Below are 55,485 nucleotides of genomic sequence, written 5' to 3'. Positions count from 1 at the left end.
GGGTCGGCGCGTACGAACCGCTCGGTGCGGTCGCCCAGCACCCGGAGCAGGACCTCCCGGTAGATGGGGTTGGCGAGCTCCAGGTCTCTGGTCCCCCGGATGAGGCCAAGGTCGTGCACGTAGGAGGCGGCATGGTCGAAGGCGACGTCCGTGCCTGGCGACGTGCCGGCCACGATCGGTTCGATCACTTGCTTGACCCGGGGGTCGTGCAGCCGGGCCACGAGGGAGTCCAGGTGGGTGGCGCGCGCCCGGATCAGCCGCTCCTTGGCGTCGTCCACCTGGCCGGTGGTGATGGTGCCGGTCACCTTCATCTTGAAGGTGATCTCGTGGGCGAGGGCGTTGACCAGCCAGGGTTGTCCCTGGGTCAGCTCGAAGACCCGGTCGACGGCGTCCTTGGTGAACTCCTGGCCGGTCGCCTGGGTGTGCTGGTCGTAGAGTTCGGCGATCTGGTCGGCGGTGAAGTCGTCCAGGCGCAGTGAGTCAGCGAGGATGTTGAACGGGCTGGCCGGGCTGAATCGTGTGGGGTGGCCGCCGGAGGCGACCTTGTAGTCGCGCAGGTCGCGCAACCCGCACAGCACCACCGACGCAGGGAACGGATAGCCATCTGGCCGTATGTTGTGACCGTCGCGGAGCTGGCTGAGGATGCTGGCCAGGCTGTCGCCCTGCAGCGCGTCGATCTCGTCGAGGAACAGCACCACCCGGCGCGGGCAGCGGCTGCACCACGCGCTCAGCGCCTCACCGAACTGGGTTCTCACCGGATTCTGCGGCCAGGGGTCCGGCGGCAGCAGGTCCTCGGGCCACCCCGACAAGTCGGCGGCCCTGCGCAGGGACTTCAGCAGGATCGTCTCCGCGGCGCCGATGTCATCGCCGGCGGTCCCGGCGCGCTCGCAGGAGAACGACAGAGCGGCGATGTCGCCCTCGGCGGTCAGATCGGAGGCGAGGGTGCGCAGCATGGTCGTCTTCCCCGTCTGCCGGGGCGCGTGCAGCACGAAGTAGCGGTCCATCTCGATGAGCGTCCGCGCCTCGGGCAGCCGTGGTGCGGGGGGCAGCATGTAGTGGAGCTGCGGCTCGCAGGGGCCGGTGGTGTTGAAATATCTCGCTCGGGGTGTTGGCACGGTCACATTCTGCCAGCATGGCGAGCTGCGGACACGAAGGCCCGGATCCGGGAGCTGGAAATGGAGCGCGACATCCTGCGCCGGGTGGCGACCTCACGACGCGCGCAGTACACGATCCAATGGGGCGGAAGCCGCCACACGATCTGAGAGCCTCCGGGCTGGGCGAGGCAACGGCGAAGTGATACGACAGAACGGTGAGCGCCGCAGGGCGGCCCGGGCGGCGGTGTGATTCGTTGCGTGGCGAAGTGGTTGGGATGATGTCATCACCAGCATCACTTTCCGACTCGGTGTCCTTCTGGCAGGCCCGTTCGGGGTGGCTACCTGGAAAGGCCGAGGTGGTGGTCATCGGGGGTGGGCTGCTCGGCGTCAGTACCGCGTACTGGTTGGCCGAGGCCGGGCTGGATCCGCTGCTGCTGGAAGCGGGCGTTCCCGGTGCCGGCGCGAGTGGGCGTAACGCCGGCTTCGTGGGGCCGGGTCTGGCCATGCCATATCAGCAGGCCGTCGCGATGCTCGGACGTACTCAGGCCCGCGAGGTGCACCGCTCGACCATCGGCAATGTCGCGCTGGTACGCCAACTGGTGGCCAAGGAAGACATTGACTGCGAACTGTCGGCCGACGGCCAGCTCAGCCTCGCGCTCGGGCAGGCGCAAGGGAACGCCGCCCGCAAGCGGGCCGAGCTTCTCACGGCTGACGGGTTCCCGATCGACGTCGTGGAGCGGGAGGAACTCGGCCGATTCATCGGTACGCCGGTCGCCGCGCATGTCAGCGGTGGGCTGTACAAGCCGGACGCAGTGTCGGTCAATCCGATGCGGCTGGTTGCCGGGCTGGCACAGGCCGCCCGGCGGCGTGGTGCTCAGATCATGAGCGGTGTCCAGGTACGGTCGATCGCCCGCAACCATGGCCGGATCCAACTGCAGACCAGCGCCGGACCGTTGAGCTGCGCGGCGGCTGTCGTCGCAGTGAACGCCTGGACCCCCGCACTGGTGCCGCAGGCGGCTGGGCTGGTCACTCCGGCGCGGGCCCAGATGCTCGCTTACGCGCCCGCCGCACCGGTGTTCCGGGTGCCGACCGGCGGTTCGGTAAGCCCGACCGGCGAATACTGGCGGCAAACCGCCGACGGTCAGATCATCATCGGCGGTCGCCGCGACCTCGACGTCGGCTTCGCCACCACCGCACAAACCCCGACCAATGAGGTGCAGGCGGCCGTCGAGCGGGTCCTGCCCGGCCTGTTTCCCGAACTAGACCTGCCGCCTGTCACCACCCGCTGGGCCGGGGCGATGGCCCGCACCCCCGATCAGATGCCCATCGCCGGCTCGGTACCCGATGTGCCCAGTGCCTGGTTCGCAGTGGGCTGCAACGGGCACGGACTCGCCTTCGCCGCCTTCCTCGGGTACGCACTGGCCCAGGCGGTCATCGACCGCCACATCCCCGACGTGCTGGAACCCTTCTCACCCACCCGCCCCACACTCAATGGTCCGGAACACCGATTCTCCGAGTGAACTAAGGCACCTTGGGTCAGGTTCCGGCTGCGGGGTCCGATGGCGGTTCGGTGCTCCTAGCGTGGAGCGCAAGGCCGCCACCGTTCGCGGGCCGGATCGGGACATGTCACTAAGAATCGTGGAGCCTCCCTGTCGAAACTCAGCACCCCTTCTCGTTCTGCTCACGCGCGGAGCTCGCACGACCGTCGCCACCAAGGCTCGCCTACCGCGAACCCTGACGCGGCAGGGCCAGGAAGACGAGCGCGTCGGCCAGGAGGAGGGTCTGCCGCTCGCAGCTCGCCTCGTCCGACGTCTCCGCGAACTCGAAGACCAGGCCGTCCATCCGGTGGATGAGGAACCGGGCCAGCTCGGGCACCGGCACGGCCGTGTGCAGGCCGTCCCGCTCCGCCGCGGCGGTCAGGGCGGAGTCGATGAGGTCACCGCCGAGCTGGGCGTTGACCTCGGCCCACACGTCCCGGCCGGGGAGGACCGCCTCCTTGTTGCGGATGGCCCACATGAGCAGCTCCATCAGCGCGAGATGCAGCCCGTGGTGGTCGCGGATCCACCGCCAGTACGTCGCCACGACCTCGCGCACGGTCACCTCGAACCCGGCCCCCCGGTCGAGCTCCTCGAAGGCGGCCAGCATCGTGGCGCGGCCGCGCCCGAGGATGAGCAGGTTGAGCTCGTCCTTGTTGCGGAAGCAGTAGTGCAGGGTGCCGAGCGGCACTCCCGCCTGCTCCGCGATGCGGCGGGTGGTCGCGCGGGCCAGGCCCTCGGTGGCGATCACGCGGACGGCGGCGTCGACGATGACGCGCCGCCGTTCGTCGGCGGACACGTACGTCATCGCGGCGCCCCGCTGAACGCGGCCGGGAAGGTGGTCATGTCTCGCTGAACGCGGCCGCAGATCGTCATGGTGCCTCGATGAAGGCGCGCAGGAGCGCGAAGAACCGTTCGCCCTCCGTGTCGGCGATGAAGTGGCCCGACTTCTCGAAGATCTCCAGCCGTGCCCCTGCGGGCAGGCCGGTCATGATCTCCCGCGCCGAGGCGAGCGGTGTGATCGGATCGCGCGCGCCCGCCGCCACCAGCGCCGGGCAGCGGACGTTGCGGAGCTCGCCCCGCAGGTCGAACCGCTCCCGCGACATGAACCTCATCGTCAGCTCCGGGTTGGGGATCATCCGCATCATCGCCTGGATGTCCTCGAAAGAGGGAAAGGCCGGATCCGGGCTGTAGGACGGCGCGCACAACCGCCCGAACTCCGCGAACGTCTCAGGTGTGCCTTCCGTGAGGAACGCCTTGGCCGCCAGCGCCGCCGCCTCGCCCGCCTCCGCGCGGAACCCCTCGACGACCTGGTCGACGTCCATGCGGGCCATCGTGCTCTGCAGGATCAGCTTCGCGGGATGATCGGGATGCTTGGCGGCGTAGTGCATGGCGACGATGCCGCCGAATGACCAGCCGAGCACGATCGGCTTGGTGATGCCGAGAGCGTCGCACAGGGCGGGGATGTCGTCGGCCCACTGGTCGAGGTGCCAGGTGGAAGGGTCGGAGTCCTGGCTGCGGCCGTTGCCGCGCTGGTCGACGTAGACGATCTGGACGAGGTCGGCCAGCCGCGCGTACGCCGGTTTGAAGATCGAGTGGTCGTGGCCCGGGCCGCCGTGCAGCAGGAGAAGTGTGGGCTTGTCTCGCATCGTGTCACCGTCGGGCACGAGGGCGGGGCCCTCGACGTCCACGAACAACGACGTGTCGTTCACCGTGACGCGCATGGAGGTTTCCTCTCCGCAGATGTTGGTCTCGTGACCAAGTCATGTGACCAACATAGCCGCTTCGGGTTGGATATGTGGTCATGGACCTTCTTCTCGACCGGCTGCGTACGGCCGGATTCGACGCGGTGGCGGCGGAGGCCGCTCAGGGCGGGGTGGTGGCGCTGGCGGGGCTGGCGACCCTGCGCGACGGTTCCCGCGTGTTCGCCAAGACGCTGCGCGCCGACGTCCCCGACCTGTTCGAGGTCGAGGCGGAGGGGTTGCGTGTGCTGCGTGCCATGGGCGGCGTCACCACGCCCGAGGTGCTGGCGGTCACGCCCCACCTGCTCGTGCTGGAGCCGTTACCGCCGCGCCGCGACGACGACGGACGATTCTGGGAAGAGCTGGCCCGTGCCGTCGCCCACCTGCACACCACCACGCGGAGTGACCGGTTCGGCTGGCACCGGGACGGCTGGCTCGGGCGCCTGCGGCAGGACAACACGTGGGACACCGACGGGCACGCCTTCTTCGCGCGGCGCCGGATCCTGCGCTGGCTCCCGGAACCACTCGTGGAAGCCGCCTTCGACGCCGCCGAACGGCGCGCGCTCGAACGCCTCTGCGCCGCCCTGCCCGACCTGCTGCCGCCACGGCCGCCGGTGCTGACGCACGGCGACCTGTGGCGCGAGAACATCCTCTCCGGCCGGACCGGCGGCCCGGCGCTGATCGACCCGGCCGTCTCCTACAGCTGGGCGGAAGCCGACCTCAGCATGTTGTGGTGCTCGCCGCGCCCGCCCGCCTCCGACCGTTTCTTCGAGGTGTACGCGGACGCGGCGGGTCTCGACGGAGGCTGGCGGGACCGCATGCCCCTGTTCCACCTGCGGGAGCTGCTGAGCAGCATCGCGCACGACGACCACGCCGCCGAGTGCGCCGAGGCCGTGCGCGAGATCGTCGCGCCGTTCGCCTAGCGGCGGCTCACTTGCCGGGCCGCCGGACCGTCGAGACCAGCAGGAGCAGGAGCGCGCTCTGGGCGAGCATGCCGGGCGCGAGCGGGGGCGCGTTGCCGACCGACTTCGTCAGCGCCGACCACCACTGGGCGAGCGGCGACAGCGAGTCCCACGCGGGGTCCATCGCGCCCATGCCGTGGTTGACGGACACGTGGGTGAACACGCCGTACGCCGCCGCTACCAGCACGAGCAGGGCGAGCGTCCGGACCACGGTGAGCGTGCCGGGGGAGTCGCCGAGCACGACCAGCACCAGCGCGACCGTCAGCAGCGCCAGCGTCACCCACGGGATCAGCTGCGTCGGGCTGCCCCAGTGGCGTTCGAAGGCGAGCTCGGCGGCCGCGCCCGCGATGCCGATCGCGACCAGGGCGAGCAGGCCGAGCCTGAGCATCGAAGGGCCGGCGGGGGCACGCCGGCGGCGGGCCGACTGCACAGTGGTGTCTTCGGCGGGGGTGGAGGTCATGCGGGACACCGTCCGATGCGAAGGAGGTCTTCGGTCGACTCCAAAACTCTCCAGGCATCCTGGGAGGAAAATGGATGGTTTCTGAAGATCTGGTGAGAAAACGCCGCTGCACCAGCCGATCGGTACGGCGGCCCGCCGTACCGATCGCCGGCGGTCCTACATGTTGATCATGTGTCCGGCCAGGCCGTGCACGGCCTCCTTGACCGCCTCGCCGAGCGTCGGGTGCGCGTGCACGTTGCGCGCGACCTCGTGCACCGTCAGGTCCCACTGCTGGGCCAGGGTCAGCTCGGGCAGCAGCTCGGTGACGTCGGGCCCGATCAGGTGGGCGCCGATCAGCTCGCCGTGCGTGTTGTCACTGATGATCTTGACGAAGCCGGCGCTGTCGCCCAGCCCGTGCGCCTTGCCGTTGGCCGTGAACGGGAACTTCGCCACCTTCACGTCGTAACCCAGCTCGCGCGCCTGCGCCTCGGTGTAGCCGAAGCTCGCGACCTGCGGCTGGCAGTAGGTCGCCCGCGGGATCATCACGTAGTCGAGCTCCATGGTCTCCGCGTCGCCGATTGTCTCGGCCGCGATGATGCCCATGGACTCCGCGGCGTGCGCCAGCATGAGCTTGGCGGTGACGTCGCCGATGGCGAAGATGTGCGGCACGTTCGTCCGGCAGCGACCGTCGACGGCGATCGCCCCCCGGTCGGTCAGCGCCACGCCCGTCTTCTCCAAGCCGTAGCCGTCGACCCGCGGCTGGAAACCGATGGCCTGCAGGACCTTGTCGGCCTCGAGCACCTGCGTCTGGTCGCCCTTGGTGACGGTGACCTTGACGGAGGAGCCGGTGTCCTCGATGCCGTCGACGCGGGTGGAGGTCATCACCTCGATGCCGAGCCGCTTGTAGCGCTTGGCCAGCTCGGCCGACACCTCCTCGTCCTCCAGCGGCACGACCCGGTCGAGGAACTCCACGATCGTCACCTTGACGCCGTAGTTGTGCAGCACGTACGCGAACTCCACCCCGATCGCGCCGGCGCCCGCGATGATGATGCTGCCCGGCAGGTTCTCGGTGAGGATCTGCTCTTCGTACGTCACCACGCGCTCCGACAGCTGCGTGCCCGGGATGAGCCTGGTGGTGGCCCCGGCCGCGATGATGCAGTGGGAGAACGTGATCGTCTCGCCGTTCACCTGGAGGGTGTTGGCGTCCAGGAACGTGCCCCGGCCGTCGTACTCCGTGATGCCGTTCTTCTTCATCAGGTAGTGGACGCCCTTGACCCGCCCGTCCGCCACCTTGCGGCTGCGCTGGAAGGCCGCGCCGAAGTCGAAGCTGACCTCGCCGCTGATGCCGAAGGTCTTGGCCTCGTGGTTGAAGATGTGGGCGAGCTCCGCGTTGCGCAGCAGCGCCTTGGAGGGGATGCAGCCCACGTTCAGGCAGACGCCACCCCAGTATTTCTCCTCGACGACCGCGGTCCGCAGTCCGAGCTGGGCGGCGCGGACGGCGGCCGTATATCCTCCTGGACCCGCGCCGAGAACGACGACGTCATAGTGAGTGCTCATGAGTCGGACCATACCGTCCGGCCGCCGTCACCCCACACGTCAGACCTCCACGTTGTACGGCAGGGCGAGCTCGTCAGCGGGAACCCCGCGAATGCCCCAGTTGACCTTGGGCATCTCGATGATGGTGATCTCGACGTCTTCGGGATCATAGCCGGATTTCGCGTAGATCTCCCGGATCAACGCCCGCTTCGCGTCGTCACTGCGGCCGGTGAAGCAGACCACCTCGATGACGAGGTAGCGCTCGCTCCGTTGCGGGCAGACGAAGTCGTCGGCGTCCAGCAGCACGAACCGGTGGAACCTCTTCTCCTCGGGCAACCCCCAGGCGCTCACCAGACACGACTGCACCAGGTCCGACACCTCACGCTGCCGGCCCGCCCACACGTCCCTGCGCCCATAGACCTTCACCTGTGCCATGAGGGCCAATATAGAAGGCGTGATCCGCATACTCCTCGCCGACGACGAGGCCATGATCAGAGCGGGCGTCCGGGCGATCCTCGCCTCCGACCCGTCGCTCGAGGTGGTGGCCGAGGCCGCCGACGGCAGGCAGGCCGTCGACCTGGCCATCAGCCACCGGCCCGACGTGGCGCTGCTCGACATCCGCATGCCCAGGCTCGACGGGCTGGCGGCCGCGGCCGAGCTGCGCAGGGCCGCGCCGGACGTGGCCGTGGTGATGCTGACCACATTCGGGGAGGACGACTACATCGCCAAGGCGCTCGACGTGGGAGCCGGCGGGTTCCTGCTCAAGTCGGGAGACCCGCGCGAGCTGATCGCCGGGATCCACGCGGTCGCCGAGGGGGCCGCGTACCTGTCGCCCAAGGTCGCCCATCGGGTGATCACCCAGTTGTCGGGCGGCCGGATGGCCAGGGGCGCCGAGGCGCGTGACCGCGTCGCGAGCCTCACCGACCGCGAGCGGGAGGTGCTCGCCCTGCTCGGCGCCGGCCTGTCCAACGCGGAGATCGCCCGCAGGCTGCACATCGTGGAGGGCACGGTGAAGGCGTACGTCAGCGCCATCCTCACTCGGCTCGACGTCCGCAACCGGGTGCAGGCCGCGATCATCGCCTACGAGGCCGGGTTGGTAGCCTGACCTGTGATGTATCGCCTCGTGTTCACGCAGGTCTTGCGACGTTTCGACGCCGAGGCCGTGCACCACTTCACCGTGAGCGCCCTCGCGCTCCTCGCGCGGCTGCCGCTGCTCAAGCGGCTGCTGCACCGGGCGTTCGCGCCGCACGACCCGGCCCTGCGGGTGACGGCGTTCGGGGTGCACTTCCCCGGCCCGCTCGGGCTGGCCGCCGGATTCGACAAGGACGCCGCGTGCGCCGAGGGCGTCGCCGCGCTCGGCTTCGGGCACGTCGAGGTCGGCACCATCACCGCCCACGGCCAGCCGGGCAACCCCAGGCCGCGCCTGTTCAGGCTGGTGCGGGAGCGGGCGGTGATCAACCGGATGGGCTTCAACAACGCCGGCGCGGCGGCCGCCGCCCGCAGGTTGCGCCGCCCGCGCGGCGTCCCCGTCGTGATCGGGGTGAACATCGGCAAGACCAAGGTGGTGCCCGAGTCGGAGGCGGTGGCCGACTACGTCACCGCCGCCAAGGAGCTCGCCCCCATGGCCGACTACCTCGTGGTCAACGTCAGCTCGCCCAACACCCCCGGCCTGCGCAACCTGCAGGCGGTAGCCCTGCTGCGGCCGCTGCTGACCGCGGTCAAGGAGGTCGCCGACAGCACGCCACGCCGCACGCCGCTGCTGGTGAAGATCGCGCCCGACCTCGCCGACGAGGACGTCGACGCGGTCGCCGACCTGGCGGTGGAGCTCGGCCTCGACGGGATCATCGCGACCAACACCACGATCAGGCACGGCGGCGAGACCGGCGGGCTGTCCGGGCGCCCGCTCAAGGCCCGCTCGCTGGAGGTGCTGCGGCGGCTGCGGGCCAGGGTGGGCGACCGCCTCACGCTGGTGTCGGCAGGCGGCGTGGAGGACGCCGACGACGTCTGGGAGCGGCTCCTGGCCGGGGCGACGCTGGTGCAGGGCTACACCGGCTGGATCTACGGCGGCCCGCTGTGGGCCTCGCGCATCCACCGGCAGCTCTCCCGCCGCGTGCGCCGCCACGGCATGACGTCGATCGCCGACGCGATCGGGCGCACCGCCCGAGACTAGGGTGTGACGGTGATCCCAGAGGTGCCCCTAACAGACGGTGTCGTCCTGCGCCCGGCCGCTGAGCGCGACGCCGAGGCCCTGCTCCACGCCTACGTCCGCAACAGCGAGCATCTGCGCCGGTGGGAGCCCCGGCGGCCGGCCGAGTTCTTCACCCTGCCGGGCCAGGTCCACCGGCTCAAAGACCTGCTCGCGCAGCAGGCGCAGGGCCGGGCGATGCCGTGGCTGCTCGTCCACGGCGATCGGGTCGTGGGCCGCATGACGCTCAGCAACATCGTCCGCGGCCCGTGGCTCAGCGCCGACCTCGGCTACTGGATCGACGCCGGCTACGAAGGGCGCGGCCTGACCACCCGGGCGGTGCTGGAGGTGTGCCGGATGGCCGACCAGGACCTCGGCCTGCACCGGATCGCGGCAGGCACCCTGGTCGACAACGTGGCCTCGCAGAGCGTGCTCCGCAAGGCAGGTTTCGAGCTCTACGGCACCGCGCCGCGCTACCTGGAGATCGACGGGCACTGGCAGGACCACCGGCTCTTCCAGCGCATCCTCAACGACCGCCCGGCTTTCTGACCGGCGGCCCGGCGCCCGCCCGGCCCTCTCACCGGTGGATCCGGACGCGCCCGCCCGGTCTACAGGCTGGGCCGGGTCGACTCCGGGTCGTGCGTCATGGCCTCGATGCGGGTCATCCGCTCGGACATGGGAATCTCGCTCGGCCGGTGCGGGCGCCGCCGCTGCCACGGGTGCGGTCCCGCGAGCGGTCGATACTCCACCCCGATGGCGTCGAGCCGGCCCAGGTGCCGCCCCAGGCGCTCCGTGAAGCCCTCGGCGGCCGAGCCCGACCAGGCCACTTCGGCGAGCGCGCAGGCCCGCGGCCAGAGCTTGTAGTCGACCGTGCGGGCGTCGGGCACGCGCTCGCTCCAGAGTTGCGCCTGCGCGCCCACGACCCGGGCGCGCTCGTCGTCCGTCCAGTCGTCAGGCGCCGGGCGGAAGGCGGCGACGTCCTCAAGGGTGATGGTGTCGCCGATGGCCCTCGGCTCGTCGGGGGAGCCGGATTCCGCGTAGTCGAAGTAGAGCGGGAACACCGGCGTCGCGATCACGTCGTGCCCCGCGGCGGCGGCACGGCGGCCCACGCCCATGCCGCGCCACGGCATGACGATCGTGTCCTGGCGCAGCCCGCCTCCGACGAACGCCTCGTCCCACACCACGGTCCGCGCGCCCCGCTCGGCCAGCGCGTCGGCCAGCCGCCGCAGGAACCACGCCTGCAACTCGACGGACGTGGACAGGCCCAGGGAGTCGCGGTAGGCGGCGATCTCCGCCGAACCGGTCCAGTGGTCGAGCACCACCTCGTCGCCGCCGATGTGCACGTAGGGGGTCTCGCCCAGCGCCCCGATCAGCTCGTCGAAGATCGTGGTGAGGAACTCGACGGTCGGCGGCAGCGGCGACAGGATCGCTGGGGAGATGCCCCACCGGTCGAGCACGTCGTAGCGCTCTCCGGTGGCTCCCAGCGACGGGTAGGCGGCCAGGATCGCCGAGGCGTGCCCCGGCACGTCGATCTCGGGCACGATCGTGACGCACCTGGCGCGGGCGTAGACGCCGATCTCCGCCAGGTCGTCGAGCGTGTAGTAGCCGCCGTGCGGCACGTCGTCGTACGCGGCCGGCTCGCCATGGGCGTGGACCGCCGTGCGCGGCCGGTGCGAGGAGACCTCGTGCAGCAGCGGGTAGGCCCGGCTCTCCACCCGCCACCCCTGGTCGTCGACCAGGTGCAGGTGCAGCCGGTTGAGCTTGTGCACCGCCATCAGGTCGATCAGGCGCAGGAGCTCCCGCTTGGGGAAGAAGTGCCGGGCCACGTCGAGGTGCAGCCCACGCCAGGAGAAGCGCGGCGCGTCCTCGATCCGCACCCCCGGAACGGGCCACGACGCCTGCTCGGAGAACCGGTAGGAGGCGTCCGGCAGCAACTGGTGCAGCGACTGGGCCGCGTAGAACGCGCCCGCCCGCCCGCCGGCCACGATCTCGACACCCCTGGACCCGGTGGTCAGCCGGTAGGCCTCCGCGCCGAGCGCGGCGTCCTGCCGGACGTCGATCTCACCCGAGTCGCCCGGCCGCAGATCGAGCAGGGGAAGGGCGAGGCGGACGGCGGCGGCCAGGTCGCCGGACACCGTGGCGCCTGAGGCCAGCTCGAAGGGAACGGAAAGATCACTGTGCAGCGTAGGGTGAGGAATCATGCTTTGAGATAGTGCTGCAATCCGTTGGCCAGCGCCAGCGCGATCTTCTGCCGGAACTTCGGGCGCTGGAACTTGGCCGCCTCGGCGGCGTTGCGCATGTTGCCGCACTCGACGAAGATCTTCGGCACCGTCGACAGGTTGAGCCCGCCGAGGTCGCTCCGGTAGTCGAGCGCCTTCCTGCCGATGTAGGTGGAGTAGGGCAGCCCTGTGCCCCTGGCGAAGGCGTCACGTACCGTGATGCCGAGCCTGCTCGAATCGTCCACGACCTTGTCGACCGGACCGTTGATCTTCTTGGGCATGATCACGTGGAAGCCGTGGTTGCCCGGCGCTGACCCGTCGGCGTGTACCGAGATCGCGGCGTCGGCCTCCGCCTTGTTGCCGATGGCGGCGCGCCGGGTGATGCAGGGGCCGACGCCGTCGTTGCTCGACCTGGTCAGCTTGACCGTGGCGCCGCGCCTTTCGAGGATCTTGACCATCCGGGTGGACACGTCCCAGGTGAACGCGGCCTCGCTGTAGCCGTCGTTGGTGGAGGTGCCGGTGGTGTCGCAGGCCTTTTTCTTGGTCAGCACGTCGACCAGGCGGTTGATCTCCTTCGGAGCGCGGTAGTTGCCGCCGTTGTGGCCCGGGTCGATGACGATGACCCTCCCTTCGAGCGGTCGTGCCTCCCGCGCCCGCTCGGCGCTTCCGGCGGTTCCCGCGGGCCCCGCGGTTTCGGCGGGATCGAAGGTCTTGGCGGGCGCCGAGGATGCGGCCCGCTCCTCCGTGCTCGTGGTGGCGGCCTGACCTGCCGCGGCGTCACCGGTATCGGTGGCGCCACACGCGGAGGCGATCAGGCCGCAGACGGCGAGGACCGTGACGGGAAGAGCACGCATGCCGCCCAACTTACGCGAAGCCCGGAGACAGGACGGCTCATATGCCGAGTGTGGTGCGAACGTGCCGCGTCCTCGCCGGACGTGCTCCTACCAGACGCGCTCGGCGACCTCCTGCCGTTCGAGCAGGGCGGCCAGCTCCCGCGCGTCCTCGGCGTCGAGGCCGAGAACCACGCGGGGACGGCCCCACGGATGGTCGAGAGAGTGGGCGACGTAGCTGGCGACCGACTCGGCGGTGGCGTCGGCGCCCCGCCCCCGGCCCGCTCGCCAGTGGCCCCAGGCGCGTTCGAGCTCCGCCGCGGCGCGCTGGGCGCAGGACACCAGTTCCGGATCACGCATGACTGTTCCCCCGGATCAGACCGTGACCGGACCGAACCGGCCACTCTTAGCATGACCCTGACGAGTAAACCGGCGCGTCATCGCGCCGCCACGCGGCTTGACCCAGGTTTGGGCAACAGGAAACCTGCCGCGGCGCAGCGCGTTGCCGTGCAGGTCTCCCGTCCGCATCAGGCGGGCCCCGTGCTCCGTCGCACGATGAGTTCCGAGCGCACCTCCCGCAGGCGGGAGCCCTTGGCGGGGTCTCCGATGCGGTCGCTGAGCAGTGCCGCCGCCGACCTGCCCATGGCACGGCGGGGCTGGTCGACCGAGGTGAGCGAGATGTGGCGGGAGGCCGCGAGGTGCGTGTTGTCGTAGCCGACCACCGACAGGTCGTCGGGCACGCGCAGGCCGAGGTCGCCGGCGGCCGACAGCACGCCGAGCGCGACCGCGTCACTGGCCGCGAAGATCGCCGTTGGCCTGGGGTCGCGGGTCAGCAGGGCGAGCGCCGCCTCCCTGCCGCTGTCCTCGGTCGCGTCCGCGGCCTCGACCATGATGTACGGGGCCAGCGAGTGCCTGCGCATCGCCACGAGATAGCCCTCGCAGCGCGACGAGCGGGGCCCTTCGATGTGCGCGATCCGTTTGTGGCCGAGCTCGACCAGGTGGTCGATGGCCAGGCGGGCGCCGAGCTGGTCGTCGTCGACCACGATGTCGACGCCGTCGAGCTCGATGTCACGTTCCCCTACGACGACCGTGGGCGTGTAGGAGGTGGCCTCGATCAGCGTCTCGCTGGTCGGTGCGATGCCCAGCAGGACCAGCCCGTCGACCCTGAGCTCGAGGAAGGCCTCCACGGCCTCGTCCTCGAAGGCCGGATCCCACTGGCTGTTCCCGATCAGCATGCGCAGGCCGTCGCCGTGCAGGCTCTCCTGCAGTCCGTCGAGGAACTCGGCGTAGAAGGGGTTGTGCAGGTTGGCGACGAGCGCTCCCACCAGGTGGGTACGCCCTTCGACCAGGCTTCGCGCGACCGCGTTCGGCCGGTAGCCGAGCTCGCGTGCGGCCTGCAGCACGGCCTGGCGCCGGTGCTCGCTCACGTGCGGAGATCCGCGCAGCACGAGTGAGACCAGCGATTTCGAGACGCCGGCTCGTTCGGCGACGTTGCGGATGGTGGGTCTGGGCCGAGGCAGGGTGTCTACCTCTCTGAGCTCGGCGATGGATGAGGTGTTGACGGGCGGTCCTGACATGTGTCTCCCCCGCGATGCGGATATGGGCACCTGTCTGACCAAACGATCGAGTTAGCCGCAGGGTACGGCTTCCGTTACAGAGAGCCCGATATTCGCCGAACAGCGGCCATCTTCGGCTGGGGCGCAGGTCGGATACTGTGCAGATGTGACACCAGGTAAGTCAGCCGAGAAGGCGCGCCCGGCTCGGCGCAGGCTCAGCGTCGACCGGCGTCGCGAGGAGCTCATGGCGGCGGCTCTGGAGCTGTTCAGCACGCGCGACGCGGAAGACGTCTCGATCGACGACGTGGCGTCGGCGGCGGGGGCTTCGCGGGCCCTGGTCTACCACTATTTCGGCGGCAAGCAGGAGCTCTACGTGGCCGCGCTGAGGAGCGCGGCGGAGCAGCTGGAGTCCAGGCTGCGGCCGCATGAGGGCGGCAGGCCGCTCGACGAGCTGGCCTCCGGGCTCAAGCGTTATTTCGACTTCGTCGAGGAGCACGCGGCCGGGTTCGCCGCGCTCCTGCGCGGCGGTCCCGCCAACAGGGCGGGCGAGGTGGGCGAGATCGTCGACGGCGTGCGCCGGCGCCTCTTCCGCCTCATCCAGAAGCAGATGCGTGTCGAGGAGCCCAGCCCGGTGCTGCGCACGACCCTGAGGTCGTGGATCGCCTCCGTGGAGACGGCCGGCCTCGACTGGCTGGAGCACCGCGACGTGGAACGACCGACGCTCGAGAAGATGCTGGTCGATCACATGGTCGCGCTGCTCGGCGTCGCCGCGAGGTATGACGACGACGTCGCCGGCCTGCTGGAGCGTCTGGCGTAACGGCGGGAGGCGGAAGCCGGGAAGGATGGCGCCGGGCGGGCGGCGCCAACTTCCCATGCGACGTCACGTCGTCACACGGTGGACCGGGCTTCGTTGCGCGCCTGGTCCACCCTCAACCCCCCTGAGGTCCGTGACGACCCTCTCGGCTACTCCGAGCGCTGCTGCGGGATCCCCGCGAGCAGCGCGCGGACCTCGGTCTCCCGGTAACGCCGATGACCGCCGAGGGTACGAATCGACGTCAACTTGCCCGCCTTGGCCCACCGCGTAACGGTCTTGGGGTCGACCCTGAACATGGTCGCGACCTCAGCGGGCGTGAGCAGCGGCTCGGCCTCGGGTGTACGAGCTGACATTTGTGCGGCCTCTCCTCCGTGTGGACCGGCTTAGCGATCCTGTGACTGCCTTTGCGCGTGTCACGGATGTCCCCCTATGGCGCAGAGCGTGCGGCTTTTCTGAGCCATATGCGGCATCACCCGATGTGACCATACCGCCACGCAGAGCGATTGGCGAGCCCTTCTTTGACCCAACTGCCCGCCCTCGTGGCCATGTCACGCTCGGTGATTCTAGCGACACGGTTCGTGGTATCGCAGTGAAAACGGCAAACTACTCAGTTCGCAGAAGAGAGCAGCCGTGAGACGTGACCTACTCATGCAGGTCAGACGGCCGTATTGGGGTTCAGTTGGCAGATTCCAGTTGTTGCATTGACTTCCACCGCAGGATGACCCTCTGATACATGGCGTAGGCAAGTTCTTCTTGACCCGTGTCCAGGCCCGTGAGGGCGGCCGACAGCTCGGCGACCGACTGGTCGGCCTGCAGCGCGCCGTCGTCCATGAGGTGCACGAGGCCGCCGTAGTCGAGCTCGACCAGCGAGTGCGGGTGGAACTCCTCCAGCCACCTGGCGATGTCCTCGACCTCGAAGTTGGAGGCCACGTCGCCGAGGTGCCGGCGCAGCACGTTGAGCGCCCGCGCCGCCCGCCGCCTGGCCTGCGCCATGGAGGTGACATAGATGAGGTTACGGCCCGTAGCCGTCGTCACGTCCTGCCCCGGGGCGGCGGAGCCGAGCACCAGCCAGCGCTCGTTGCCGTCGAACGGCACGAACCAGGCCGGTGGCACGTGCCACGTCGTGGTGCGAATGTGCGTGCGCAGCGCGGACGACCCCGCTTTTCGCTTGTAGCGATCAAAGTCGTCGGCCGTCTGCTCGGCGATCGCCTTCGGCACGAGACGGTCCATCAGCTTCGCCGGCGTGGCGCCACGCAGCCTTGAGAACGCCAGCCACGAGCGCAGGCGGGTCTGCCATGGGCAAACGTACAGACGGTCCTCAACGCGCCGCAGATAGGCGTTGGGGCTCTCCTGGGCGGGAACGGGCTGAGGGGGCATGCCGAGCAGGCGCATGACCGACTCGCCGTGCTCCGCGTTGAGCGCGTTCGCGCGCCGCGGACGGTCGCGTGAGTCGGCGTAGTCGGCCCACACCTTGCGCTCGGGCTCGGCGAACGCGGTCAGTGGCTCATAGACGCGGAGGTAGGCGGCATAGGGCAGCACGGTGGCATCGTGTCACGAAGCGACCCTGCGTGCACTGTCGAGACTAGGCTATGAGGCGATCTCCGCCGCGAAGGTGCGGTGGACCGGACAGGGAGTCACTACCGTGACCGACGTCTTCGGAGCGTCCCACAAGGACGTGCATGAGCAGGTCGTCTTCTGCGCCGACGAGCAGAGCGGCCTGCGTGCCATCATCGCCATCCACAACACGGCGCTGGGCCCGGCGCTGGGAGGCACCCGCTTCTATCCGTACGAGAACGAGCAGGCGGCGCTGGCCGACGTGCTCAACCTCGCCAGGGGCATGTCCTACAAGAACGCGCTGGCCGGCCTCGACCTCGGCGGCGGCAAGGCCGTCATCATCGGCGACCCGGCGCGCGACAAGAGCGAGGCGCTGCTGCGCGCCTACGGCAGGTTCGTCGAGTCGCTCGGCGGACGCTACATCACCGCCTGCGACGTGGGCACCTACAGCGAGGACATGGACGTCATCGCCCGTGAGTCGCGCTATGTGACGGGCCGCACGCCGCCCCACGGCGGGGCCGGCGACTCGTCCATCCTGACGGCCTTCGGCGTGTTCCAGGGCATGCGGGCCTCGGCCGAGCGCGTCTACGGCACTCCGTCGCTCCACGGCAAGAGAGTCGGCGTCGAAGGGGTGGGCAAGGTGGGCCACCGCCTGGTCGAGCTCCTGCGCGAAGACGGCGCGGAGGTGGTGATCTGCGACGTCGCCCCCAAGGCGGTCGAACGCGTGCGCGCACGCCGTCCCGAGGTCGACGTGGTGGCCGACGCCCGGGCCATGGCGCGCTCCGACATCGACGTCTTCGCCCCCTGCGCGCTGGGCGGGGTGCTCGACGACGAGATGGTCGCGGAGCTCCGCGCGAAGATCGTCTGCGGGGCGGCCAACAACCAGCTCGCGCATGCCGGCGTGGAGAAGCAACTCGCCGAACGTGAGATCCTGTACGCGCCCGACTATGTCGTCAACTCGGGCGGCGTCATCCAGGTCGCCGACGAGATCGGGGGCTTCGACATGGAGCGGGCCCGATCCAAGGCCACGCAGATCTATGACACGACATTGAAAATCTTCGCGATAGCGGCCGACGAGGGCGTCCCTCCCGCGGTCGCAGCAGATAGGCTGGCGGAGCGCAGAATGTCGGAAGTCGGGCGGCTACGAGCCATTTGGCTGGGCGACTGACGCCCCGCGCCCATACGACGTACCGAGCTGGGCACAAAACAGGTACGGTAATAGGCGAACGATAGGCTGACGCCCGGAGTCAGGCGGCGTCAGTGTGTGGTGCGTTAGCGACGAGGGGTCGGGGACGACCCCACACGAGGGGGTCGAGCCAATGGGGCGCGGCCGAGCAAAGGCCAAGCAGGTCAAGGTTGCTCGCCAGCTGAAGTACAACAGCGGTGGCACGGATCTTGACCGTCTTCGCGACGAACTCGGGGTCGGAGACTCCAGCCGCAGTGACGACGCCGACGACCTCAACGATGAGCTGGCGGATCGCTATGCCGATTACGCCGAAGACTATGGCGCGGGAGACGACGACGACGGCCGTGCCGGCCGCCGATAACCGTTCTTCTGGGTGACGTGGCGCAGGGTCCGGCGTTCGCGCCGGATCCTCGCTCGCACTCGTCGGGCCCCACGGGTAACCGTGGGGCTTTCGTCACGTAGGGCCGCTTTTCCGGGGCCGACTCATCGAGGAAACCGGTGATGGCGCGAGGCGGGCGCTCCCAGCGGCTGATGCGTCAACGGCGAAAGGTCCTACCATGAGGCGAATGGATCTGCTGACCGGCGAGCCCCTCGCACTCGACCTGGTCAACACGGGCGCCCGCACCCCGTCGGGCGGTGACCACGACGCCCTGGCGACCGCGGAAGGTCTTCATGCCTGGCTCGCCAAGCAGGCCGGCCGGCTGACCGTCCCCGAGACCACGCTCGGCCCCGACGACCCGGCCGCCGTCCGCGACCTGCGCGGCCACGTGGAGCGGGCCCTGGAGGCGGCGCGCCAGACCGCACCACCGCCGCCCGAGGCGATCGACGCGCTCAACCAGGCACTTCGCGTCGCGCCCGCCTATCCCTGCCTGGAGGCGCGGGGCGCGGTGCTGCGGCGCGGCACGGAGCGCGACGGCACGCCGCTCGACCGCCTCCTGACCGAGCTGGCCGAGGCCGCCGTGGCCCTGCTGACCGACCCCGACGTGGGCAAGGTGCGCGGCTGCGAAGGGCCGGGATGTCACCTGCTCTTCCTCCCGGCCCACCCGCGACGTCGCTGGTGCTCGCCCGACCTGTGCGGCAACCGCGTCCGCGTGGCCCGCTATTACCAGCGGCACAAGTGACCGGTCAGCGATAGCGCGCCCGGCCCTCGCCGGGGACGACCTCGCCCAGCACCCAGGCGTCGACGCCACGGGCCGCCAGCACCCTGAAGGCCTCGTCGGCCGAGCCGGCGGCCACCACGGCGGCCATGCCGACCCCGAGGTTGAACGTACGGTCCATGTCGCGCTGCGCGATCGAGCCGTGGCCCGCGAGCACCCCGAAGACGGCCGGCGGCGTCCAGGACGAGCGGTCGAGCAGCGCGTCGAGGTGGCCGGGCAGCGACCTCGACAGGTTGCTCTCGATGCCGCCGCCCGTGATGTGGGCGTAGGCGTGCACCTCGGCGGAGCGCGCCAGCTCCAGGCAGTCGAGGGAGTAGATCCGGGTCGGCTCCAGCAGTTCCTCGCCCAGCGGCCGCCCCAGCTCGGGCAGCTCGGCGTCGAGGGAGAGCGAGGCCTCCCGCAGCACGTGCCGCACCAGCGAGTAGCCGTTGGAGTGCACGCCCGAGGACGCCAGCCCGAGCACCACGTCGCCGGCGCGCACCCGCGAGGGGCCCAGCAGACCGGCGGCCTCGACGACGCCGGTGCCGGCGCCGGCGAGGTCATATTCGTCCGGGCCCATCGCCCCCGGATGCTCGGCGGTCTCCCCGCCGACCAGCGCGGCCCCGGCCAGCCGGCACCCCTCGGCCACACCGCCGACGATCTCCGCGACGCGCTCGGGCACCACCTTCCCGCAGGCGATGTAGTCGGTCATGAACAGCGGCTCGGCCCCGCAGACCACGAGGTCGTCGAGGACCATGCCGACCAGGTCGATGCCGATCGTGTCGTGCTTGCCGTAGCGCTGGGCGATCATGACCTTGGTGCCGACGCCGTCGGTGGAGGAGGCCAGCAGCGGCCGCTGGTAGCGCAGCAGGGCCGAGGCGTCGAACAGGCCGGCGAAGCCGCTGGCGTCGTCGACCACCTCGGGCCGCCGCGCCCGCGCCACCCTGTCCTTCATCAGCGCGACCGCCCGGTCGCCGGCCTCGATGTCGACCCCGGCGGCCTCGTAGGTGCTCATGCCTTGCTCTCCAGGACGAACTTGCCCACGTTGTCCTCGTCGATGGGAATGGGGTAGGAGCCGGTGAAGCAGGCCATGCAGAGACGGTCGGCGGGAATCGTGGTGGCCCTGGTCAGGCCCTCAAGCGAGATGTAGCCGAGCGAGTCGGCGCCCAGCGAGGCGCGGATCTCCTCGACCGTCAGCGAGCCCGCGATCAGCTCGGCCCTGGTGGCGAAGTCGATGCCGTAGAAGCACGGCCAGGCCACCGGCGGTGAGGAGATGCGGACGTGCACCTCCTTCGCGCCCGCCTCGCGCAACATCCTGACGATGGCACGCTGGGTGTTGCCGCGCACGATCGAGTCGTCCACGACCACCAGGCGCTTGCCCTCGACGACCTCGCGCAGCGGATTGAGCTTCAGCCGGATGCCCAGCTGGCGGATGGTCTGCGAGGGCTCGATGAACGTGCGGCCGACGTAGGAGTTCTTCACCAGGCCCTGGCCGTAGGGGATGCCGCTCTCCTGCGCGTAGCCGACGGCGGCCGGCGTGCCGGACTCGGGCGTCGGGATGACCAGGTCGGCCTCCACCGGGTGTTCGCGGGCCAGCACGCGGCCCACCTCGACCCTGGTGACCTGGACGCCGCGCCCGGCGATGGTGGTGTCGGGGCGGGCGAGGTAGACGTACTCGAACAGGCAGCCCTTCGGCTCGGCCAGCGCGAACCTGCGCGAACGCACGCCGCGCTCGTCGATGGTGAGCAACTCGCCCGGCTCGATCTCGCGGACGAACGTGGCGCCCACGATGTCGAGCGCCGCCGTCTCGGAGGCCACCACCCAGCCCCGCTCCAGCCGGCCCAGGACCATCGGGCGGACACCCTGCGGGTCGCGGGCGGCATAAAGCGTCGTCTCGTCCATGAAGACCAGGGAGTAGGCGCCCTTGACCTGCGGCAGTAGCTCGGCGGCGGCCTCCTCGACCGTGCGCGTGCGGTCCTGGGCGAGCAGCGAGGTCAGGACCTCGGTGTCGGTGGTCGCCCGGGTGGAGCCGGGGGCCAGGCGCTGCGCCAGCTCCGGCGTGTTGATCAGGTTGCCGTTGTGGGCGAGCGCGAGGCCGCCTCCTTCGGTGGAGCTCAGCGTGGGCTGCGCGTTCTCCCACACGCTGGATCCGGTGGTGGAGTAGCGGCAGTGGCCGATGGCCAGGTGGCCGCGCAGAGTGCCCAGCACCGACTCGTCGAAGACCTGGGCGACCAGGCCCATGTCCTTGTAGACGAGGATGCGGCTGCCCTCGCTGACCGCGATGCCCGCGGACTCCTGCCCGCGGTGCTGCAACGCGTACAGCCCGTAGTAGGTGAGTTTGGAAACTTCCTCGCCTGGCGCCCAGACGCCGAAGACGCCACAGGCGTCTTTGGGAGCTTGGTCTCGGGGGTCCAGGTCATGGCCGAGCCGGCCGTCGCCCTTCAGCACATACCTCAGTCTAGGTCGGCGGCTTCCGTGCTCGCACACCCGGGTCGGAGGTCAGCCTATGTGAGCTGACCTGCCCGCATTGGAGCCGTCGCGGATGATCTCTCCGGTGAGGTTGCGGTTGTCCGCCGAGCCGAGGAAGACGATCAGCGCCGCCAGGTCGTCCGCCGTGCTCAGCCTGCGGGTGGGGGTCCTGGACGCGATCTCGTCCAGCAGCTGCTGGGGGATCGGGCGCTGGGCTCCGGTGATGGTGAGCCCGGCCACGGCCACGTTGACCAGGATGCCGTCCCGGCCGGCCTCCCACGCCAGGGCGCGGGCCATGCCGTGCAGCGCCATCTTCGCGGTGCCGTACGGGCCGGGGCCCGGCTGTCCTTCCTCGGCCGCGCCCGACGAGACCAGCACGATCCGGCCGAACTTCCCGCGCCGCATCTGCGGCAGCACCGCCTGGATCAGCAGGGCGTTGCCGACCACGTTGGCGTGCAGGGCGGCGGACCACTCCGCGGCCGGCACGTCCTCGAACGCCATGCCGCCGGGCATGACGGTGCCCCAGCGGACGGCGTTGGCCACGAGCGCGTCCACCGGGCCGGCCGCGGAGACGGCGGGCGCGATGGTCGCGTGGTCCTCCAGATCCAGGTGTACGGCCGCCGCCTCGCCGCCCTCCCCCTTGATCCGCTCGACCACCTCGGCGGCGCGGTCGGCGCCCGAGTTGTACGTGATCGTGACCCGCGCACCTGCCCGGGCGTAGGCGAGCGCGGTGGCGGTGCCGATGCCGGACGAGCCGCCGGTGACCAGTGCGTGCATGAGAGCCTCTCTCTCCATGGATTAGCCGACTAATTAGCCAGCTAACTAGAAGGGTCGACCGGCTGCAAGGAGTTTCGCCCGTAGTGGAAAACGTCAGGGCATGGCGCGGCGGATCAGCTGCGCGAGCAGGTCACGCTCGCCGGGATCGAAACCGCGTAGGAGGTCCTCGTCCATCGTGGTCCAGATCTCCTCGACGGGCTCCCGCAGCGCCTTGCCCGCGCCGGTGAGATGGACACGGGAAATCCTCGGCCGGGCGGGGTCGGGAACCCGGTAGACGAAGCCCGTACGCTCCAGGCGCTGGAGGGTCTTGGTGACGGTGGGAGGCTCGACGCCCAGCCGGGCGATGAGCTCGGCCTGGGTCAGGCCGTCCTCCTTCCACAGCTGGTTGAGCAGCATCTCCTGCCCCACGTGCAGGCCGAGCGGGGCCAGCGCGGCGGCCATCCGGTTGCGATGCGTCTTCACGACCTTGATCAGCGCATACGACAGGGTCTCGTCCAGCATCCCCCCATCTTGCCCGCGGGCAGGGCCTTTGGCGCATGGTGACCCAAGGATGAGCGGCCTCTTACCGTGTCGTGCGGTTTAGGCGTCGTCCTGCGCGAAAGGGTGAAGTATCCGGCATGTAGACCCGTCGGGAGACGCAGACGTGACCACACCTGGGGACCCGGACGAGACCCGCCGCGGGCAGGATCCGCACGAAGGCCGTCCGGAAGAGGGCGCGCCCCGCCACGTTCCGCCGCAACACGAGCCCGAGTGGTGGCGTGAGGGCACGCTGGAGGAAGAGGAGCGCAGGCCCGCGCTCAGACCGTACGAGCCGGGGCCCACGGGCGGTGACCGGCCTCCTGAGGAGTGGTCCGCCGGTGGGCCCGGCGCCGGCCCCACCGGCGGCGCGGCGCCGGACGCGCCCGAGCCCGCCGGCGGGCGTGCCGGAGGCGGCGGCGCCGAGTCCATGGGCGCCGGCGGTGAGTCCCGGAACGCGGAGCCCGGCGACCCCGGTCGGCAGGGTGAGGGCGCCGGGCCGCGGGATGAGGGCGCCGGTGAGGAGGGCGAGGAGCCGATCGCTCCCGCGCCACCCATCGTGCCGCGTCCGGACGTGCCGCCCACGCACGAGCCCAGACCCGTCGGCGAGCCCCGCCATCCCGACCTGCCCACCTCACCGGAGGTACCGCAGCCGACAGGGGGTGACGCCGATGAGACCCAGGCGTTCCCGGTCCCTGGTGGCACGCCGCCGTACCCGGGCTGGACGTCCACCCCGTCAGAGGGGGAGCGGCCGGCCAGGCCCGCGCCGTCGCGCTACGAGCAGGCTGATGACCAGCCGAGCTTCCAACCACCGGGAGGCGGCGCGCCCGGGGGACCCCCGTCACCTGAGGGCGGCACGCCGGCTCGGGAGGATCGCCCGACTCCCGAAGGACAGGGCGGCCAGGAGGGCCGGCGGGGCGAGGAAAGGCGGCAGGGTCAGGAAGGGTGGCCGGGCCCGGAGGGCCGGGGCGGGACGCCGTACCAGGCAGGGGGTACGCCGCGGGACGACGAGCCGACCGTGCCGGGCACGGTGCCCTCCAGCCCGTACGGTGGCCCGCCCGGCTACGGCCCCGGCCCCGAATCCCCGTACGGCATGCCGGGAGCCGGTTACCAGCAGGCCAAGCCGGGCAGCGGCCTGGCCACCGCCTCGCTCGTGCTGGGCGTGGCCAGCCCGTTCCTGGTGTTCGTGTGCTTCACGGGTGTGATCACCGCCATCCTGTCGATCGTCTTCGGCGGTGTGGCCCTCGCCAAACGCGCCGGTAAGGGCCGCGCCATCGCCGGCATCGTGCTGAGCGTCCTGTCGCTGATCCTTTTCGCGATCGTGGCCATCTGGTTGTGGAACGTGGCTCAGGAGTGCGCCGGCCTCCCCAGCGACCTCGCCGACCGTTGTTTCGAGAGCCAGTTTCCCTGGATGGGCGGCGGCGGTTAGAGCGGCAGGTGTGCTGACAGGTCGGCGCGGGCCCCGCTGGCGGAGATGGCGCCGCTGGCCAGCGCCTCGGCCCAGGTGAGGCGGCCGAGCGCGAGCTCGATCCACGTGCGGCCGTCCATCTCGACCACGTTGGGCGGGGTGCCGCGCGTGTGGCGGGGCCCGGCGATGGCCTGTACGGCCGCGTACGGGGGCACGCGGACCTCGACGGTCCTGCCGGGTGCGGCGGTCGCCAGCCGGTCGAGCAGGTGGCGCACCGCCTGCCTGGCCGCGTCGCGCTCGGGCTTCAGCCCGCGGTCGTAGGCGGCCAGCACGGCGGCCACGAGCGCGTCGGGCAGGGCGGACGCGGGCCCGTCGTAGGGGGGTTCGTCGAGGGCGACGAGCTGGCCGTCGAGGGCCGTTCTCAGCTTTTCCTGGTCGAGCTTGCGTGGTGGCACGCGACCATTGTCTCCCGGGAAGCGTTCATCAAGACGGAGGTCTTCGTTCACCTGTGGTTTCGCCGGTGCCCGTAGCGTTCCCCGCCGTACGACCGCACTTCGATGGAGGACCTGTGTCGAACCCCGAAGCGGGAGGTCGGCTGCTTCCGCTGATCTCCACCCCGCACAATGGTGGCCGATCCGCGCTGACCTGTCAGTTCCGCTGCGGCAACGCCTGCGCGCATGAGGTGGCCAACACCTCCGGCAACGCCTATTTCGGCGACGTGGTGAAGGAGGCGCTGTCGCGGCGCGGCGTGCTGCGCGCCGGGGCGCTGGGCGCGCTCGTCGCGGGGGTGGGCGCGGCGGGCGCGGCGCCGGCGCTGGCCGAGGCGCGCAGGCCGGTGGCCGGCGGTGGACAGGGCGGGCGGGGCGGCGACCTCCGTTTCACGCCGGTGCGGCCGAACAAGGACGACAAGCTGACCATCCCGGAGGGCTACCGCTCCTCGGTGGTCGTGCGGTGGGGCGACCCGGTGTTGCCGGACGCGCCGGCGTTCGACTTCGACAACCAGAGCGCCGAGGCGCAGAGCAAGCAGTTCGGCTACAACTGCGACTACGTGACGATGTTCCCGATGGGCCGCGACCGGGCGCTGCTCTGGGTGAACCACGAGTACACCGACGAGAACCTGATGTTCCGCGACTACCCGGGCGGCGCGGAGGCCACGGAGGAGCAGATCAGGATCGGCCTGGCCGGGCACGGCGGTTCGGTCGTGGAGATCGAGCGTGAGGGCCGCGCCGGCGAGTGGAAGCTGGTCACCAAGGGGCGTCGCCGCTACAACCGGCGCATCACCGCCGAGACCCCCATGAAGTTCTCCGGGCCGGCGGCGGGCGGCGACCTGCTCAGGACGGACGCCGACCCCGAGGGCCGCAAGCCCGTCGGCATGCTGAACAACTGCGCGGGCGGTACGACCCCGTGGGGGACGGTGCTGACCGCCGAGGAGAACTTCGACCAGTACTTCGTCAACGGCGACAAGGTGCCGGAGAAGCAGAAGCCGTACGTCGAGCGCTACACGATCGCGGAGGGCACGCCGGAGATCAGCCGCCGCTTCGACCGGGTCGACGAGCGTTTCGACCTGGCCAAGCACCCGCACGAGTGCAACAGGTTCGGGTGGATCGTGGAGATCGACCCGTTCGACCCCGACTCCACGCCGGTCAAGCGCACCGCGCTCGGCCGGTTCAAGCACGAGGCGGCCACCACGACGCTGGCCCGCGACGGCCGCCTGGTCGTCTACATGGGTGACGACGCGCGCTTCGAGTACATCTACAAGTTCGTCTCGAAGGAGCGCTACCGGCAGGGGAACGACCGGCACAACCGCGACCTGCTCGACGAGGGCACCCTGTACGTCGCCACGTTCACCGGCGACAGCCCGGAGAAGGAGATCGACGGGTCCGGCAAGCTGCCGGAGGACGGCGAGTTCGACGGCTCCGGCGAGTGGATCCCGCTGGTGTCGGGCGACAGGTCGTACGTAAAGGGCATGACCGCGGAGGAGGTGCTCGTCTACACGCGGGTGGCGGCCGACAAGGTGGGCGCGACCAAGATGGACCGTCCCGAGGACATGGAGCGCAACCCGGTCACCGGCGGCGTGTACGTCGCGCTGACCAACAACTCCAATCGCACCGCCGCCCAAGCGGACGAGGCCAACCCGCGCGCCGCCAACAAGCACGGCCACGTTCTGGAGATCGTCGAGCGGCGCGACGACGCCGGGGCGGAGAAGTTCTCCTGGTCGGTGCCGCTGGTCTGCGGTGATCCCGGCGACGCGAACACATATTTCGCCGGCTACGACAAGAAGAAGGTCTCGCCGATCTCCTGCCCGGACAACGTGACGTTCGACGGCGACGGCAACCTGTGGATCTCCACGGACGGCAACGCGCTCGGCACCAACGACGGGCTGTTCGTGATGCCGGTACGCGGCAAGGAGCGCGGCCATCTGCGTCAGTTCCTCACGGTTCCGGTCGGCGCCGAGACGTGCGGCCCGATGGTCACGAAGGACCAGCGCAGCGTGTTCGTCGCGGTGCAGCACCCCGGCGAGATCGACGGGGCCAGCCCCGACAATCCGGGCAGCCGCTGGCCCGACGGCGACCAGCCGCGCCCGTCGGTGGCGGTCGTCTGGCACGAGAAGGGCCTGAAGATCGGCTCTTGACCTCAAGTTAACCTGAGGCTCTAGCCTCCATGCCATGAGCATGGAAATGACCGCGTGGCACCAGCTGTATTCGATGAACAACCGTCAGGAGCGTCGCTCTGTCTCCAGGGCGACGCTCCGGCGTATCGCCGCCTTCGCCCGCCCGCACCGGCGGAGGATCACGCTGTTCCTGCTGCTCAGCGTGGTGATGGCGGGCCTGGCGGTGGGCTCACCGCTGCTGGCGGGACGGGTCATCGACGCGATCTTCAACGCCGAGCCGCTGAGCGTGGTGGTCGTGGTGGCGCTGATGATCGCGGGGTTGGCCGTCGCGGAGGCCGGGATCGGGCTGCTCAACCGGTGGCTCTCCGCGGGGCTGGGGGAGAGCCTGATCCTCGACCTGCGCACGGCCGTCTTCGACCACGTGCAGCGCATGCCGATCGCGTTCTTCACCAGGACCCGTACGGGCGCGCTGGTCAGCCGGCTCAACAACGACGTCATCGGCGCGCAGCGGGCGTTCACCGACACCCTGTCCAGCGTGGCGGGCAACATCGTGACGCTCGCGCTGACGCTCGTCGCGATGGTCGCCATCTCCTGGCAGATCACGCTGCTCGCGCTGCTGCTCCTGCCCGTGTTCATCGTGCCCGCGCGGCGCATGGGCAACCGGATCGCCCGGCTGCGGCGCGAGGCGGCCGACCACAACGCCGCCATGGGCAACCAGATGACCGAGCGGTTCTCCGCGCCCGGCGCGACCCTGGTCAAGCTGTTCGGCCGCCCCGCGCACGAGTCGGCGGAGTTCGCCTCCCGGGCCCGCCGGGTGCGCGACATCGGCGTACGCACCGCCATGACGCAAACCGTCTTCGTGACCGCGCTGACGCTGGTGTCGGCGCTGGCACTCGCCCTCGTGTACGGGCTCGGCGGTTTCCACGCGCTGCGCGGCCAGCTCGCCCCCGGCGCGGTGGTGTCGATGGCCATGCTGCTCACCCGCCTGTACGCCCCGCTGACCGCGCTGGCCAGCGCCCGCGTGGACGTCATGAGCGCGGTCGTCAGCTTCGAGCGCGTCTTCGAGGTGCTCGACCTCAAGCCGCTCATCCAGGAGAAGCCCGACGCCCGCGAGGTGCCCGAGGGCCCCGTGTCGGTCGAGTTCGACGACGTGCGCTTCGCCTACCCGTCGGCGGACAAGGTCTCGCTCGCCTCGCTGGAGGAGGTCGCCACGCTGGACACGCGCGGCGGCGTCGAGGTGCTGCACGGTGTCTCGTTCCGGGCCGAGCCCGGCCAGATGGTGGCGCTGGTCGGCTCGTCCGGCGCGGGCAAGTCCACGATCGCGCAGCTCCTGCCCAGGCTGTACGACGTCGACGCGGGCGCCGTCCGGCTCGGCGGCGTCGACGTACGCGACCTGACCGCCGACTCGATCCGCGACACGCTCGGCATGGTCACCCAGGACGGCCACCTGTTCCACGACACGATCAGGGCCAACCTGCTCCTGGCCAGGCCGGAGGCGAGCGAGGACGACCTGTGGGACGCGCTCACCAGGGCCCGGCTGGCCGCGCTCATCGAGTCGTTGCCCGACGGGCTCGACACGGTGGTGGGCGAGCGCGGTTACCGGCTGTCGGGCGGCGAGCGCCAGCGCCTGACGATCGCCCGGCTGCTGCTGGCCAGGCCCCGGGTGGTGATCCTGGACGAGGCCACGGCCGCGCTCGACTCCACCTCGGAGGCGGCGGTGCAGGCGGCACTCGGCGAGGCGCTGCACGGGCGTACGGCGGTGGTGATCGCGCACCGGCTGTCCACGATCCGCGCCGCCGACGTCATCCTGGTGATCGAGGACGGGCGGGTGGTCGAGCGCGGCACGCACACCGAGCTGCTGGAGGCGGCGGGCCGCTACGAGGAGCTGTACCGCACTCAGTTCGCGGAGCCCACGGTGGCCGAGGCGGTGGCCTGAGGCCACGCCCGACCTGCACTCACTGCCCGTCGAGAGCTACCCGCACCTGGTGGAGATGGCCGGCCCGCTGGTCGAGCGGAAGGACCCGCACCTGTACGACACGTTCGGCGTCGACCTGGTGCTCAGCGGCATAGAAGCGCTCGCGGCCCGGCGTTAGGGTCGTGGTTCATGGCCTTCGAGTTGATCTGCGAGATCGAACCGCCCACCAAGCCCGATCTGAAGCACGTCAGGCACCAGATCGGCACCATGAGCAAGGTCGCCCACGCCTTCCTCATCCCCGACAACCACATCGGCCGCGCGACCGTGTCGAGCGTCGCGGTGGCGCACGAGGTCGAGGCGATGGGCGGGCGCGGCATCGCCTGCCTCAACTCGCGCGACCGCAACCTGCTCGGCTTCCGCCGCGACCTGCTGACGGCGGCGGCGTACGGGGTCGACCAGTTCCTGTTCGTCTACGGCGACAAGCCGGCGAGCGGCAACCGTACGAGCGATCTCACCGTGCGTTCGATGATCGAGGAGGCCAGGGAGTTCTCGCCCGGCTCCCGCCTGGGGGCGGCGGCGGGGTTGCGCCCGCTGCCGGCCTGGAAACGCGCGGCCGACTTCCTCTTCCTCCAGGTCTCCTTCTCGGTGGAGGCGCAGGTGCGCTGGCGCGAGGCGCACCCGGTGGACGCGCCGGTCTACGCGGGCGTGATGGTGCTGGCCAGCGCCGCCCACGCCCGCAACCTGGCCACGACGATTCCCGACATCGCGCTGCCCGACGCCCTGGTGGAGCAGGTGGCCGCCGACCGCCAGGCGGGTGTGGAGGCGGCCTGCGAGCAGGTGCTCGCCCTGCGCGACTCCGGCGCCTTCGACGGGGTGCACCTCATCCCCGTCTCCCGCTACCGCGACGTCGAACGCCTGCTCGCCCCCGCCCTCAGATGAGACCTAGTTTCAGCATGAGAGCGCGATCAAGCTCCGCGATCTCATGCGCTTCAAGCCCGCCCTTGAAGTCGCCCAGCCTCGATGGCGACACGGAATAAATCTGATCCGTCAGCACACGCGATTTCATTCCCTCGAACTCGATCTCGGGCCGGTAGATCGCCGGCCCGGCACTTGTCGAAGTCAGAGCGACGGTGATCGTGCTGGTGGTGAAGCTGTCAGACTGGATGAGCACGGCGCAGCGGCGGCCTTGCTGCTCATGACCCCGTGCTCCGGGGAGCGCTTTGATCTCATAGATCGCGCCCCGGAATATCACTCGGCCACACCCATGAAACGCTGGATCGCCAGCATCTCGGCCTGGTCGCCCGGGTCGTTTCGCAGCCGATCCGCATCCGCGGCAGCCTGCTCCAGCAGCATCTCCTTGTAGGTGTGGAGCACGGCGTAACGAACGGCTTCGGATCGGCTTCTGGTCTCTCCGGCCAGTGCACGGAGTGCCGTCTCCATCGCCTCGTCAGTGCGAACGTTGAGAGTCCCCATGAACCTAGTGTAACACGAGTTGTAATACACCGAGGGATGTGAAGGTGTCGCGACCATGCCCCATTGATGACGTACGGCTGACCTGCCGCAGGCGCTAACGGGCGCGTTGGCGCAGCCCCTCGACGTCGTGGATGGTCACGCGCCGCCGCCCGGTCTCGATCAGGCCGCGGTCGCGCAGCGTGCGCAGCGCCTTACTGACGGCCTCGCGGGACGAGCCCGTCCACCCGGCCAGTTCGTCCTGCGACAGCGGGAGCGCGACGCGCAGGCCGCCGGCGGTCTGCTCGCCGTAGCGGTCGGCCAGTTCGAGCAGGCGCGTCGCCACCCTGCCCGTGGTGTCGAAGGCGCCGTACTCGATGCGCTTCCTGTCGGAGTCGCGCAGGCGCTCGCTGACGAGCTTCATGAGCAGCACAGCGACGCGCCCGTGCGATTCGAGGAAGGAGACGAAGTCGCGCACGACGACGCCGGTGACCGGCTCCAGCGTGGTGACCGTGGCCGAGCGGGGCGAGCCGTCGATGGCCGACTGCTCGCCGATCAGCCCGCCGGGGCCGCGTACGGCGAGCACCACCTCGTTGCCGCTGCTCGTGTGCGAGGAGACCTTCACCCGGCCCTCCAGCAGCACGAGCACCCAGTCGGACGTGTCGCCCTCGGTGATGACGGTCGTGCCGCGGTCCCAGCGGCGCAGCCGGCCCGCCGCGCGCAGCGCCGCCACCTCCTCGTCGGTGAGCAGGGACAGGAACTCGCCGGGCTCTGCTTTCATGGCCCGATTATGTCGGTACGGGAGGCCGCCCCTCTACGGCAGATCGGTGAGAACGTACGCCGCGACGAGCTCCTCCTTGCCCTTGAGGTTGAGCCGCCCCAGGGGCCGCACCGTCGCGTCGCGGCCCAGCTGCTTGAGCGTCGTCTCGCCGATGACGACCGTGCCGGGCTCGGCGACCCCCTGGAGCCTGGCGGCCACGTTCACGCAGTCGCCCATCGCGTTGAAGCCGCGCAGCTCAGGGCTGCCGATGTTGCCGACCAGGGCGGGACCGGTGTTGACGCCCACCCGGAAGGTCGGCCACTCGACGTCGTCGACCCGCTTCCACGCCATCTCCTCGGCCACCTCGGCGGCGGCGCGCTGCATGTCGAGCGCGGCCCTGCAGGCGGCCCTGGCGTGATCGGCCTGCAGCGCGGGAGCGTTGAACAGGGCGAGCAGCGCGTCGCCGACGAACTGCACGATGGTGCCGCCGTTGTTGAGAATGCAGGGGACGGCCGCGGTGTGGTAGCGGTTGAGCATCTCGACGATCTCGCCGGGCGTCACCTTCTCGGAGAACGTCGTGAAGCCCTTGAGGTCGGCGAAGAGCGCGCTCAGCTCTTTCAGCTCACCGCCGAGCGCCGCCTGGCCGGGGTCGGCGAGCAGGGCGTGGGCGACGTCGGGCGACATGTACTGGTGGAACAGGGTGTGCAGCTCCTGGTAGAGGCGGGCGTTCTCCAGGGAGATGGACAACTGCCCGGCCAGCGTGGCGGCCAGCGCCTCGTCCTGGCTGGTGCGGCCGACGGGCACCTCCAGCACGCCGGCGAGCCTGCCCTTGACGGTCAGGGGGAAGGCGAGCAGGTGGTCGCGGCGGATCGGGGTGTCGCCGTCGAAGCGGTAGTCGCGCGAGCCGATCTGGGTGGTGCCGTCGGCGACCAGCCCGATCTTGACGTCGCCGTACGCCTGCCGCACCCGCTCCAGCGACGAGGCCAGCAACTCCTGCTCGGGCAGGCCGATCCGGGTCTGGGCGCTCACCGACACCAGGGCGGCCAGCCGCTCCGACAGCTCGCGCTCGTTGGCCAGCGCCTCGCCGGCCCGGTCGAGCACCGCCGCCTGGCCCTCGTTGAGCCGGAACTTGCCCGACAGCCGGGTCGCGGCCAGCGGCTCGCCGCGGCGTACGTGCTCGACCAGCTCTTCGAGCGCCTTGTCGTAGTCCTGCTGGATGCGGCGGACGGTCGCGGCCAGCGCCACCGAGTCGAACAGCCCGGCGCTCGACCCCTCCCGCCGGAACTGCAGGTAGGCGCTGTAGGCCACGAACACGAAGGCGAACGTGAGCAGCAGGTGCCACTCCCACCAGGACAGATGCCAGTTGAGCTGCGACATCCCGGCGATCATGCTCTCGGCCAGCAGCGCGTACGCCGTGATCAGGCTGATCAGCATCGCCGAGGGGCGCCGCCGGTGCAGCCGGAACATCAGCACGCTCGCCGCGCCATAGAGCAGCAGGCCGGGGATGGACGCCCAGATCAGCCAGTCGATCGGCGTGACCATGGGCGGCTCGCTGAGCGGCGTCAGCCCGGGGACCAGCGACGTGACGCCCCAGAGCACCATGATGCCGGCGAGCGCGCCGCGGATGAAGTGCTGGGCGCCGAGCACGGACTTGGCCGCCGCCTCGCCCAGCGGCAGGGCCGAGCCGAACGCGAACACCGCCGCGATCGACAAGCCCACCTGCTGGCCCAGGTCGAACCCCAGCGAGCCGGCCGGCAGGATGATCTTCGGGGTGGCCAGGCCGTGCAGGAAGAAGAAGCCCGCGCTGCTCAGGAAGACCATGGAGACGAGGAACAGCCGGGCGTCGTTGCGGCGCCGTGACGCCTCGCTCACCATGACGCCGAGCACGACGTTGACCCCGGCCACCAGGATGATCATCCAGAAGTGGCCGACATTGTGCTGCCAGGAGATGTTGATGTGCGGCTGGCTCAGCAACAACCAGAGGCCGAGCAGCGGCAGGACGAGGTGGACGCCCCACACCACACCCCGCACGGGCTGGGTCGCGGGAGGCAGGTAGGAGGTCGGACCGGGGGTGGGCACAGACCGATTATCCACGCGAGATGCTCGTCGCCAATGCGTCGTTTTACGCACTGGAAGGGCCGGTCGGAAAACCCCGGCCGGCCCTCCGGCGGATCGTCAGCCGAACAGCGCGGGGAGCGCCGCCTCGTGCGTCGCCCGCAGCTCGGCCACGGGGATCTCGAACGCGCCCTCGACGACCAGCGAGTCGCCGCCGGTCATGCCGAGCCCGTAGCAGGGCACCTCGTGGCGCCCGCACAACGACGCGAACTCGTCGTAGGCCTCCGGCCGCACGGCGACGAGCGCCCGCGAGGCCGACTCGCTGAACAGGTCGGTGAACGGCTCGCCGCTCAGCGCCACGGAGGCGCCGACGCCCCGCGCCAGGCAGGACTCGGCCAGCGCCACGGCCAGCCCGCCGTCGGACAGGTCGTGCGAGCCGGCCAGCAGCCCTCTGCGAGCGCCCTCGACCAGCACCGTCGCCAGCGCCCGCTCCGCCTCCAGTACGGCCTGCGGCGGCAGCCCGCCCAGGTGGCGGTGGGCGACATGGGCCCACTCGGAGCCGCCGAACTCCTCGCGCGTGTCGCCGAGCAGGACGACCCGCAGCCCTTCCGCGGTGAACCCGGTCGGCACCCGCCTGGCGACGTCGTCGATGACGCCGAGCACGCCCACGACCGGCGTGGGGTGGATGGCCGTCGAGCCCGTCTGGTTGTAGAAGGAGACGTTGCCGCCGGTCACCGGCACGCCGAGCGTCCGGCACGCGTCGGCCAGGCCGCGCGTGGCCTCGGCGAACTGCCACATGACCTCGGGGTCCTCCGGGGAGCCGAAGTTGAGGCAGTTGGTGACGGCGAGCGGCCGGGCGCCGGTCACGGCGACGTTCCTGTAGGCCTCCGCGAGCGCGAGCTGCGCCCCCGCGTAGGGGTCGAGCTTGGCGTAACGCCCGTTGCCGTCGGTGGCCAGCGCGATGCCGCGGGTCGTCGGCTCGTGCTCGACGCCGGCCATGCTCTCCGAGATCCGCAGCATGCCCGCGTCGGCCGGCTGGGCCAGCACGGTGTTGGAGCGGACGTAACGGTCGTACTGGGAGGTCACCCACTCCTTGGAGGCCAGGTTGGGCGAGCCGAGCAGCTTGAGCAACGTCTCGCGCAGGTCGGTGGGCCGCTCCAGCCGGTCGGGGGTGTCGGCGTTGAGCGCGGCCTGGCCGGCCGGCTCGTGGTAGGGGCGTTCGTAGACGGGGCCGTCGTCGGCGGCCGTGCCCGGCGGGATGTCGACGATGATCTCGTCCTCCCACGTCATGACCAGGCGGCCGGTGTCGGTGACCTCGCCGATGACGGTGGCGGGGACGTCCCACTTCTCGCAGATCGCCATGAACGCCGGGATGTCGCGCGGCTCGACCACGGCCATCATGCGCTCCTGCGACTCGCTCATCAGGATCTCCTCGGGCCTGAGCGAGGGGTCGCGGAGCGGGACGCGGGTGAGGTCGACGTGCATGCCTCCGGTGCCCTTGGCGGCCAGCTCGGTCGTGGCGCACGAGACGCCGGCCGCGCCGAGGTCCTGGATGCCGACGACGACGTCGGCGGAGTAGAGCTCCAGGCAACACTCGATGAGCAGCTTCTCCATGAACGGGTCGCCGACCTGGACGGCGGGACGCTTGGCGTGCGACTCGTCCTCGAAGGTCGCCGAGGCCAGCACGGAGGCGCCGCCGATGCCGTCGGGGCCCGTGGACGCGCCGAACAACACGACCTTGTTGCCGGGGCCCGGCGCGGTGGCCAGTTTGATCTGGTCCTTGCGCAGCAGGCCCACGCACAGGGCGTTGACCAGCGGGTTGCCGATGTAGCAGGGGTCGAAGACGACCTCGCCGCCGATGTTGGGCAGGCCCAGGCAGTTGCCGTAGTGGCTGATGCCCTCGACCACGCCGGGCAGCACCCGGCGCGTGTCCACGGCGTCGGCGCCGCCGAAGCGCAGCGCGTCCATGACGGCGATCGGCCGCGCGCCCATCGACATGATGTCGCGCACGATGCCGCCGACGCCGGTGGCCGCGCCCTGGTGCGGCTCGACGTAGGACGGGTGGTTGTGCGACTCGATCTTGAACGTGGCCGCCCAGCCGTCGCCGATGTCGACCACGCCGGCGTTCTCGCCCATGCCCACGAGCAGCGCCTCGGACTTGGGCGCCTTGGTGGCGAACTGCTTGAGATGCACCTTGGACGACTTGTAGGAGCAGTGCTCCGACCACATGACGCTGTAGATGGCCAGCTCGGAGCCGGTGGGACGGCGGCCGAGGATCTCCTTGACCCGGGCGTACTCGTCGGGCTTCATCCCCAGCTCGGCGAAGGGCATCGGCTCGTCGGGGGTCTTGGCGGCCCGCCGCACACTATCGATCATTCGCCCTCCTTCGTCGGTCGAAGGACCGTGTTCATAAGCCGCTCGTTCCACTCGCTCATGCGTCTACCAGGTTCTTGAGGATGGAGGTGAAGAAACCGAGGCCGTCGGTGCTCGGCGCGCCGACCAGCTCCTCGACCGCGTGCTCGGGGTGCGGCATGAGCCCGACCACGTTGCCCGCCTCGTTGCGGATGCCGGCGATGTCGTTGAGCGAGCCGTTGGGGTTGCCGCCGACGTAGCGCACGACCACGTGGCCGCCGGCCTCGAGCGCGGCCAGCGTCTCGGCGGAGGCGACGTAGCGGCCCTCGCCGTGCTTGACCGGCAGCACGATCTCCTGGCCCTGGTCGAACGCGTTGGTCCACGCGGTCGCGGGCTGCTCGATGCGGACCCGCTGGTCACGGCAGACGTAGTGGAGCGAGGCGTTGCGGGTCAGCGCGCCGGGCAGCAGGTGCGCCTCGCACAGGATCTGGAACCCGTTGCACGTGCCGATCACCGGCAGGCCGGCCCTCGCGGCCGGGACGAGCTCCTCCATGATCGGCGCGAACCGCGAGATGGCGCCGCAGCGCAGGTAGTCGCCGTAGGAGAAGCCGCCGGGCAGGAACACGGCGTCGACCCCCTTCAGGTCGTGGTCGGCGTGCCACAGCGGAACCGCCTGCGCGCCCACGAGGTGCACGGCTCTGGCGGCGTCCTGGTCGTCGAGAGTTCCTGGAAACGTGACTACGCCCACACGGGCAGCGCTCATGACAGTCGTCCCCTCCGAGGAATGCGCGCGCACGCGCCACCGTCTCTTCGGGGCGGACGGCGGTCTGCGGCGGTGTAACCCAGGTTATCGGGTGCTCGAGCGTGGTCCGCATCGGCTCGTACGCGATGCGCGGGCGCAGGTCAGACGGCTGCGAGCGCGCGGGGACGGGCCTGCGCCTCGTCGTCCCATGCGAGCGTCTTGCGCAGGTGGACCGTGGTGCCCCGGCCGGGCTCGGTGCCGAAGGAGATCTCGTCGACGACGGAGCGCATGATCAGCAGACCCCGGCCGTTCTCGGTGTCGGGCGGGGGGAAGTGCGCGGGCATCGACGGCACGCCCGCGCCGCTGTCGGCGACGCGAACGTCGCAGTGGCCGGAGCCGATCGACGCCGTCACCTCGTAGCGGTTGGCGGGTCCTCCGTGCCGCACCGCGTTGGAACACGCCTCGGAGACGGCGAGCAACATGTCGGCGATGCAGGTCTCACTCACGTTGAGTGAGCGCAGGGCATCGCCTAGCACTCGCCTGACCATCGGTATGCCGATCGCATCCCGAGGCAGCGCCAACGAGAACTCAATATCCACCGGACTCCTCCGGGCGCCAGAATGTCACCTGGAGTAGGTTTCCCTGTGAAATCGGGGCTAACCGCAAAATCACGTTGTTGTTATTTACTGTTGGCTTGCGCGTGGCATTGTGGCACGTCAGAACCCCGCTTTAACCGACCAGGGGTAAATCGGGGGATCAAATGTGCGTTCTACTCCTCAACCCGGACGGCGTAGTCCTCGATCACCGTGTTGGCCAGAAGGGTCTCGGCCATCTTGCGCACCTCGGCCAGGGCCGCATCGTCGGCCGGGCCCTCGAGCTCCAGCTCGAAACGCTTGCCCTGACGCACGGCCCCGACGCCGGAGAAGCCGAGCCTGGGCAGCGCCCTGGCGATCGCCTGGCCCTGCGGATCGAGGATCTCGGGCTTCAACATGACGTCCACGATGACGCGGGCCACTGCGTTCCTCCTGGGAGCGGTGGGTGGATGGGAAGCACAGCCTACCGGCGCGTGTGGCCGCCGACACAACGGGAACGGGGAGGACATGGGGCTTGCGCGCAGGGCTGTGACGTCTGCCACCATGGCCCCAAAGCGTACGAACCATCACCATATGGTTCTTCGCCAAGGAGGCCGGCCTGAGGTGGCAACCCCATCGACACCCGGCCCTGACGCACAGGAGTGGCCATGACCGAGCTTGTCGAGGTCGTCAGTGAGCACAGCACATGTGCCGCGTCACCGGCGAAGGAGGTCTCGTGACAACCGAAGCCTCACGTGGTGCTGAGGCGCCGCCGGAGCTCGTCCAGTTGCTCACCCCCGAAGGGGAGCGGGTCGAGCACCCCGACTACGACATCGACCTGACCCCCGAGGAGATCCGGTCGCTCTACCGCGACCTGGTGCTCGTCCGCCGCATCGACCTGGAGGCCGTGGCGCTGCAACGCCAGGGCGAGCTCGGCATCTGGGCCTCGCTGCTGGGCCAGGAGGCGGCCCAGATCGGGTCGGGCCGCGCGCTGACCGACGTGGACATGGCGTTCCCCACCTACCGGGAGCACGGTGTGGCGTGGTGCCGCGACGTCGACCCGGTGAAGCTGCTCGGCCTGTTCAGAGGCGTCAACCACGGCGGGTGGGACCCCAAGGAGCACAACTTCCACCTGTACACGATCGTGATCGGCAGCCAGACGCTGCACGCCGTCGGCTACGCCATGGGCATCCAGCGCGACGACGCCAGCGCCGCCACCATCGCCTACTTCGGCGACGGCGCCACCTCCCAGGGCGACGTTAACGAGTCGTTCATCTGGGCCAGCGTGTTCAACGCGCCGATCGTGTTCTTCTGTCAGAACAACCAGTGGGCGATCTCCGAGCCGCTGGAGAAGCAGAGCCGCATCCCCCTCTACCGCCGCGCCTCGGGGTTCGGCTTCCCCGGCATCAGGGTCGACGGCAACGACGTGTTCGCCTGCCTCGCGGTGACCAGGAAGGCCCTCGAAGCCGCCCGTACGGGGCAGGGCCCGACGCTCATCGAGGCCTTCACGTACCGCATGGGCGCCCACACCACCACCGACGACCCCACGCGCTACCGCGTGGCCAGCGAGCTGGAGGCGTGGAAGCTCAAGGACCCGATCGAGCGGGTCAAGGCCTACCTGTTCAAGAACGAGCACGCCGACCAGGCGTTCTTCGACGCCGTCGACGGGGAGGCCGCCCAGCTCGGCGCCGACCTGCGCAGGCGCTGCCTGGCCATGCCCGATCCCGAGCCGCTCGCCATCTTCGACCACGTCTACAGCGAGTCCCACGCCCTGATGGACCAGGAGCGCGCCCAGTTCGCCGCGTACCTGGAGGGGTTCGCCAAATGACGATCATGAGCCTGTCCAAGGCGCTCAACGAAGGCATGCGCCGGGCCATGGAGGACGACCCCAAGGTCCTCATCATGGGCGAGGACGTCGGCAAGCTGGGCGGCGTCTTCCGTGTCACCGACGGCCTGCAGAAGGACTTCGGCGAGGACCGCGTCATCGACACGCCGCTGGCCGAGTCCGGCATCGTCGGCACCGCGATCGGGCTGGCGCTGCGCGGCTACCGGCCGGTGTGCGAGATCCAGTTCGACGGGTTCGTCTTCCCCGCGGCCGACCAGATCATCACGCAGCTGGCCAAGATGCCGATGCGCTCGCTGGGCGCGATCAAGCTGCCGGTCGTCGTACGCATCCCCTGCGGCGGCGGCATCGGGGCGGTCGAGCATCACAGCGAGTCGCCGGAGGCGTACTTCACCCACACAGCCGGCCTGCGGGTCGTGGCCTGCTCCAATCCGGCCGACGCGTACACCATGATCCAGCAGGCCATCCGCAGTGACGATCCGGTGATCTTCTTCGAGCCCAAGCGCCGCTACTGGGAGAAGGCCGACATCGACACCGGCTCCACCGAATGGTGGCCGCCGCTGCACGCGGCCAGGGTGGTGCGGCCGGGCGCCGACGCCACGCTGCTGGCCTACGGGCCCATGGTCAAGACGTGCCTGGAGGCCGCCACGGCGGCCGAGGACGACGGGCGCTCGCTGGAGGTGATCGACCTGCGCTCGCTCAACCCGCTGGACGAGCCGCTGGTCCTGGAGTCCGCCCGCAGGACCGGGCGGGTCGTGGTCGTGCACGAGGCCCCCGTCAACAGCGGGTTCGGCGCCGAGCTCGCCGCCAGGATCACCGAGCGGTGCTTCTACCATCTGGAGTCGCCCGTGTTGCGGGTCGGCGGCTTCTCCACCCCCTACCCGCCGTCGAAGCTGGAGGAGCACTACCTGCCCGATCTGGACAGGGTGCTCGACGCCGTCGACCGGACCTTCGGGTACTGAGGGGGGTTGTCCATGCGACGCGAGTTCAAGCTCCCCGACGTCGGGGAGGGCCTGACGGAGGCGGAGATCGTCCGCTGGCACGTCAAGGCGGGCGACGACGTCAAGGTCAACCAGATCGTCGTCGAGATCGAGACGGCGAAGTCGATCGTCGAGCTGCCGATCCCGTGGGACGGCGTGGTGGCCGACCTGATGGCCGACGAGGGCACGACGGTCGAGGTGGGCCTCCCCATCATCGCCGTGGACACCGGAGGAGACGGCGACGACGGCGGCCAGGCCAGGGCGCTGGCCGACGACATGGTCCCGAAGCCGCCGGCCGAGGGCGCCGTCGAGCCAGGGGCGCACGGCAGCCCGGCGCCCAAGGAGGAACGCCAGGCGGTCCTGGTGGGCTACGGCGTCAAGACGGGCGCCACCAAACGACGCCCGCGCAAGCAACCGTCGGGCGCGGCCGCCCCGGTCGCCAACCCGGACCGCGTGGGGGTGGACGGCCCGCCCTCACCGGCTCCCGCCGCACAGGCGCCTGCGGGGCCGCGGGTCCTGGCCAAGCCGCCCGTACGCAAGCTCGCCAAGGACCTGGGCGTGAACCTGGCGAACGTCGCCGGCACGGGCCCGCAGGGCTCGATCACCCGGGAAGACGTGCACGCGGCCGCCCAGGCGGCACCCGTGGCGGCGCCCCGGCCGCGGCGCGAGCGCGAGGAGCGCCTCCCGATCAAGGGCGTGCGCAAGATGACCGCCCAGGCGATGGTCGCCAGCGCCTTCACCGCCCCGCACGTCACCGAGTTCCTCCAGGTGGACGTGACGCGGACGATGGAGGCCGTCCGGCGCCTGCGTGACCTCCCCGAGTTCGCGGAGGTCAAGGTCTCTCCGCTCCTCCTGGTGGCGAAGGCCGTGATCACGGCGGCCGGACGGCACCCGCTGATCAACTCGTCCTGGGACGAGGCGGCCCAGGAGATCGTGGTCAAGCACTACGTGAACCTGGGCATAGCCGCCGCGACCCCGCGCGGGCTGGTGGTGCCCAACGTCAAGGGCGCCGACGCGCTGTCCCTGCCCGAGCTCGCCGCGCAGCTGGGCCGGCTCACGGAGACGGCCAGGGCGGGCCGTACGCAACCGGCCGAGATGGCGGGCGGCACCATCACGATCACCAACGTCGGCGTGTTCGGCGTCGACGCCGGCACCCCGCTCCTGAACCCCGGCGAGGCGGCCATCCTCGCCTTCGGCCAGGTCAGGGACATGCCGTGGGTGGTCGACGGCGAGCTGGCGGTGCGCAAGGTGACGACGCTGGCGCTCTCGTTCGACCACCGGATCGTGGACGGCGAGCTGGGCTCGCTGTTCCTGCGCGACGTGGGAGCCATGCTGGAGGACCCGCTCCGCATGCTCGCCTGGAGCTGACCCCGGGTACGGCGACCGCCGGGAGGACCCCTCTCCCGGCGGTCGCCGTGGCGGGGACGCCCGCACCCGATCACCTCAGAGGCGCCGGCGTGCCGATGAAATACATTGGCCCCATGATTCGCCACATCGTGTTGTTCACCTGGAAAGACGACGCCACCGACGAGCAGCGGGCCACCGTGACGGCCGAGCTGGGCAAACTGCCCGGCGTCATCCCGCAGTTGCGCTCCTTCACCGTCGGCGGCGACGCGGGCATCAACCAGGGCAACCACGACTATGCGGTGGTGGCCGACTTCGACAACGTCGACGACTACCTGATCTATCGCGACCATCCCCAGCACCAGGCGGTGATCGCCGAGCACATCAGGCCGATCCTCGCGAGCCGCGCCGCCGTGCAGCTGAAGCTCTAGATCTCGGGAGGGTTGTTCTCCCGGTGCATCAGCCGGTGGTCGGACGTCTGGCCCCGCCGAGGGGCCAGCACGATGCTCAGGGCCACCCCCACCCCGCCGACGATCATGAAGATGATGCCGATGATGTCCATGTGGACGCTCTGTCCGAACACATCGGGCTCGATGGCGAACTTCAGGATGGCGCCGAGCGTGAGGAAGAAGATGCTGACCCCGACACCCATGACGACCTCCAGGAAAAGAGCGTGTACAGCACCGGTCATACCCGAGTAAACGCGATCACACCCGCGACTTCTCAGGCCAGACACGACAGTGGCCGGCCGCCGTTGTAGGTGATCATGTCGAGTACGGCGGTGGCCAGGTCGATCGGGGCGCCGAGCGGCTGCCCGTCGAGTTCGGCGTAGGCGCGGTGCAGGTTGCCCACGATGCGCTCGGCGTCCAGCAGCCCGGCCCACTCGCCCAGGTCGGTCTCCCTGGCCGCGTCGAGCGGCGACAGCCCGGCCTCCCTGCCCCGTCCGGCGGTCTCCTGCACGAACCGCAGATAGCCCTCGACCTGGTCGTAGACCTCGGGCCCGCAGATCTCCCCGTGGCCCGGCACGATGGTCGCCGCGTCGAGCCGCCTGAGCTGGGTGAGAGCCTCCAGCGCCCCGGCGACCGAGCCCATCAGCACGAACGGCGTGCCGCCGTTGAAGACGAGGTCGCCGGAGAACAGCAGCCGCCGCTCCGGGATCCACACGTACGAGTCGTTGGTCGTGTGGGCCGCGTGCCCGACGTGCCTGACCTCGCACCTCAGGTCGTCGGAGTGCACGGTGACGCGGTCGGTGAAGGTGAGGAACGGCGGCGTCACCTCCATCGCCCCCCACTCCACCGCGGGTGACCAGGCGGAGCGGTAGGCGGGGACCCCGTCGGCGATGATCTGGTCGCGCACGCCCTCGTGGCCGACGATCGTCGCCTCGGGGAACAACCAGTTGCCGAACGTGTGGTCGCCGTGGTGGTGGGTGTTGATCAAAGTGGTGATCGGCCGGTCGCATACGCGGCCGATGGCCTCCTTGAACGCCAGCGTCCGCCGCTCGGTCGAGCAGGCGTCGACGCAGATGACGCCGCGCCGACCGGCCAGGAAACCGGTGTTGTTGATCCACCAGCTTCCGTCGGGCTGCACGTAGGCGTAGACGCCGTCCGACACCTCTTCGACGCGGGCGGGCGGCAGGGGATGATCGTGGGAAGCGGAACTCATGCCCGCGAAGGTACCCGCCGGCATGGCCGCCGAGCGGCTTGGGGGACAGGACGCCCGCCCGGCGCGCCGAGCGGGCGTCCCCGGCCTAGAAAGCCTCTTCCGGCAGCTCCATGAGCTCCTGGCCGGTCGCGGCGAGCACGCGCCGCTCGGCGGCCAGGCGCGGCAGCACGGTCGTGGCGAAGAAGGAGGCGGCGCCGACCTTGCCGAGGTAGAACGGGTCGTCGCCGTCGGCCAGCTTGGCCAGGGCCACCTCGGCCTGCCGCAGCAGCAGCCAGCCGATCACCAGGTCGCCCAGCGCGAGCAGCAGCCTGGTGGTGTTGAGCCCGACCTTGTAGACCTCCTGCGGCGACTCCATCGAGGCCAGCGCCCAGCCGGCCATGGTGTCGCCCATGGCCTTGACCTCGGCGGCGGCCTCGGCCAGCAGCTTGCGCTCCTCCTTGAGCCGGCCGTTGCCCGCCTCGGAGCCGGCGAAGGCGTTGATCTCGTCGAGCAGCGAGCCGATCGCGGCGCCCTGGTTGCGCAGGATCTTCCTGAAGAACAGGTCGAGGCCCTGGATCGCGGTCGTGCCCTCGTACAGGGAGTCGATCTTGGCGTCGCGGATGTACTGCTCGATCGGGTAGTCCTGCAGGTAGCCGGAGCCGCCCAGGGTCTGCAGCGAGCGGGAGAGCAGCTCGTACGACCGCTCGGAGCCGACCCCCTTGACGACCGGCAGCAGCAGGTCGTTCATGGCCTGGGCGTGCCGGTCCTCCGGGTCGATGAGGAGGGCGTCCTGGAAGGTGGCGGTGTAGAGCACCAGGGCGCGCATGCCCTCCGCGTACGCCTTCTGCAGCATGAGCTCGCGGCGGACGTCGGGGTGGTGGGTGATGGTCACCCTCGGAGCGGTCTTGTCGGACATCTTCGTCATGTCCGCGCCCTGGAGCCTGGCCCTGGCGTACTCCAGGGCGTTCAGGTAGCCGGTGGACAGCGTGGCGATGGCCTTGGTGCCGACCATCATGCGGGCGTGCTCGATCACCATGAACATCTGCTTGATGCCCTCGTGCACGTCACCCACCAGCCAGCCGACCGCCGGGTGCCTGTCGCCGAAGGTCAGCTCGCAGGTCGTGGAGACCTTCAGGCCCATCTTCTTCTCGACGTTGGTGACGTAGACGCCGTTGCGCTCGCCGAGCTCGCCGGTCCCGAGGTCGACGTGGAACTTCGGCACCAGGAACATCGACAGTCCCTTGGTGCCGGGGCCGTGGCCCTCGGGGCGGGCCAGCACGAGGTGGAAGATGTTCTCCGTCATGTCGTGCTCGGCGCTGGTGATGAAGCGCTTGACACCCTCGATGTGCCAGGTGCCGTCGGGCTGCTCGATCGCCTTCGCCCGCCCGGCGCCCACGTCGGAGCCGGCGTCGGGCTCGGTGAGCACCATGGTGGCGCCCCAGTTGCGCTCGATGGCCAGCTCGGCGAAGTGCTTCTGCTGCTCGTTGCCCACCTTCCACAGGGTGTAGGCGAAGTTGGGGCCGGCCGCGTACATGTAGAGGGCCGGGTTGGCGCCGAGCACCATCTCGGCCGTGGCCCAGGCGAGGCTCCGGGGGATGCCGGGGCCGCCCAGCTCGGCGGGCAGGTCGAGGTGCGTCCACCCACCGTCGACCAGCGCCTTGTACGACTTCTTGAAGCCGTCGGGGACGCGCACGGAGCCGGTGGCCGCGTCGAACACGGGCGGGTGCCTGTCGCCCTCCTCGAAGGAGTCGGCCAGGACGCCGGTGGCCAGCCTGCCGACCTCGTCGAGAATGGTGCGGGCGACCTCCTCGTCCACTTCCGCAAAGGGCCCCGTGCCGAGGATCTCGCGCCTGCCGAGCACCTCGAAAAGGTTGAACTCCAGGTCGCGCACGTTGCTCTTGTAGTGGCCCATGGGTGTCGCTCTCCTTGAACCGAGTTTGGTGTACTGGCCAGTAACCTTACTCTGAAATGCTACCCACGGGTAACCCCTGCCATGCATGGCATGCTCTCTCCATGGACGCCGAAAGACTCGCCGCCCGATGGCGAGAGCGACTGGAATCCTGGGCCATCCCCGAAGCGATCATGGCCAAGGCTCCCGTTGATCCATGGGGCCACTCGCCCGAACGGTTCGCCACCCGCACCGACCGGGCGCTGGCCGAGCCTGACGACGGCCCGACCGTGACCCGGCTCGCCGAGGCCCTGTCAGGCAAGGGGTCGGGCAAGGGCACGCTGCTCGACGTGGGCTCCGGCTCCGGCGCCGCGTCGCTGCCGTTGCACGAGCACATCGGTCATCTCTACGCGGTCGACACCTCGGTGCCCATGCTGGAGGATCTGGCGGCCCGGGCCGACAAGCTCGGGGTGCCGGTCACCACGGTCGCGGGCCGCTGGCCCGACGTGGCCGACGACGTGCCCGTGGCCGACGTGGCCATCGCCGCGCACGTCGTCTACAACGTTCCCGACCTGGCCGGCTTCCTGCGGGCGCTCGACGGCCGTACGCAGGGGCGGGTGGTGCTGGAGCTCCCGCACCGCCACCCCATGAGCTGGCTGACGCCGCTGTGGCAGCACTTCCACGGGGTCGACCGGCCGGTGCGGCCCGTCGCGGAAGACTGCGTGGCGCTGGCCGCGGCGCTCGGCTACCCCGTCAGGGTGGAGGAGCGAGAGGCGCCCCTGGAACGTTTCACGTCGCTGGAAGAGCTGGCCGCCAGCGCCTGCCGCCGGATCTGCCTCGACCCGTCCATGGCGGACGAGGTGGCGGCGACGGTGCTCGAACTCGGCATGTGGCCGATGCCGAGAGACCGGTGGACCACGGTCTGGTGGGAATGAGAGGCGCAGGCCGCACGTTGTCCATGGCGAGCTGACGGCTCCCGGACGAGACGCGCCGTACCCGGCACGACAAGACGACGCATCCGCACAGTCTCGTTCACAAGGAGTTCGTGATCATGGCATGGATCCTTCTCGTGCTGGCCGGCCTCTTCGAGATCGCCATGGCCCTCTCGCTCAAACTCAGCAACGGCTTCACCCATCTGTGGTGGACCCTGTCGTTCCTGGGCACGGCCGTGCTGAGCTTCAGCCTGCTCTCGTACGCGCTCAAGTCCCTGGAGGTGGGCACCGCGTACGCCGTCTGGACCGGGGTCGGCGCGGCCGGCACCGCGATCCTCGGCATGATCGCCATGGGGGATGAGGTGTCGCTGCCCCGCATCGCGTGCATCGCGCTGATCCTGGCGGGCGTCATCGGATTGCGAACACTGGCTTGACGTCTTCGGTGGTGTCGGGTTGGGTGGCCTGGTGATCGAAATTCATGCCGTCTCCGTCGACGCCGACAACCCGTACGAGATCGCCAGCTGGTGGAGCAGGGCCACCGGGCTGCCGCTGGGCGAGGGCGACCAGCCCGGTGACGACGAGGTCATGCTCCGCACCAAGCAGGACCCGTTCGTGCTCTTCCTGAAGGTTCCCGAGGGCAAGACGGTCAAGAACCGCCTGCACTTCGACGTCAACGGCATGGACGGCAGGACCCGGAACGAGGAGGTCGAGCGGCTGGTCGGCATGGGCGCGACCATCGCCGACGACCGGCGCCTGCCTGACGGCTCCGGCTGGGTGGTCATGCGCGACCCCGAGGGCAACGAGTTCTGTGTCTGCCGCAGCCAGGAGGAGCGCGAGGCCCAGGGTTGAGCCGGGGTCACCGGGCCGAGCGGGCCCTGCCCTGCATGGTGAGGGTCACGATGGCGGTGATCAGGTAGACCAGCGCGCCGTGCCACAGGGCGTCGACGGCCGAACCGAACACGCCCTCTCCGTCGAGCACGAGCTGCACCGGATAGTCCAGCACGGCCGTGATGCCGGCGGGCACCAGCGCGAACTTCCACGGGTGGCGCAACGACCACACGCGGGCCTGCCGGGTCACCCGGTCGCCGTCGTCCGGCTTCGACACCGCGCCGATCGCGGCGACCAGCGCGAACAGGCTGATGCCCAGGCCCAGCGCCCACACCAGGTCGCCGCCGCCCGTGAGCAGGCCGAACCCGTAGCTGGTCGCCGAGACGACGCCACCGCTGATGGCGGCGGCCTTCCAAGGAGCGCCACGCAGCGCGGCGCCGGACAGCGATACCTCGTCGCGTCGACTGATTTCGTTCATGCCCCCATGCTGCCTTTCCGGCCACCCCGGGGGCATCGGGGGCGGACCCTGACCTGTCCCTGACATCATGCGGACATGCAGAAAGTCGTGATAACGCATCTTGGCCCCGGCGAAGCGGATCGGCTGCGGTCGATCAGGCTGCGCGCGCTCCAGGAAGCCCCGGACGCTTTCGGGTCGTCGTACGGGCGCGAGGTCGCCTTTCCACCGGGGAGATGGGCCGAACGCCTGAGCGAGTCAGACTCGCGGTGGTGGGTGGCGGAAAGCGGCGGCGCCGACGTGGGCCTGGTGTGCGTGCTGCTGGAGGACAGCGGGGCGCACCTGCTGTCCATGTGGGTCGCCCCCGAGGCCAGAGGCGGGGGCGTGGGCTCCCGGCTGGTCGACACGGCGGTGGAGTGGGCCAGGAGCACCGGCGCGGAGGAGTCGGCCTCTGGGCGGTCGACCAGAACCACGCCGCCCGCGCCCTCTACGCCCGCAAGGGCTTCACCCCGAGCGGCAGGGTCATGGCGCTGCCGTCCAATCCTGACCTCATGGAGTCCCACTACGTGTTGTCGCTGCTCTTCCGGCAGGCCCGCGCGGACGACGTGCCCGCGATCGTCGCCATGCTGGCCGACGACCCGCTCGGGGCCCAGCGCGAGGGAGATCCGGGCGACGAACGTTACCTGGCGGCGTTCGAGCGGATCGACGCCGACCCGTACGACGAGCTGATCGTGGCCGAGCGCGACGGCAAGGTGGTGGGCACCATGCAGCTGACCTACCTGGCCGGGCTGTCGCGGCTGGGCGCGGAGCGGTGCCAGATCGAGGCCGTCAGGATCGCCGCCTCCGAGCGGGGCAGAGGGCTCGGCCGCAAGATGATCGAGTGGGCCGTCGACCGGGCGCGGGCGCGCGGCTGCGCCATGGTGCAGCTCACCTCCGACAAGTCACGTACGGACGCGCACCGCTTCTACGACTCCCTCGGCTTCACGGCCTCCCACGTCGGCTACAAGCTCAAACTGGACTGACCTCGACCAGGTTGTCGTGGAAGGCGGGGCCCCGGCCCATGTCGCCGTCCCGCTCCGCCACGACCGCGTTCGGGTTGGCGCCGCCGGGGGTGAGCTTCGGCCAGCGCCCCTTCGGGGAGGCCACCACCCCGGCCGCCACCCGGTCGCTGATCTCCACGTCGGCCAGGAACTCGCCGCCCTCGTTGTGCACCCGCACCCGCTGTCCGCCGGCCAGCCCGCGCTCCGCCGCGTCGGCCGGGTTGACCAGCACCACCGGGTCCTTGGCCCGCCGTCGCAGCTCCGGGTTGTTGCCGAACGTCGTGTTGAGGAACAGGTGCGACGCCGGCGTGATCAGCGTCAGCGGGTACGGCGACGACCCCGCCGCGCGCACCGTGTGGGGCGGCACGTACGCCTCCCCGGCAGGCGGGAAGCGCAGCCGGCCGGAGGGCGTCGGGAAGCCGTCGGCGAACGGCGCGAAGGGTTTGGGGTAGTTCATCCGCACCCAGCCCTCCTTGCGGATCCGGTCCAGGGTGATGCCCTCAAGGGAGGGATGCCCGCTCGACAACAACTGCTCGGCCAGCTCCAGGTCCGAGTCGTACAACGACGGCTCGGTCATCCCCATGTGCCTGGCCAGCCGCCTGAACGTCTCCGTCGTCGACAGGCATTCGCCGGGCGGTGGCACAGCGGGCTCGTTCCACAGCAGGTAGAGGTGCCCGTAGCCGGCGTGCAGGTCCATGTGCTCGGTCTGCATGGTCGCGGGCAGCACGATGTCGGCGTAGTCGACGGTGTCGGTGGGGAACTGCTCCATGACCACGGTGAACAGGTCCTCGCGGGCGAGCTGCCGCCTGATGGCGTTCGCGTCGGGGGAGGAGCCCGCCGGGTTGGCCGCGTACACCCACAGGCATTTCACGTCGTGGAGTTGCGAGGCGAGCTTGGTCATGACCAGCGTGCGCACCGGCCGGGCCAGCAGGTCGTCGCGCCGGTCGACGTCGAGGTGGACGTGGTCGCTGGTGGAGAAGGCGACGCCGCCGCCCGGATGGCGCCAGTCGCCGGTGACGCCGGGGATCGCGGCGATCGTGCGCAGCGCGGTGCCGCCGCCGGCGTGCCGCTGCAGGCCGTGCGTGGCGCGCAGCGCGGTCGGCCGGGTGTGCGCGAGCCGGATACCCAGCGCGCGGACGGACTCGGCGGGGATGCCGGTGATCTCGGCCACCCGCTCGACCGGGTGGCGCAGGATCTCCTCGCGGAAGCCGTCCCAGCCCTCGGTGTGCGCGGCGAGGAACGCGTCGTCCTGCGCGTTCTCCGCCAGCACCACGTTGAGCAGCCCGAGCGCCAGCGCGGCGTCCGTGCCCGGCCTGATCGCCAGGTGCTCGTCGGCCTGGTCGGCGGTCCTGGTGCGGATGGGGTCGATGGCGACGACGTACGCGCCGTCCGCCCGCGCGTCCTGGATGTACTTCCACAGGTGGTGCCCGCTGGTCAGCGTGTTCGTGCCCCACAACACGACCAGCTTGGCGAGCGCGAAGTTCTCCGGGTCCATCCCGGCCGCGGTGCCCGTCGTCCGCCGCAGGCCGCTGTTGCCGGCGCCCGAGCAGATGTTGAGATAGTGCTTGGAGGCGCCCAGCATGTTCCAGAACCGCCGCCCCGCCACGCCCTCGCAACCCTGGAGGTAGCCGAGCGAGCCGGTGCCCAGATATGGCCAGATGGCCTCGCCGCCGTGCTCCTCGACGATGCCGTGCAGCCGTACGGAGATCTCGTCGAGGGCCTCGTCCCAGGTGATGCGCTCGAACTGACCGGAGCCCTTCGGCCCGGTGCGGCGCAGCGGGTGGAGGATGCGGTCGTCCGCCCGGGTGTGCTCCAGGTAGCGGTTGACCTTCACGCAGAGCGCGCCCCTGGTGTAGGGCTGGTCGGGGTTGCCGCGGAGGCTGACGGCCCGGCCGTCTTCCACCGTGACCACCCAGGAGCAGGTATCCGGGCAGTCCAGCGGACACGCCCCCAAAACCCTCAAATCACCCGGCATGGCACACAGCCTACGTCGCGCGTAATCGGAGGTGAACGGTGGGATCTCCAGCGTGTAGCCTGCCCGGTGCGAGGACTAGGGGGCTGATTTGAGGACACTGAACACCTAAAGATCTCACGGTCCGGCCGGGAAGGTGCAGAATCACTGTCGGTGGCCGAAATCAGGGAACGAGATGACACGGAGGACCTCGCGGAGGGGGATCCAGCCGTGGCCGAATCACGCGCGGACACCGACGTCTACGTCGTAGAGCCGCTCCTGCCGCAGCGCCTTCGCCGCCCGTCCGACCTGCTGCGGTTCTTCGCCACGCTCGCGGTGCTCGGCGCGGTGATCCTGCTCGCCCTGGTGGCCAAGCAGACGCTCATCGGCCTCGAGGCCGACGTCAAGGAGGGCGCCGAACTCGTCCCCCTGCTCAGCAGGATCGCCGCGTTCCTCGGCGGCGCGGCCGTGCTCATCGTCCCCACGGCCTTCGCCGTCGAGCGGGTCTTCCACCGCGACGGGCTGCGCGTCGCCGAAGGGCTGATCGCCGCGATCATCGGCATCGCCGGATCGTTCCTGCTGGGCCAGTGGCTCGTCGCGGGCAACGTCGACGACCTGCGCGTGCTGCTCACCGGCGACAGGAAGATCGAGCCGCTCAACACGCTGCTCACCTCGGTGATCGCGTACGCCACCGCCGTGCGCATCTCGCGCCGCCCCACGTGGCGGATGCTGATGTGGACCACGATCGCCCTCTACATCCTGGCCTTCTTCTCCGGCAGGCAGATCACGCTGCCGAGCGCCATCGTGACCGTGCTGGTCGGCATGGCCATCGGCTACGCCACCCTCTACGGCGTCGGCAGCCCCAACACCAGGCCGCCGGGCAGCGCCGTGGTGGCCGCGCTGCGCAAGCTGTCGTTCACGCCGATCTCGGCCCGCCGCATCGAGGACGACCACCAGGGCAGCCGCCGCTACGCCATCGGGCTGCAGGACGGCAGCAGCCTCGACGTCACGGTGCTCGACCGCGACCGGCAGGTGGCCGGGCTGCCCTACCGCCTGTGGCGGCGCATCAGGCTTCACTCCGAGACCAGGCGCAGAGCCATCAGGTCGCTGCGGGCCGAGCTCGAACGCGAGGCGCTCATGGCGTACGCGGCGCAGGCGGCCGGCGCCAGCACGCCCCGGCTGCTCGGCACCAGCGAGATCGGCACCGAGGCCGCGCTGCTCGCCTACGAGCACATCGAGACGCTCCCGCTCGACGAGGTGCCGGACGAAGAGATCGACGACGACCTGCTCGCCCAGATCTGGGAGCAGGTCGGGCTGCTGCAGATCCAGCGGCTGGCGCACCGCCGGCTCACCGGCGACAGCATCCACCTCGACGGCGCCGGCCGGGTCGTGCTCACCGACGCGCGCAGCGGCGAGATCGCCGCCGGAGACCTGCTGCTCAGGCTCGACGTCGTCCAGCTCCTCACCTACCTGGCGCTGCGCGTCGGCCCCGAGCGCTCCGTCAGGGCCGCGGCGGCCGTCATGGGGGCCGACACGCTGGCCGCCGCCCTGCCGCTGCTCCAGCGCATCGCCCTGACCAGGGAGACCCGCGCCGCCCTGGCCAAGGCGAAGCAGGTCCTGCCCGGCATCCGCGAGCACATCGTGGCCCTCAAACCGCAGGGCAAGGTCGAAGAGGTGCGGCTGGAGCGGTTCAGGCCGCGCACCCTGATCACCATCATCGCCAGCACGCTGGCCGCGTACTTCCTGCTGTCCCAGCTCAGCCAGGTCAACGTCTACCAGGTGGTGACCACGGCCAACTGGGCCTGGTCGGGGCTGGCGCTGGTCGCCTCGTTCGTGAGCTTCGTGGCCGCCGCGTGCATGCTGCGCGGGTTCGTGCCCGAGCACCTCCCCCTCTGGCGTACGGTGCTCGTGCAGTTCGCGGCCTCGTTCGTCAAGCTCGTCGCGCCCGCGGCGGTGGGCGGCGTCGCGATCAACACCCGCTACCTGCAGAAGCGCGGCATCTCGCCGGCCAGCGCGGTGGCCAGCGTGGGCGCCTCCCAGCTCATCATGATGATCTTCCACATCGCGCTGCTGCTGCTGTTCGCCTACATCACCGGCTCCACCACCAACACCGCGTTCACGCCGTCGCGCGGGCTGGTCGTGGTGCTGCTCGCGGTGGCGCTGCTGGTCGTGGTGGTGCTCGGCGTGCCGCCGCTGCGCCGGATGGTCACCGCGCGGATGAGCAGGCTCTTCTCCAACGTCCTGCCGCGCCTGCTCGACGTGCTGCAGTCGCCGCGCAAGATGATCGAGGCGGGCCTGGGCACGCTCATGATCACCATCGCGTTCATCGTCTGCCTGGACGCGTGCGTGGCGGCGTTCGGCGGAGAGCTCAGCTTCACCGCCGTCGCCGTCGTCTACCTCACGGCCAACGCGATCGGCTCGGCCGCACCCACACCCGGCGGGCTGGGCGCGGTCGAGGGCGCGCTCGCGCTGGGCCTCACCGTGGCAGGGTTGCCCGCCGAGCTGGCCACGTCGGCCGTGCTGCTGCACCGGCTGCTCACGTTCTGGCTGCCGGTGCTGCCCGGCTGGGCCTCCTTCACCTACCTCCAGCGGCACGAGGCACTGTGATCTTGTCGATGGCCTCGAGCTCGTCCTCGGTGAAGGCGGGGCCGTCCACACAGGCCACGTTGTCCTCGAGCTGGCGCACGCTGCTCGCGCCGATCAGCACACTCGTCACCCGCGGATCCCTGAGCGCCCACGACAACGCCATCTGAGCCAGCGTCTGCCCGCGACCCCTCGCGATCTCGTTCAGGTCGCGCGCCAGCTCGCGGTCGATCCGTTCCTGCGGCAGGAAGCGGCTGGTGGCCGCGCGCGAGTCGGCCGGCACCCCGTCGAGGTAGCGGTCGGTCAGCACGCCCTGCGCCAGCGGCGAGAACACGATGCAGCCCATCCCCGCCCCCTCCAGCACGTCGAGCAGCCCGTCCTCGATCCACCGGTTGATCATCGAGTAGGACGGCTGGTGGATGAGCAGCGGCGTGCCCAGCTCGCGCATGATCCGCGCCGCCTGGGTGGTCTGCTCGGCCGAGTAGTTGGAGATGCCCGCGTAGAGCGCCTTGCCCGAGCGCACGGCCCGGTCGAGTGCCCCCATGGTCTCCTCCAGCGGCGTGTCCGGATCGGGACGGTGGCTGTAGAAGATGTCGACGTAGTCGAGGCCCATGCGCTCCAGCGACTGGTCGAGGCTGGCCAGCAGATATTTGCGCGAACCCCACTCGCCGTACGGGCCGGGCCACATGTCGAAGCCGGCCTTGGTGGAGATGATCAGCTCGTCGCGGTGGCGCGCGAAGTCCTCGCCCAGGATCCGGCCGAAGTTCCGCTCCGCCGACCCGTACGGGACGCCGTAGTTGTTGGCCAGGTCGAAGTGCGTCACCCCGAGGTCGAACGCCCGCCGCAGGATCGCCCGCGACGTCTCGATCGGCCGGTTGTCGCCGAAGTTGTGCCACAGGCCCAGCGACACCGCCGGCAGCTTCACCCCGCTGCGGCCGCTGCGGTTGTACGGCTGGCGCTCGTAACGCCGGTCGTCGGCCTGATACGTCATGACGTGCCTCTCTCGATGATCCAGGCCAGCGCGAACGCCTCTTCACGCCAGGCGTCGTAACGCCCGCTGCGGCCGCCGTGTCCCGCGCCCATCTCGGTCTTGAGCAGGAACGGCCCGCCGCCCGCCGTCGCCCGCAACCGCGCGATCCACTTCGCCGGCTCGTGGTAGAGGACGCGCGTGTCGTTCAGGCTCGTGATCGCCAGAATCGGCGGGTACGCCCTGCCGTCCACGTTCTCGTACGGCGAATAGCTCTTCATGTAGGCGTAGACCTGGGGATCGTGCAGCGGGTCGCCCCACTCGTCCCACTCGATCACGGTCAGCGGCAGCGACGGATCGAGGATGGTGTTCAGGGCGTCGACGAACGGCACCTCGGCCACCACGCCCGCGAACAACTCGGGCGCCAGGTTCGTGGCCGCGCCCATGAGCAGCCCGCCGGCCGAGCCGCCCCTCGCGATGACCCGCTCGCTCCAGCCGCTCTCCTTCATGTGCCCGGCCGCCGCCACGAAGTCGGTGAACGTGTTGCGCTTCCTGGTCAGCTTGCCCTCTTCGTACCAGCGGCGGCCCAGCTCGCCGCCACCCCTGACGTGCGCGACGGCGAAGATGAACCCGCGGTCGAGCAGCGACAACCTCGGGATCGAGAAGCCGGGGTCGATGGAGGTCTCGTAGCTGCCGTACCCGTACAGCACGGTGGGAGCCGGTCTGGCGGTGTCCTTGCGCTTCACGATGGACACGGGGATCTTCGTGCCGTCCTCGGCCGTGGCCCAGTCGCGGAACTGCTCGTAGTCGGCCGGGTCGTAGCCGCCCAGCACCGGGCGCTGCTTGAGCAGGATCAGCTCGTGCGAGTCGAGCTCGTAGTCGTACACGCTGGGCGGGGTGACCATGCTCGTGTACGCCAGCCGGAGCCGCGTGGTCGTGAACTCGGGGTTGCCCGCCGGCCCGACGTCGTACAGCGGCTCGGGAAAGTCGATCTCGTACGCGTTCCGCTCTGAGGCCTCGACCCGCTCACGCCAGGTGCCGCCGGCGGAGCCGTAGGGCAGCACCCGCAGGCCGGTCAGCCCTTCGCGCCGGAAGTGCACCACGGCGTGGTCGGAGAACGCGTCGATCTCCAGGAGCCTCGTGTCGTCCCTGTGCGCGGTCAGCGGCGTCCAGGAGCCGGGGTCGTCGAGCGGGGCGGTGGCCAGCTCGAAGTTCTCGGCGTTCTCGTTGTGGAGCACGTAGAAGAAGTCGCCGGCGTGCTCGACGCCGTATTCGACGCCGGTCTTCCTGGGGCGGACGACCTCGAACTCGCCCGACGGATCCATGGCGTCGAGGACGCGCACCTCGCTGGTGATCTTGCTGCCCGAGCTGAGCACCAGGTAGCGCTCGCTCCTGGTCAGCCCGATGCCCACCCAGTAACGCTCGTCGCTCTCCTCGTAGACCAGCACGTCCTCCTGCGTTCCCAGGGTGTGCCGGTAGACCTGGAAGGGGCGCCAGGCGTCGTCCACGCGCGTGTAGAAGAACGCGGAGCCGTCCGCCGACCAGGCTCCTCCGTAGAAGATGTCCGTGATCTCGTCGGGGAGCACCTCACCGGTCTCGAGGTTCTTGAACCGCAGCGTGAAGCGCTCGTCGCCCTTGTAGTCGGTCGAGTAGGCCAGCATCGAGCCGTCAGGGGTGACGGAGCTGGCGCCCACCGAGAAGAACGGGCTGTCGCCGGCCAGCTCGTTGCCGTCCAGGATCACCTGCTCGCGGTCGAGCCGCTCGCCCGGCGTGATCACCGGGGGAGCGTCACTGTCGGCGGGGACGCGGCAGGAGACGGCGTACTGCTTGCCCTCCTCGGTGCGCGTGAAATACCACCAGGCGCCCTTACGGCTCGGCACCGACAGGTCGGTTTCCTGGGTGCGTGCCTTGATCTCCTGGAACACCTGCTCCTGGAGTTCGGAGAGGTGAGCTGTCTCCTTCTTGAGAAAGTCGTTCTCCGCCTCCAGATAGGCGGTGGTATCGGGATCTTCCTTGTTGCTCAGCCAGGCGTACTCGTCGATGACGGTGTCGCCATGATGGATGCGCTCGGTCCGGACCTTCTTCGCCGCTGGTGGCGTGTTGCTGCTCACGTGGGGAGTCTATGTTCGGTTGTGATCGATCTGTGGCCGTGGAGCACGACGAACGAGTCCCGAGTGGTCGGGAGCGCTGCTAATCTTGAGAAGCCGACGCAGTGCGGCACAACCTCCTCCTCTCACTCCGGTGATATTGGCGTGTTGTGTCGTGGGTCGACGGCAATCCCCTGTGACTGCTGAGTCCGGAGGCCGGTTCGCCGAACCGCCTACGGGCTGGTAAGTTAGAGGGGTTGTCTCCGAAAGGGGGCGGCGCTTAATTCCCGCAGGTTGTGCAGGTCCGGTCAATTTGACAGGGACTTGAACGGCTGAAAGAGTTAAGACACAACGAAATGAACGCCTCTGAGCGGAGATCCCGGGTTCGGGGTTTTGGTGAGGATGTACGCGTGCGTTTCTTGAGAACTCAACAGTGTGTTAAAAGCCAGTGCATGATGCACAACCCCGTCGATCGACGTTAGTCGGTTTTTGACGGATTCCTTTTGTTAGTTGGGTTCAGACCTTTTTTGGAG

General features: G+C 70.1%; 54 protein-coding genes and 1 riboswitch (1 of these 55 only partly in view). Of the genes, 22 read left to right on the top strand and 32 right to left on the bottom strand.

Features of this window, described 5'->3' with window-relative positions; genetic code table 11:
- Positions 1–1,115, bottom strand: the 5' portion of a protein-coding gene (locus ABGA98_RS18260) for an AAA family ATPase (RefSeq protein ID WP_347619519.1). The gene continues 484 nt to the left of window position 1, outside the view; the window shows 1,115 of its 1,599 coding nt (coding positions 1–1,115); it begins with the start codon at positions 1,113–1,115; the stop codon falls past the left edge of the window.
- A gap of 287 nt (positions 1,116–1,402) precedes the next feature.
- Here ABGA98_RS18260 and ABGA98_RS18255 point away from each other — a divergent pair, with 287 nt between their 5' ends.
- Entirely contained in the window at positions 1,403–2,614 is a 1,212-nt protein-coding gene (locus ABGA98_RS18255; RefSeq protein ID WP_347619518.1) for an FAD-binding oxidoreductase, read from the top strand.
- A gap of 202 nt (positions 2,615–2,816) precedes the next feature.
- On the opposite strand, the gene ABGA98_RS18250 is transcribed toward ABGA98_RS18255, so the two are convergent.
- The gene (locus ABGA98_RS18250) at positions 2,817–3,437 is read right to left on the bottom strand and encodes a TetR family transcriptional regulator (protein ID WP_347619517.1); all 621 of its coding nucleotides are present in this window, start codon (positions 3,435–3,437) and stop codon (positions 2,817–2,819) included.
- A 64-nt stretch (positions 3,438–3,501) separates the two neighbouring features.
- Entirely contained in the window at positions 3,502–4,353 is an 852-nt protein-coding gene (locus ABGA98_RS18245; protein ID WP_347619516.1) for an alpha/beta hydrolase, read from the bottom strand.
- 80 nt (positions 4,354–4,433) lie between these two features.
- On the opposite strand from ABGA98_RS18245, the gene ABGA98_RS18240 reads away from it, so the two are divergent.
- Complete coding sequence (locus ABGA98_RS18240; protein WP_347619515.1) at positions 4,434–5,294, top strand: fructosamine kinase family protein; 861 nt, start codon at positions 4,434–4,436, stop codon at positions 5,292–5,294.
- 7 nt (positions 5,295–5,301) lie between these two features.
- Here the strand turns inward: ABGA98_RS18240 and ABGA98_RS18235 are convergent, their stop codons facing one another.
- The 3 genes from ABGA98_RS18235 to ABGA98_RS18225 all read right to left on the bottom strand — a co-directional run bounded on the left by ABGA98_RS18235 (position 5,302) and on the right by ABGA98_RS18225 (position 7,743).
- Positions 5,302–5,793 carry a hypothetical protein gene (locus ABGA98_RS18235; RefSeq protein ID WP_347619514.1) on the bottom strand — a complete coding sequence of 164 codons (492 nt, stop codon included), beginning with the start codon at positions 5,791–5,793 and terminating at the stop codon, positions 5,302–5,304.
- 156 nt (positions 5,794–5,949) lie between these two features.
- Positions 5,950–7,329, bottom strand: a complete 1,380-nt coding sequence (lpdA, locus tag ABGA98_RS18230) for a dihydrolipoyl dehydrogenase (RefSeq protein ID WP_347619513.1) — start codon at positions 7,327–7,329, stop codon at positions 5,950–5,952.
- Between the two features lie 39 nt (positions 7,330–7,368).
- Positions 7,369–7,743, bottom strand: coding sequence for a tautomerase family protein (locus ABGA98_RS18225; RefSeq protein WP_347619512.1), 375 nt, complete (start codon positions 7,741–7,743; stop codon positions 7,369–7,371).
- A gap of 19 nt (positions 7,744–7,762) precedes the next feature.
- On the opposite strand from ABGA98_RS18225, the gene ABGA98_RS18220 reads away from it, so the two are divergent.
- The 3 genes from ABGA98_RS18220 to ABGA98_RS18210 are packed head-to-tail and all read left to right on the top strand — an operon-like array spanning position 7,763 to position 10,042.
- Positions 7,763–8,413: a response regulator transcription factor gene (locus ABGA98_RS18220; protein WP_347619511.1), complete on the top strand. Its 651-nt coding sequence runs from the start codon at positions 7,763–7,765 to the stop codon at positions 8,411–8,413.
- A 6-nt stretch (positions 8,414–8,419) separates the two neighbouring features.
- Positions 8,420–9,478 carry a quinone-dependent dihydroorotate dehydrogenase gene (locus ABGA98_RS18215; RefSeq protein ID WP_347619510.1) on the top strand — a complete coding sequence of 353 codons (1,059 nt, stop codon included), beginning with the start codon at positions 8,420–8,422 and terminating at the stop codon, positions 9,476–9,478.
- A 9-nt stretch (positions 9,479–9,487) separates the two neighbouring features.
- A complete protein-coding gene (locus ABGA98_RS18210; protein WP_347619509.1) occupies positions 9,488–10,042 on the top strand; it encodes a GNAT family N-acetyltransferase in 555 nt (184 codons plus the stop codon).
- Between the two features lie 59 nt (positions 10,043–10,101).
- Here the strand turns inward: ABGA98_RS18210 and ABGA98_RS18205 are convergent, their stop codons facing one another.
- The 4 genes from ABGA98_RS18205 to ABGA98_RS18190 form a co-directional block, all read right to left on the bottom strand.
- Positions 10,102–11,694 carry a beta-N-acetylhexosaminidase gene (locus ABGA98_RS18205; protein WP_347619508.1) on the bottom strand — a complete coding sequence of 531 codons (1,593 nt, stop codon included), beginning with the start codon at positions 11,692–11,694 and terminating at the stop codon, positions 10,102–10,104.
- Positions 11,691–12,566 carry an N-acetylmuramoyl-L-alanine amidase gene (locus tag ABGA98_RS18200; protein WP_347619507.1) on the bottom strand — a complete coding sequence of 292 codons (876 nt, stop codon included), beginning with the start codon at positions 12,564–12,566 and terminating at the stop codon, positions 11,691–11,693. Before ABGA98_RS18200 ends, ABGA98_RS18205 begins: the two co-directional genes overlap by 4 nt.
- Before the next feature lie 87 nt (positions 12,567–12,653).
- Positions 12,654–12,902, bottom strand: a complete 249-nt coding sequence (locus ABGA98_RS18195) for a hypothetical protein (protein WP_347619506.1) — start codon at positions 12,900–12,902, stop codon at positions 12,654–12,656.
- A 167-nt stretch (positions 12,903–13,069) separates the two neighbouring features.
- A complete protein-coding gene (locus ABGA98_RS18190; RefSeq protein ID WP_347619505.1) occupies positions 13,070–14,119 on the bottom strand; it encodes a LacI family DNA-binding transcriptional regulator in 1,050 nt (349 codons plus the stop codon).
- A gap of 145 nt (positions 14,120–14,264) precedes the next feature.
- On the opposite strand from ABGA98_RS18190, the gene ABGA98_RS18185 reads away from it, so the two are divergent.
- Complete coding sequence (locus tag ABGA98_RS18185; RefSeq protein ID WP_347619504.1) at positions 14,265–14,915, top strand: TetR/AcrR family transcriptional regulator; 651 nt, start codon at positions 14,265–14,267, stop codon at positions 14,913–14,915.
- Between the two features lie 146 nt (positions 14,916–15,061).
- Here ABGA98_RS18185 and bldC read toward each other — a convergent pair whose 3' ends face one another.
- Both bldC and ABGA98_RS18175 read right to left on the bottom strand, forming a co-directional pair.
- Entirely contained in the window at positions 15,062–15,265 is a 204-nt protein-coding gene (bldC, locus tag ABGA98_RS18180; RefSeq protein WP_013133571.1) for a developmental transcriptional regulator BldC, read from the bottom strand.
- Between the two features lie 322 nt (positions 15,266–15,587).
- On the bottom strand, positions 15,588–16,451 hold the full coding sequence (locus ABGA98_RS18175) for a hypothetical protein (protein WP_347619503.1): 864 nt from the start codon (positions 16,449–16,451) through the stop codon (positions 15,588–15,590).
- A gap of 103 nt (positions 16,452–16,554) precedes the next feature.
- On the opposite strand from ABGA98_RS18175, the gene ABGA98_RS18170 reads away from it, so the two are divergent.
- The 3 genes from ABGA98_RS18170 to ABGA98_RS18160 all read left to right on the top strand — a co-directional run bounded on the left by ABGA98_RS18170 (position 16,555) and on the right by ABGA98_RS18160 (position 18,773).
- On the top strand, positions 16,555–17,634 hold the full coding sequence (locus ABGA98_RS18170; protein ID WP_347619502.1) for a Glu/Leu/Phe/Val dehydrogenase dimerization domain-containing protein: 1,080 nt from the start codon (positions 16,555–16,557) through the stop codon (positions 17,632–17,634).
- A 151-nt stretch (positions 17,635–17,785) separates the two neighbouring features.
- Positions 17,786–18,013: a DUF3073 domain-containing protein gene (locus ABGA98_RS18165; RefSeq protein ID WP_347619501.1), complete on the top strand. Its 228-nt coding sequence runs from the start codon at positions 17,786–17,788 to the stop codon at positions 18,011–18,013.
- Positions 18,014–18,218: 205 nt separating this feature from the next.
- The gene (locus tag ABGA98_RS18160; RefSeq protein WP_347619500.1) at positions 18,219–18,773 is read left to right on the top strand and encodes an ABATE domain-containing protein; all 555 of its coding nucleotides are present in this window, start codon (positions 18,219–18,221) and stop codon (positions 18,771–18,773) included.
- Positions 18,774–18,777: 4 nt separating this feature from the next.
- Here the strand turns inward: ABGA98_RS18160 and purM are convergent, their stop codons facing one another.
- From purM to ABGA98_RS18140, 4 genes are all read right to left on the bottom strand, one after another.
- Positions 18,778–19,803 (bottom strand): phosphoribosylformylglycinamidine cyclo-ligase, encoded by a 1,026-nt coding sequence (purM, locus tag ABGA98_RS18155; protein ID WP_347619499.1) that lies wholly within the window; start codon positions 19,801–19,803, stop codon positions 18,778–18,780.
- Entirely contained in the window at positions 19,800–21,236 is a 1,437-nt protein-coding gene (gene purF, locus ABGA98_RS18150; protein WP_347619498.1) for an amidophosphoribosyltransferase, read from the bottom strand. The genes purM and purF overlap by 4 nt, the downstream gene beginning before the upstream one ends.
- A gap of 51 nt (positions 21,237–21,287) precedes the next feature.
- Complete coding sequence (locus ABGA98_RS18145) at positions 21,288–22,034, bottom strand: SDR family oxidoreductase (protein ID WP_347619497.1); 747 nt, start codon at positions 22,032–22,034, stop codon at positions 21,288–21,290.
- Positions 22,035–22,127: 93 nt separating this feature from the next.
- A complete protein-coding gene (locus ABGA98_RS18140) occupies positions 22,128–22,535 on the bottom strand; it encodes a MarR family transcriptional regulator (protein WP_347619496.1) in 408 nt (135 codons plus the stop codon).
- Positions 22,536–22,677: 142 nt separating this feature from the next.
- Between ABGA98_RS18140 and ABGA98_RS18135 the strand changes: the two genes are divergently transcribed.
- Positions 22,678–23,979 (top strand): hypothetical protein, encoded by a 1,302-nt coding sequence (locus ABGA98_RS18135; protein ID WP_347619495.1) that lies wholly within the window; start codon positions 22,678–22,680, stop codon positions 23,977–23,979.
- Here the strand turns inward: ABGA98_RS18135 and ABGA98_RS18130 are convergent.
- Complete coding sequence (locus ABGA98_RS18130) at positions 23,976–24,413, bottom strand: sterol carrier family protein (RefSeq protein WP_347619494.1); 438 nt, start codon at positions 24,411–24,413, stop codon at positions 23,976–23,978. The genes ABGA98_RS18135 and ABGA98_RS18130 overlap by 4 nt on opposite strands.
- Before the next feature lie 113 nt (positions 24,414–24,526).
- Here ABGA98_RS18130 and ABGA98_RS18125 point away from each other — a divergent pair, with 113 nt between their 5' ends.
- From ABGA98_RS18125 to ABGA98_RS18115, 3 genes are all read left to right on the top strand, one after another.
- On the top strand, positions 24,527–26,590 hold the full coding sequence (locus ABGA98_RS18125; protein ID WP_347619493.1) for a PhoX family phosphatase: 2,064 nt from the start codon (positions 24,527–24,529) through the stop codon (positions 26,588–26,590).
- Positions 26,591–26,624: 34 nt separating this feature from the next.
- Positions 26,625–28,505 carry an ABC transporter ATP-binding protein gene (locus ABGA98_RS18120; RefSeq protein ID WP_347619492.1) on the top strand — a complete coding sequence of 627 codons (1,881 nt, stop codon included), beginning with the start codon at positions 26,625–26,627 and terminating at the stop codon, positions 28,503–28,505.
- Positions 28,506–28,673: 168 nt separating this feature from the next.
- Entirely contained in the window at positions 28,674–29,423 is a 750-nt protein-coding gene (locus ABGA98_RS18115; protein ID WP_347619491.1) for a methylenetetrahydrofolate reductase, read from the top strand.
- Here the strand turns inward: ABGA98_RS18115 and ABGA98_RS18110 are convergent.
- From ABGA98_RS18110 to purS, 8 genes are all read right to left on the bottom strand, one after another.
- Positions 29,416–29,736: a type II toxin-antitoxin system PemK/MazF family toxin gene (locus tag ABGA98_RS18110; protein WP_347619490.1), complete on the bottom strand. Its 321-nt coding sequence runs from the start codon at positions 29,734–29,736 to the stop codon at positions 29,416–29,418. The two genes, ABGA98_RS18115 and ABGA98_RS18110, sit on opposite strands and share 8 nt — an antisense overlap.
- Positions 29,733–29,957 (bottom strand): hypothetical protein, encoded by a 225-nt coding sequence (locus ABGA98_RS18105; protein ID WP_347619489.1) that lies wholly within the window; start codon positions 29,955–29,957, stop codon positions 29,733–29,735. Before ABGA98_RS18105 ends, ABGA98_RS18110 begins: the two co-directional genes overlap by 4 nt.
- Before the next feature lie 94 nt (positions 29,958–30,051).
- Positions 30,052–30,714 (bottom strand): Crp/Fnr family transcriptional regulator, encoded by a 663-nt coding sequence (locus ABGA98_RS18100; RefSeq protein WP_347619488.1) that lies wholly within the window; start codon positions 30,712–30,714, stop codon positions 30,052–30,054.
- A 33-nt stretch (positions 30,715–30,747) separates the two neighbouring features.
- Positions 30,748–32,772 (bottom strand): adenylate/guanylate cyclase domain-containing protein, encoded by a 2,025-nt coding sequence (locus ABGA98_RS18095; RefSeq protein WP_347619487.1) that lies wholly within the window; start codon positions 32,770–32,772, stop codon positions 30,748–30,750.
- Positions 32,773–32,868: 96 nt separating this feature from the next.
- Entirely contained in the window at positions 32,869–35,124 is a 2,256-nt protein-coding gene (gene purL / locus ABGA98_RS18090) for a phosphoribosylformylglycinamidine synthase subunit PurL (RefSeq protein WP_347619486.1), read from the bottom strand.
- Between the two features lie 55 nt (positions 35,125–35,179).
- Complete coding sequence (gene purQ / locus ABGA98_RS18085) at positions 35,180–35,863, bottom strand: phosphoribosylformylglycinamidine synthase subunit PurQ (RefSeq protein WP_347619485.1); 684 nt, start codon at positions 35,861–35,863, stop codon at positions 35,180–35,182.
- A gap of 140 nt (positions 35,864–36,003) precedes the next feature.
- Entirely contained in the window at positions 36,004–36,390 is a 387-nt protein-coding gene (locus ABGA98_RS18080) for an ATP-binding protein (RefSeq protein WP_347619976.1), read from the bottom strand.
- A gap of 221 nt (positions 36,391–36,611) precedes the next feature.
- Complete coding sequence (purS, locus tag ABGA98_RS18075; protein ID WP_347619484.1) at positions 36,612–36,857, bottom strand: phosphoribosylformylglycinamidine synthase subunit PurS; 246 nt, start codon at positions 36,855–36,857, stop codon at positions 36,612–36,614.
- A 293-nt stretch (positions 36,858–37,150) separates the two neighbouring features.
- Between purS and pdhA the strand changes: the two genes are divergently transcribed.
- The 4 genes from pdhA (at position 37,151) to ABGA98_RS18055 (ending at position 41,012) form a co-directional block, all read left to right on the top strand.
- Entirely contained in the window at positions 37,151–38,242 is a 1,092-nt protein-coding gene (gene pdhA, locus ABGA98_RS18070; protein ID WP_347619483.1) for a pyruvate dehydrogenase (acetyl-transferring) E1 component subunit alpha, read from the top strand.
- The gene (locus tag ABGA98_RS18065) at positions 38,239–39,219 is read left to right on the top strand and encodes an alpha-ketoacid dehydrogenase subunit beta (protein ID WP_347619482.1); all 981 of its coding nucleotides are present in this window, start codon (positions 38,239–38,241) and stop codon (positions 39,217–39,219) included. The genes pdhA and ABGA98_RS18065 overlap by 4 nt, the downstream gene beginning before the upstream one ends.
- A gap of 12 nt (positions 39,220–39,231) precedes the next feature.
- On the top strand, positions 39,232–40,605 hold the full coding sequence (locus ABGA98_RS18060) for a dihydrolipoamide acetyltransferase family protein (protein WP_347619481.1): 1,374 nt from the start codon (positions 39,232–39,234) through the stop codon (positions 40,603–40,605).
- Positions 40,606–40,718: 113 nt separating this feature from the next.
- Entirely contained in the window at positions 40,719–41,012 is a 294-nt protein-coding gene (locus ABGA98_RS18055) for a Dabb family protein (RefSeq protein ID WP_347619480.1), read from the top strand.
- On the opposite strand, the gene ABGA98_RS18050 is transcribed toward ABGA98_RS18055, so the two are convergent.
- The 3 genes from ABGA98_RS18050 to ABGA98_RS18040 all read right to left on the bottom strand — a co-directional run bounded on the left by ABGA98_RS18050 (position 41,009) and on the right by ABGA98_RS18040 (position 44,134).
- Positions 41,009–41,233 carry a hypothetical protein gene (locus ABGA98_RS18050; protein WP_347619479.1) on the bottom strand — a complete coding sequence of 75 codons (225 nt, stop codon included), beginning with the start codon at positions 41,231–41,233 and terminating at the stop codon, positions 41,009–41,011. The two genes, ABGA98_RS18055 and ABGA98_RS18050, sit on opposite strands and share 4 nt — an antisense overlap.
- Positions 41,234–41,304: 71 nt before the next feature.
- Entirely contained in the window at positions 41,305–42,243 is a 939-nt protein-coding gene (locus ABGA98_RS18045; protein ID WP_347619478.1) for an MBL fold metallo-hydrolase, read from the bottom strand.
- An 85-nt stretch (positions 42,244–42,328) separates the two neighbouring features.
- Positions 42,329–44,134, bottom strand: coding sequence for an acyl-CoA dehydrogenase (locus ABGA98_RS18040; protein ID WP_347619477.1), 1,806 nt, complete (start codon positions 44,132–44,134; stop codon positions 42,329–42,331).
- 101 nt (positions 44,135–44,235) lie between these two features.
- Here ABGA98_RS18040 and ABGA98_RS18035 point away from each other — a divergent pair, with 101 nt between their 5' ends.
- The 3 genes from ABGA98_RS18035 (at position 44,236) to ABGA98_RS18025 (ending at position 45,891) form a co-directional block, all read left to right on the top strand.
- Positions 44,236–45,045 (top strand): methyltransferase domain-containing protein, encoded by an 810-nt coding sequence (locus ABGA98_RS18035; protein WP_347619476.1) that lies wholly within the window; start codon positions 44,236–44,238, stop codon positions 45,043–45,045.
- Positions 45,046–45,070: 25 nt separating this feature from the next.
- A riboswitch (guanidine-III (ykkC-III) riboswitch) is annotated at positions 45,071–45,129 on the top strand.
- Positions 45,130–45,161: 32 nt separating this feature from the next.
- Positions 45,162–45,476 (top strand): multidrug efflux SMR transporter, encoded by a 315-nt coding sequence (locus ABGA98_RS18030; protein WP_347619475.1) that lies wholly within the window; start codon positions 45,162–45,164, stop codon positions 45,474–45,476.
- 31 nt (positions 45,477–45,507) lie between these two features.
- Positions 45,508–45,891: a VOC family protein gene (locus ABGA98_RS18025; protein WP_347619474.1), complete on the top strand. Its 384-nt coding sequence runs from the start codon at positions 45,508–45,510 to the stop codon at positions 45,889–45,891.
- Between the two features lie 7 nt (positions 45,892–45,898).
- Here ABGA98_RS18025 and ABGA98_RS18020 read toward each other — a convergent pair whose 3' ends face one another.
- Positions 45,899–46,348, bottom strand: coding sequence for a hypothetical protein (locus ABGA98_RS18020; protein ID WP_347619473.1), 450 nt, complete (start codon positions 46,346–46,348; stop codon positions 45,899–45,901).
- Positions 46,349–46,875: 527 nt separating this feature from the next.
- Between ABGA98_RS18020 and ABGA98_RS18015 the strand changes: the two genes are divergently transcribed.
- Positions 46,876–47,346, top strand: a complete 471-nt coding sequence (locus tag ABGA98_RS18015; protein WP_347619975.1) for a GNAT family N-acetyltransferase — start codon at positions 46,876–46,878, stop codon at positions 47,344–47,346.
- Here ABGA98_RS18015 and ABGA98_RS18010 read toward each other — a convergent pair.
- A complete protein-coding gene (locus tag ABGA98_RS18010; RefSeq protein ID WP_347619472.1) occupies positions 47,333–49,339 on the bottom strand; it encodes a molybdopterin oxidoreductase family protein in 2,007 nt (668 codons plus the stop codon). The two genes, ABGA98_RS18015 and ABGA98_RS18010, sit on opposite strands and share 14 nt — an antisense overlap.
- 207 nt (positions 49,340–49,546) lie before the next feature.
- Between ABGA98_RS18010 and ABGA98_RS18005 the strand changes: the two genes are divergently transcribed.
- Positions 49,547–51,922 (top strand): lysylphosphatidylglycerol synthase transmembrane domain-containing protein, encoded by a 2,376-nt coding sequence (locus ABGA98_RS18005; RefSeq protein WP_347619471.1) that lies wholly within the window; start codon positions 49,547–49,549, stop codon positions 51,920–51,922.
- On the opposite strand, the gene mgrA is transcribed toward ABGA98_RS18005, so the two are convergent.
- Together mgrA and ABGA98_RS17995 are read right to left on the bottom strand one after the other, a co-directional pair.
- Positions 51,891–52,889 carry an L-glyceraldehyde 3-phosphate reductase gene (gene mgrA, locus ABGA98_RS18000; RefSeq protein ID WP_347619470.1) on the bottom strand — a complete coding sequence of 333 codons (999 nt, stop codon included), beginning with the start codon at positions 52,887–52,889 and terminating at the stop codon, positions 51,891–51,893. The two genes, ABGA98_RS18005 and mgrA, sit on opposite strands and share 32 nt — an antisense overlap.
- Positions 52,886–54,976: a S9 family peptidase gene (locus ABGA98_RS17995; protein WP_347619469.1), complete on the bottom strand. Its 2,091-nt coding sequence runs from the start codon at positions 54,974–54,976 to the stop codon at positions 52,886–52,888. Before ABGA98_RS17995 ends, mgrA begins: the two co-directional genes overlap by 4 nt.
- Positions 54,977–55,485: the final 509 nt, after the last annotated feature.

The sequence above is a fragment of the Nonomuraea sp. B1E8 genome, assembly GCF_039871515.1.
Taxonomy (GTDB): domain Bacteria; phylum Actinomycetota; class Actinomycetes; order Streptosporangiales; family Streptosporangiaceae; genus Nonomuraea.
The sequence above is the reverse complement of the archived record's forward strand: the minus strand, read 5'-3'. Positions and strand labels throughout refer to the sequence as shown.

Bases quoted from the DNA above. Each gene is read 5' to 3' on its own strand.
- ABGA98_RS18250 (WP_347619517.1), bottom strand. From the start codon at position 3,437: ATGACGTACGTGTCCGCCGACGAACGGCGGCGCGTCATCGTCGACGCC.
- ABGA98_RS18245 (WP_347619516.1), bottom strand. From the start codon at position 4,353: ATGCGCGTCACGGTGAACGACACGTCGTTGTTCGTGGACGTCGAGGGC.
- ABGA98_RS18240 (WP_347619515.1), top strand. From the start codon at position 4,434: ATGGACCTTCTTCTCGACCGGCTGCGTACGGCCGGATTCGACGCGGTG.
- ABGA98_RS18235 (WP_347619514.1), bottom strand. From the start codon at position 5,793: ATGACCTCCACCCCCGCCGAAGACACCACTGTGCAGTCGGCCCGCCGC.
- lpdA (WP_347619513.1), bottom strand. From the start codon at position 7,329: ATGAGCACTCACTATGACGTCGTCGTTCTCGGCGCGGGTCCAGGAGGA.
- ABGA98_RS18225 (WP_347619512.1), bottom strand. From the start codon at position 7,743: ATGGCACAGGTGAAGGTCTATGGGCGCAGGGACGTGTGGGCGGGCCGG.
- ABGA98_RS18215 (WP_347619510.1), top strand. From the start codon at position 8,420: ATGTATCGCCTCGTGTTCACGCAGGTCTTGCGACGTTTCGACGCCGAG.
- ABGA98_RS18205 (WP_347619508.1), bottom strand. From the start codon at position 11,694: ATGATTCCTCACCCTACGCTGCACAGTGATCTTTCCGTTCCCTTCGAG.
- ABGA98_RS18200 (WP_347619507.1), bottom strand. From the start codon at position 12,566: ATGCGTGCTCTTCCCGTCACGGTCCTCGCCGTCTGCGGCCTGATCGCC.
- ABGA98_RS18195 (WP_347619506.1), bottom strand. From the start codon at position 12,902: ATGCGTGATCCGGAACTGGTGTCCTGCGCCCAGCGCGCCGCGGCGGAG.
- ABGA98_RS18190 (WP_347619505.1), bottom strand. From the start codon at position 14,119: ATGTCAGGACCGCCCGTCAACACCTCATCCATCGCCGAGCTCAGAGAG.
- bldC (WP_013133571.1), bottom strand. From the start codon at position 15,265: ATGTCAGCTCGTACACCCGAGGCCGAGCCGCTGCTCACGCCCGCTGAG.
- ABGA98_RS18165 (WP_347619501.1), top strand. From the start codon at position 17,786: ATGGGGCGCGGCCGAGCAAAGGCCAAGCAGGTCAAGGTTGCTCGCCAG.
- ABGA98_RS18160 (WP_347619500.1), top strand. From the start codon at position 18,219: ATGGATCTGCTGACCGGCGAGCCCCTCGCACTCGACCTGGTCAACACG.
- purM (WP_347619499.1), bottom strand. From the start codon at position 19,803: ATGAGCACCTACGAGGCCGCCGGGGTCGACATCGAGGCCGGCGACCGG.
- ABGA98_RS18145 (WP_347619497.1), bottom strand. From the start codon at position 22,034: ATGCACGCACTGGTCACCGGCGGCTCGTCCGGCATCGGCACCGCCACC.
- ABGA98_RS18140 (WP_347619496.1), bottom strand. From the start codon at position 22,535: ATGCTGGACGAGACCCTGTCGTATGCGCTGATCAAGGTCGTGAAGACG.
- ABGA98_RS18120 (WP_347619492.1), top strand. From the start codon at position 26,625: ATGAGCATGGAAATGACCGCGTGGCACCAGCTGTATTCGATGAACAAC.
- ABGA98_RS18115 (WP_347619491.1), top strand. From the start codon at position 28,674: ATGGCCTTCGAGTTGATCTGCGAGATCGAACCGCCCACCAAGCCCGAT.
- ABGA98_RS18105 (WP_347619489.1), bottom strand. From the start codon at position 29,957: ATGGGGACTCTCAACGTTCGCACTGACGAGGCGATGGAGACGGCACTC.
- ABGA98_RS18100 (WP_347619488.1), bottom strand. From the start codon at position 30,714: ATGAAAGCAGAGCCCGGCGAGTTCCTGTCCCTGCTCACCGACGAGGAG.
- purL (WP_347619486.1), bottom strand. From the start codon at position 35,124: ATGATCGATAGTGTGCGGCGGGCCGCCAAGACCCCCGACGAGCCGATG.
- purQ (WP_347619485.1), bottom strand. From the start codon at position 35,863: ATGAGCGCTGCCCGTGTGGGCGTAGTCACGTTTCCAGGAACTCTCGAC.
- ABGA98_RS18080 (WP_347619976.1), bottom strand. From the start codon at position 36,390: ATGGTCAGGCGAGTGCTAGGCGATGCCCTGCGCTCACTCAACGTGAGT.
- ABGA98_RS18065 (WP_347619482.1), top strand. From the start codon at position 38,239: ATGACGATCATGAGCCTGTCCAAGGCGCTCAACGAAGGCATGCGCCGG.
- ABGA98_RS18060 (WP_347619481.1), top strand. From the start codon at position 39,232: ATGCGACGCGAGTTCAAGCTCCCCGACGTCGGGGAGGGCCTGACGGAG.
- ABGA98_RS18055 (WP_347619480.1), top strand. From the start codon at position 40,719: ATGATTCGCCACATCGTGTTGTTCACCTGGAAAGACGACGCCACCGAC.
- ABGA98_RS18050 (WP_347619479.1), bottom strand. From the start codon at position 41,233: ATGGGTGTCGGGGTCAGCATCTTCTTCCTCACGCTCGGCGCCATCCTG.
- ABGA98_RS18045 (WP_347619478.1), bottom strand. From the start codon at position 42,243: ATGAGTTCCGCTTCCCACGATCATCCCCTGCCGCCCGCCCGCGTCGAA.
- ABGA98_RS18040 (WP_347619477.1), bottom strand. From the start codon at position 44,134: ATGGGCCACTACAAGAGCAACGTGCGCGACCTGGAGTTCAACCTTTTC.
- ABGA98_RS18035 (WP_347619476.1), top strand. From the start codon at position 44,236: ATGGACGCCGAAAGACTCGCCGCCCGATGGCGAGAGCGACTGGAATCC.
- ABGA98_RS18030 (WP_347619475.1), top strand. From the start codon at position 45,162: ATGGCATGGATCCTTCTCGTGCTGGCCGGCCTCTTCGAGATCGCCATG.
- ABGA98_RS18020 (WP_347619473.1), bottom strand. From the start codon at position 46,348: ATGAACGAAATCAGTCGACGCGACGAGGTATCGCTGTCCGGCGCCGCG.
- ABGA98_RS18015 (WP_347619975.1), top strand. From the start codon at position 46,876: ATGGAGTCCCACTACGTGTTGTCGCTGCTCTTCCGGCAGGCCCGCGCG.
- ABGA98_RS18010 (WP_347619472.1), bottom strand. From the start codon at position 49,339: ATGCCGGGTGATTTGAGGGTTTTGGGGGCGTGTCCGCTGGACTGCCCG.
- mgrA (WP_347619470.1), bottom strand. From the start codon at position 52,889: ATGACGTATCAGGCCGACGACCGGCGTTACGAGCGCCAGCCGTACAAC.